This window comes from Pseudomonas sp. B26(2017), from assembly GCF_002113045.1.
Classification (GTDB): domain Bacteria; phylum Pseudomonadota; class Gammaproteobacteria; order Pseudomonadales; family Pseudomonadaceae; genus Aquipseudomonas.
Genome location: NZ_NEJJ01000015.1, coordinates 57,672 through 115,342, shown reverse-complemented (window position 1 = coordinate 115,342; position 57,671 = coordinate 57,672). Strand labels below are relative to the sequence as shown.

General features: G+C 61.8%; 40 protein-coding genes and 1 pseudogene (2 of these 41 cut by a window edge). 15 read left to right on the top strand and 26 right to left on the bottom strand.

The window, feature by feature from the left end; genetic code table 11:
- Positions 1 to 467, top strand: the 3' end of a protein-coding gene (locus CAF79_RS21650) for a hypothetical protein (RefSeq protein WP_085700224.1). It extends 1,489 nt beyond the left edge of the window; only the last 467 of its 1,956 coding nucleotides appear in the window; its start codon lies beyond the left edge, outside the window; the stop codon is at positions 465 to 467.
- 9 nt (positions 468 to 476) lie between these two features.
- Here the strand turns inward: CAF79_RS21650 and CAF79_RS21645 are convergent, their stop codons facing one another.
- The gene (locus tag CAF79_RS21645) at positions 477 to 1,226 is read right to left on the bottom strand and encodes an ABC transporter substrate-binding protein (protein WP_085700223.1); all 750 of its coding nucleotides are present in this window, start codon (positions 1,224 to 1,226) and stop codon (positions 477 to 479) included.
- Positions 1,227 to 1,371: 145 nt separating this feature from the next.
- Between CAF79_RS21645 and dnaX the strand changes: the two genes are divergently transcribed.
- The 5 genes from dnaX (at position 1,372) to CAF79_RS21620 (ending at position 7,002) form a co-directional block, all read left to right on the top strand.
- Complete coding sequence (gene dnaX / locus CAF79_RS21640; protein ID WP_085700222.1) at positions 1,372 to 3,462, top strand: DNA polymerase III subunit gamma/tau; 2,091 nt, start codon at positions 1,372 to 1,374, stop codon at positions 3,460 to 3,462.
- Between the two features lie 67 nt (positions 3,463 to 3,529).
- A complete protein-coding gene (locus CAF79_RS21635; RefSeq protein WP_085700221.1) occupies positions 3,530 to 3,868 on the top strand; it encodes a YbaB/EbfC family nucleoid-associated protein in 339 nt (112 codons plus the stop codon).
- Positions 3,869 to 4,078: 210 nt separating this feature from the next.
- On the top strand, positions 4,079 to 5,113 hold the full coding sequence (locus CAF79_RS21630) for an NADP-dependent oxidoreductase (RefSeq protein WP_085700220.1): 1,035 nt from the start codon (positions 4,079 to 4,081) through the stop codon (positions 5,111 to 5,113).
- A gap of 66 nt (positions 5,114 to 5,179) precedes the next feature.
- Entirely contained in the window at positions 5,180 to 5,782 is a 603-nt protein-coding gene (gene recR, locus CAF79_RS21625; RefSeq protein WP_085700219.1) for a recombination mediator RecR, read from the top strand.
- Positions 5,783 to 5,853: 71 nt separating this feature from the next.
- Positions 5,854 to 7,002: an acyl-CoA dehydrogenase family protein gene (locus CAF79_RS21620; protein ID WP_085700218.1), complete on the top strand. Its 1,149-nt coding sequence runs from the start codon at positions 5,854 to 5,856 to the stop codon at positions 7,000 to 7,002.
- Positions 7,003 to 7,136: 134 nt separating this feature from the next.
- Here the strand turns inward: CAF79_RS21620 and CAF79_RS21615 are convergent, their stop codons facing one another.
- From CAF79_RS21615 to CAF79_RS21575, 9 genes are all read right to left on the bottom strand, one after another.
- Positions 7,137 to 7,685 carry an adenine phosphoribosyltransferase gene (locus tag CAF79_RS21615; protein WP_085700217.1) on the bottom strand — a complete coding sequence of 183 codons (549 nt, stop codon included), beginning with the start codon at positions 7,683 to 7,685 and terminating at the stop codon, positions 7,137 to 7,139.
- 78 nt (positions 7,686 to 7,763) lie between these two features.
- Positions 7,764 to 8,498 (bottom strand): fumarate/nitrate reduction transcriptional regulator Fnr, encoded by a 735-nt coding sequence (gene fnr / locus CAF79_RS21610; RefSeq protein ID WP_007951654.1) that lies wholly within the window; start codon positions 8,496 to 8,498, stop codon positions 7,764 to 7,766.
- 199 nt (positions 8,499 to 8,697) lie between these two features.
- The gene (gene hemN / locus CAF79_RS21605) at positions 8,698 to 10,080 is read right to left on the bottom strand and encodes an oxygen-independent coproporphyrinogen III oxidase (RefSeq protein ID WP_011333280.1); all 1,383 of its coding nucleotides are present in this window, start codon (positions 10,078 to 10,080) and stop codon (positions 8,698 to 8,700) included.
- An 82-nt stretch (positions 10,081 to 10,162) separates the two neighbouring features.
- Positions 10,163 to 10,846: a sulfite exporter TauE/SafE family protein gene (locus CAF79_RS21600; protein WP_039770036.1), complete on the bottom strand. Its 684-nt coding sequence runs from the start codon at positions 10,844 to 10,846 to the stop codon at positions 10,163 to 10,165.
- On the bottom strand, positions 10,839 to 11,051 hold the full coding sequence (gene ccoS / locus CAF79_RS21595; protein WP_007951659.1) for a cbb3-type cytochrome oxidase assembly protein CcoS: 213 nt from the start codon (positions 11,049 to 11,051) through the stop codon (positions 10,839 to 10,841). The genes CAF79_RS21600 and ccoS overlap by 8 nt, the downstream gene beginning before the upstream one ends.
- Positions 11,052 to 11,073: 22 nt before the next feature.
- Positions 11,074 to 13,524, bottom strand: coding sequence for a heavy metal translocating P-type ATPase (locus tag CAF79_RS21590; protein WP_085700216.1), 2,451 nt, complete (start codon positions 13,522 to 13,524; stop codon positions 11,074 to 11,076).
- 133 nt (positions 13,525 to 13,657) lie between these two features.
- Positions 13,658 to 14,197, bottom strand: a complete 540-nt coding sequence (locus tag CAF79_RS21585; protein ID WP_085700215.1) for a FixH family protein — start codon at positions 14,195 to 14,197, stop codon at positions 13,658 to 13,660.
- Between the two features lie 11 nt (positions 14,198 to 14,208).
- Positions 14,209 to 15,624 carry a cytochrome c oxidase accessory protein CcoG gene (ccoG, locus tag CAF79_RS21580; protein ID WP_085700214.1) on the bottom strand — a complete coding sequence of 472 codons (1,416 nt, stop codon included), beginning with the start codon at positions 15,622 to 15,624 and terminating at the stop codon, positions 14,209 to 14,211.
- A 261-nt stretch (positions 15,625 to 15,885) separates the two neighbouring features.
- Positions 15,886 to 16,074, bottom strand: a complete 189-nt coding sequence (locus CAF79_RS21575) for a hypothetical protein (RefSeq protein ID WP_085700213.1) — start codon at positions 16,072 to 16,074, stop codon at positions 15,886 to 15,888.
- 176 nt (positions 16,075 to 16,250) lie between these two features.
- Here CAF79_RS21575 and CAF79_RS29525 point away from each other — a divergent pair.
- Positions 16,251 to 16,409: pseudogene (locus tag CAF79_RS29525) on the top strand (phosphoesterase); the annotation flags it as partial.
- Positions 16,410 to 16,467: 58 nt separating this feature from the next.
- On the opposite strand, the gene ccoP (CAF79_RS21565) reads toward CAF79_RS29525, so the two are convergent.
- The 8 genes from ccoP (CAF79_RS21565) to ccoN (CAF79_RS21530) form a co-directional block, all read right to left on the bottom strand.
- On the bottom strand, positions 16,468 to 17,451 hold the full coding sequence (ccoP, locus tag CAF79_RS21565) for a cytochrome-c oxidase, cbb3-type subunit III (protein WP_085700211.1): 984 nt from the start codon (positions 17,449 to 17,451) through the stop codon (positions 16,468 to 16,470).
- A complete protein-coding gene (locus CAF79_RS21560) occupies positions 17,448 to 17,633 on the bottom strand; it encodes a CcoQ/FixQ family Cbb3-type cytochrome c oxidase assembly chaperone (RefSeq protein WP_003175465.1) in 186 nt (61 codons plus the stop codon). The genes ccoP (CAF79_RS21565) and CAF79_RS21560 overlap by 4 nt, the downstream gene beginning before the upstream one ends.
- A 6-nt stretch (positions 17,634 to 17,639) precedes the next feature.
- On the bottom strand, positions 17,640 to 18,248 hold the full coding sequence (ccoO, locus tag CAF79_RS21555; RefSeq protein ID WP_085700210.1) for a cytochrome-c oxidase, cbb3-type subunit II: 609 nt from the start codon (positions 18,246 to 18,248) through the stop codon (positions 17,640 to 17,642).
- Positions 18,248 to 19,690: a cytochrome-c oxidase, cbb3-type subunit I gene (gene ccoN / locus CAF79_RS21550; protein WP_085690137.1), complete on the bottom strand. Its 1,443-nt coding sequence runs from the start codon at positions 19,688 to 19,690 to the stop codon at positions 18,248 to 18,250. Before ccoN (CAF79_RS21550) ends, ccoO (CAF79_RS21555) begins: the two co-directional genes overlap by 1 nt.
- Positions 19,691 to 20,171: 481 nt before the next feature.
- On the bottom strand, positions 20,172 to 21,125 hold the full coding sequence (ccoP, locus tag CAF79_RS21545; RefSeq protein ID WP_085700209.1) for a cytochrome-c oxidase, cbb3-type subunit III: 954 nt from the start codon (positions 21,123 to 21,125) through the stop codon (positions 20,172 to 20,174).
- On the bottom strand, positions 21,122 to 21,319 hold the full coding sequence (locus tag CAF79_RS21540) for a cbb3-type cytochrome c oxidase subunit 3 (RefSeq protein ID WP_085700208.1): 198 nt from the start codon (positions 21,317 to 21,319) through the stop codon (positions 21,122 to 21,124). The genes ccoP (CAF79_RS21545) and CAF79_RS21540 overlap by 4 nt, the downstream gene beginning before the upstream one ends.
- Positions 21,320 to 21,325: 6 nt before the next feature.
- Entirely contained in the window at positions 21,326 to 21,934 is a 609-nt protein-coding gene (ccoO, locus tag CAF79_RS21535; RefSeq protein WP_085700207.1) for a cytochrome-c oxidase, cbb3-type subunit II, read from the bottom strand.
- Positions 21,935 to 21,944: 10 nt separating this feature from the next.
- Positions 21,945 to 23,369 (bottom strand): cytochrome-c oxidase, cbb3-type subunit I, encoded by a 1,425-nt coding sequence (ccoN, locus tag CAF79_RS21530; RefSeq protein ID WP_065259700.1) that lies wholly within the window; start codon positions 23,367 to 23,369, stop codon positions 21,945 to 21,947.
- A gap of 95 nt (positions 23,370 to 23,464) precedes the next feature.
- Between ccoN (CAF79_RS21530) and CAF79_RS21525 the strand changes: the two genes are divergently transcribed.
- Positions 23,465 to 24,142: an alpha/beta family hydrolase gene (locus CAF79_RS21525; protein ID WP_085700206.1), complete on the top strand. Its 678-nt coding sequence runs from the start codon at positions 23,465 to 23,467 to the stop codon at positions 24,140 to 24,142.
- 753 nt (positions 24,143 to 24,895) lie between these two features.
- Positions 24,896 to 25,255 (top strand): DUF6124 family protein, encoded by a 360-nt coding sequence (locus tag CAF79_RS21520; RefSeq protein WP_085700205.1) that lies wholly within the window; start codon positions 24,896 to 24,898, stop codon positions 25,253 to 25,255.
- Positions 25,256 to 25,536: 281 nt separating this feature from the next.
- Here the strand turns inward: CAF79_RS21520 and CAF79_RS21515 are convergent, their stop codons facing one another.
- The 3 genes from CAF79_RS21515 to inhA form a co-directional block, all read right to left on the bottom strand.
- A complete protein-coding gene (locus CAF79_RS21515) occupies positions 25,537 to 27,102 on the bottom strand; it encodes a PAS domain-containing methyl-accepting chemotaxis protein (RefSeq protein WP_085700204.1) in 1,566 nt (521 codons plus the stop codon).
- Between the two features lie 102 nt (positions 27,103 to 27,204).
- The gene (locus tag CAF79_RS21510; protein WP_085700203.1) at positions 27,205 to 27,996 is read right to left on the bottom strand and encodes a CPBP family intramembrane glutamic endopeptidase; all 792 of its coding nucleotides are present in this window, start codon (positions 27,994 to 27,996) and stop codon (positions 27,205 to 27,207) included.
- Positions 27,997 to 28,239: 243 nt separating this feature from the next.
- Positions 28,240 to 28,926, bottom strand: coding sequence for an isonitrile hydratase (inhA, locus tag CAF79_RS21505; RefSeq protein WP_085700202.1), 687 nt, complete (start codon positions 28,924 to 28,926; stop codon positions 28,240 to 28,242).
- 89 nt (positions 28,927 to 29,015) lie between these two features.
- Between inhA and CAF79_RS21500 the strand changes: the two genes are divergently transcribed.
- Together CAF79_RS21500 and CAF79_RS21495 are read left to right on the top strand one after the other, a co-directional pair.
- The gene (locus tag CAF79_RS21500) at positions 29,016 to 29,987 is read left to right on the top strand and encodes a GlxA family transcriptional regulator (protein WP_085700201.1); all 972 of its coding nucleotides are present in this window, start codon (positions 29,016 to 29,018) and stop codon (positions 29,985 to 29,987) included.
- Between the two features lie 54 nt (positions 29,988 to 30,041).
- Entirely contained in the window at positions 30,042 to 31,142 is a 1,101-nt protein-coding gene (locus CAF79_RS21495; protein ID WP_085700200.1) for a hypothetical protein, read from the top strand.
- 2 nt (positions 31,143 to 31,144) lie between these two features.
- Here CAF79_RS21495 and CAF79_RS21490 read toward each other — a convergent pair whose 3' ends face one another.
- The 5 genes from CAF79_RS21490 to CAF79_RS21470 all read right to left on the bottom strand — a co-directional run bounded on the left by CAF79_RS21490 (position 31,145) and on the right by CAF79_RS21470 (position 36,582).
- The gene (locus CAF79_RS21490; protein ID WP_085700199.1) at positions 31,145 to 32,047 is read right to left on the bottom strand and encodes an alpha/beta fold hydrolase; all 903 of its coding nucleotides are present in this window, start codon (positions 32,045 to 32,047) and stop codon (positions 31,145 to 31,147) included.
- Between the two features lie 61 nt (positions 32,048 to 32,108).
- Positions 32,109 to 33,191, bottom strand: a complete 1,083-nt coding sequence (locus CAF79_RS21485) for a hypothetical protein (RefSeq protein ID WP_085700198.1) — start codon at positions 33,189 to 33,191, stop codon at positions 32,109 to 32,111.
- Positions 33,192 to 33,264: 73 nt separating this feature from the next.
- A complete protein-coding gene (locus CAF79_RS21480; RefSeq protein WP_085700197.1) occupies positions 33,265 to 33,654 on the bottom strand; it encodes a hypothetical protein in 390 nt (129 codons plus the stop codon).
- Positions 33,655 to 33,962: 308 nt separating this feature from the next.
- Positions 33,963 to 35,789 carry a glycoside hydrolase family 15 protein gene (locus tag CAF79_RS21475; RefSeq protein ID WP_085700196.1) on the bottom strand — a complete coding sequence of 609 codons (1,827 nt, stop codon included), beginning with the start codon at positions 35,787 to 35,789 and terminating at the stop codon, positions 33,963 to 33,965.
- Positions 35,782 to 36,582 (bottom strand): glucose 1-dehydrogenase, encoded by an 801-nt coding sequence (locus tag CAF79_RS21470; RefSeq protein WP_085700195.1) that lies wholly within the window; start codon positions 36,580 to 36,582, stop codon positions 35,782 to 35,784. The genes CAF79_RS21475 and CAF79_RS21470 overlap by 8 nt, the downstream gene beginning before the upstream one ends.
- A gap of 300 nt (positions 36,583 to 36,882) precedes the next feature.
- On the opposite strand from CAF79_RS21470, the gene CAF79_RS21465 reads away from it, so the two are divergent.
- The 4 genes from CAF79_RS21465 to CAF79_RS21450 form a co-directional block, all read left to right on the top strand.
- Positions 36,883 to 38,055 carry an MFS transporter gene (locus tag CAF79_RS21465; protein ID WP_085700194.1) on the top strand — a complete coding sequence of 391 codons (1,173 nt, stop codon included), beginning with the start codon at positions 36,883 to 36,885 and terminating at the stop codon, positions 38,053 to 38,055.
- Positions 38,056 to 38,133: 78 nt separating this feature from the next.
- Positions 38,134 to 38,868, top strand: a complete 735-nt coding sequence (locus tag CAF79_RS21460; protein ID WP_085700193.1) for a thioesterase II family protein — start codon at positions 38,134 to 38,136, stop codon at positions 38,866 to 38,868.
- A gap of 180 nt (positions 38,869 to 39,048) precedes the next feature.
- Positions 39,049 to 54,609, top strand: a complete 15,561-nt coding sequence (locus CAF79_RS21455; protein ID WP_085700192.1) for a non-ribosomal peptide synthetase — start codon at positions 39,049 to 39,051, stop codon at positions 54,607 to 54,609.
- 12 nt (positions 54,610 to 54,621) lie between these two features.
- On the top strand, positions 54,622 to 57,671 hold the start of the coding sequence (locus CAF79_RS21450) for a non-ribosomal peptide synthetase (RefSeq protein ID WP_085700191.1). The gene runs 10,573 nt beyond the window's last position; only the first 3,050 of its 13,623 coding nucleotides appear in the window; its start codon is at positions 54,622 to 54,624; its stop codon lies off the right edge, out of view.

Sequence of the window (57,671 nt, the reverse complement as noted above, 5' to 3'; positions counted from 1 at the left end):
TGAAGCATTTCATGGCCACCGCCATCGAACTGTTCAAACCGGATTTCTACCGTTCCGAATTCAGCGAAAACGGCGTGCATCCGTATTTCAGCGACCTGCCTGACTGGCAAGCGGTGTGCGACGCAAACCGGTTCGACGAATCGTTTCTGCGGGTCAAGGACAAGCTGGAAAACGGCTTCATGATTGCCGACCTGACGCGCCTGAACCGAATGATCGACAACGCCGGCAACGGCTGCCTGTTGATGCTCGCGCAAGAGGCGGGGGGCATGGAGTTCGACAAGGTCCTGCTGACGCCGGGGTTGCTGACCAACGAGAAATTCAAGGATGCCTACGCGTTCGATCAGCGGATCTGCGCCGTGTACATCGCCATCTCCCGCGCCAGGCTGAAGCTTTATGTGCCGTACGATGTGGTGGCGTGGGTCGAGTATCACGAGTACCAGCAATTTCGCGATACGGCGGGGCATTGAAGGCCCGTCTCACGGTTCACTGGCCGATCCTCCGGTATACAACCGGATAATGTCATCAATCTCCCCCGACATTTTCATCCGCAGCAATGTCCTCAATATCCGCTGCACCGGCACGTCCGGGTCGTTGCGCACATAGCAGCCGATCTTCTGTTCCTGCAACACTGCCACCGCTTGCAGTTGCTGCTGCGGCAACAGGCGCTGATTGAACCAGTCCAGGGTCCATTGATTGCTGACGGCGTAGCGGTAGCGGCCGGCCATTAGTTTGTCGAGTACCTGCGCCTGGTTGCGCGCGTCTTCGCGCCATAGCCGGTCGGTGTCGAATGTCGGTTGCAGCGTGGGGTAGCTATAGCCGAGCACGGTGCCGATCGACTGGCGGGGCAGGAGGGCCGGATCGGCGCTGGGCGGCTGGTCCTGGCGGCTGATCAGCACATCACGCTGGAAGAACAGCGGAATGCTCCAGATGTAATCCCCGGACAGATTCGGCAGCCAGGATTGTGCGGCATAGCAGCGCACATCGACTTCGCCGTGTTCCATGGCGTTCTGCACGCGGTTGCGGGGCAGGACGTGAAATTGCGCCGGCACGCCAACCTGAGTCGCCAGGCTGAGCATGATGTCGTAAAGGATGCCCTGGGTCGGGCGGCCGCGTTCGATCTGCACCATCGGCATCGCCCAGCTGTCGGCAACGACGAAGCGCAGCGGCGGTTGCGACGCCATCGCGCTCAGGCTCAATCCCAGTAATGCCCCCACGGCCCACCGCATAAATGCTCCGGTAATTCCCGATCCCGAGCCGACAAAAGCCCTCGCTCATGCAGCTTAGCCAGAATAGACGAGCACACCGGATGCAATTTTGCCCTTGCTCCGCTAGCATTAGCCGCTTCTGCTTCCTTTGCCGCGACGGTTTTCGATGAGTTATCAGGTTCTTGCACGTAAATGGCGTCCGCGCTCGTTCCGCGAAATGGTCGGCCAGACCCATGTGCTCAAGGCTCTGATCAATGCCTTGGACAGCCAGCGCCTGCACCACGCCTACCTCTTCACCGGTACGCGGGGCGTTGGCAAGACCACGATTGCGCGGATCATCGCCAAATGCCTGAACTGTGAAACAGGTATCACTTCAAGCCCGTGCGGCGAGTGTTCGGTGTGCCGCGAGATCGATGAAGGTCGTTTCGTCGACCTGATCGAGATCGACGCCGCGAGCCGGACCAAGGTCGAGGACACCCGCGAGCTGCTCGACAACGTGCAATACGCCCCGAGCCGCGGGCGCTTCAAGGTCTACCTGATCGACGAAGTGCACATGCTCTCCAGCCATTCCTTCAATGCGCTGCTGAAAACCCTCGAAGAGCCACCGCCCTACGTCAAGTTCATCCTGGCGACCACCGACCCGCAGAAACTTCCGGCAACGATTTTGTCGCGATGCCTGCAGTTCTCCCTGAAGAACATGACACCTGAGCGTGTGGTCGAGCATTTGACTCACGTCCTGACCGCCGAAAACGTACCGTTCGAAGACGATGCCCTGTGGCTGCTCGGCCGCGCCGCCGACGGTTCGATGCGTGACGCCATGAGCCTGACCGACCAGGCCATCGCCTTCGGTGAAGGCAAGGTGCTGGCCGCCGATGTGCGGGCAATGCTCGGTACGCTGGATCATGGCCAGGTTTACGACGTGCTGCACGCGCTGATCGAAGGTGATGCCAAGGCGTTGCTCGAAGCCGTGCGTCACCTGGCCGAACAGGGTCCGGACTGGAACGGCGTGCTCTCGGAAATTCTCAACGTGCTGCACCGCGTCGCCATCGCCCAGGCCCTGCCGGAAGGTGTCGATAACGGCCACGGCGACCGTGACCGGGTGCTGGCGCTGGCCCAGGCCCTGCCGGCCGAAGACGTCCAGTTCTATTACCAGATGGGCCTGATCGGCCGCCGCGACTTGCCGCTGGCGCCGGACCCGCGAGGCGGTTTCGAAATGGTGCTGCTGCGGATGCTGGCCTTCCGGCCGGCAGACACGGCGGACGCCCCGAGGCAACCGCTAAAGCCAGTGGGGATCAGCCAGGCCACAGTTGATTCCGCAAACTCAGTGGCTGCCGCGCCGAAACCTGCGCCGGTAGTGGCTGCCGCTGTTGCGCCGGCTCCGGTGGTTGCACCGGCACCTGCGCCTGCGCCTGTTCCCGAGCCTGTACCGGTTGCCGCGGTGATTGCGCCTGAACCCGTTCCTGAGCCAGAACCCGAGCCGGTCGTGGCCGAAGAAGTCGTCGACCTGCCGTGGAATGACCCGGTAGAACCTGCGCCTGGGCAGCAGCCAGCGGTCGAGCCCGTGCTGGAAACCACCGCCGAACAGCCGGATCTGCCGCCTATGCCGCTGCCGACCCCGGACAGCGTCGTGCCGGACGCCCCGGAGTGGGCCGCCGCGCCGATCCCCGAGCCGTCAGTGGCCGAAGTCGATGCCGCCACACCGGGCATGGACATGGACGACGAGCCGCCGCTCGACGAGGACTACATCGAGCCGGACATGGATTCGGCCTACAGTTACCTCGACGATCTGGCCAGCGAACACGCCGCAGAACCGGCTCCCGAACCCGAGCCGGAACCTGCCGCCGCGCCGGCCACAGGTCTGGCCCTGCAATGGCTGGAGCTGTTCCCGCAACTGCCGATCTCCGGCATGACCGGCAGCATCGCCGCCAACTGCACGCTGATCGCGGTCGATGGCGACCACTGGCTGATGCACCTGGACCCGGCCCACAGTGCCTTGTTCAACGCCACCCAGCAGCGTCGTCTGAACGATGCGCTGAACCAGTTCCACGGACGCACGCTGACCCTGACCATCGAGCTGATCAAGCCCGAGCAGGAAACCCCGGCCCAGGCCGCGTCCCGGCGCCGTGCCAACCGTCAGCGCGAGGCGGAGGAGTCGATCCACGGCGATCCGTTCATCCAGCAGATGGTCCAGCAGTTCGGTGCGGTCGTGCGACACGATACTATTGAACCTGTCGACGCTCTGGTCAGTCAGGGCTAATAACTGAGGGCGTCCGGCCCATGTGGCCGGGCGCTGTTTTGATCCAAGTACTTTTGAGGTGATTCCCATGATGAAAGGTGGCATGGCCGGCCTGATGAAGCAGGCGCAGCAAATGCAGGAAAAAATGGCCAAGATGCAGGAAGAACTGGCCAACGCCGAAGTCACCGGCAAAGCCGGTGGCGATCTGGTCACCGTGGTGATGACCGGTCGTCATGACGTGAAGAAGGTCAGCATCGACCCGAGCGTACTGCCAGGCCTGGACGAAGACGACCGTGAAGTGGTCGAGGATCTGGTGGCTGCAGCCGTCAACGCCGCCGTGCGTCAGATCGAAGCCAACAACCAGGCGAAAATGGGCAGCATGACCGCTGGCATGAACCTGCCGGCCGGTATGAAACTGCCGTTCTGATTCGCCTTGGCGGGTTGGATGAGCGACAAAAAATGCCAGGCATCGTGCCTGGCATTTTTTTTGGCCTGTTGATCGTTCCCACGCTCTGGACTGACCCCGACAAAGTGGACGATTCGATACCTCGACGATCGCTTATCAAACGGAACGCACCATCCCCACCAAGGTCTGCTCCCTATACCACCGAATTCATCATTCAAAGGAGACGCTGACATGTCCGACTCTCTGACCCTCAATCAACGCTTCGTGCTGGCCTCGCGACCGGTGGGCGCGCCAACGCCCGAGAACTTCCGTCTGGAGCGCGAGGCGCTGCCGGACCTTGAAGACGGCCAGGTGTTGCTCAAGACCCTGTACCTGTCACTCGATCCCTACATGCGCGGGCGCATGAGTGATGCGCCGTCCTACGCGGCGCCGGTACAGATCGGCGAGGTGATGACCGGCGGCGCTGTCAGCCGTGTAGAACAGTCACGTCATCCGAAATTCCACCCCGGCGATCTGGTGGTGGGTGCCACCGGCTGGCAAAGCCACAGCATCAGCGACGGCCGAAACATCATCCCGATCCCGTCCGGCCTGCCGAGCCCGTCGATGGCCCTCGGCGTGCTGGGCATGCCCGGCATGACCGCCTATATGGGCCTGATGGACATCGGCCAGCCAAAAGAAGGGGAGACTCTGGTGGTCGCCGCCGCTTCCGGTGCAGTGGGCTCGGTGGTTGGCCAGGTGGCGAAGATCAAAGGCCTGCGCGCCGTCGGCGTGGCCGGTGGTGCCGAGAAGTGCAAATACGTGGTCGAGCAATTGGGCTTCGACGCCTGCATCGATCACAAGGCACCGGACTTTGCCGAGCAACTGGCCAAGGCCTGTCCCAATGGCATCGACATCTATTACGAAAACGTTGGCGGCCATGTTTTCGATGCGGTCGTCCCTCTGCTCAATCCCAAGGCGCGGATCCCGCTGTGCGGCCTGATCGCCGGCTACAACGCCTCGGAAGCGCCGAAAGGCCCGGATCGCTTGCCTGCCTTGCAACGCACTCTGTTGACCAAACGCGTGCGAATTCAGGGCTTCATCGTGTTTGACGACTACGGCGACCGTCAGCCGGAATTCATCAGCGCCATGGTGCCGTGGGTGCGCGATGGCAAGGTGAAATTCCGCGAGGACGTGGTCGAGGGCCTGGAGCAGGCACCGCAGGCGTTTATCGGGCTGCTGGAGGGGCGTAACTTCGGCAAACTGGTGGTGAAGGTTGCACAGGACTGAGGATTTGACGCTGGCCGGAGGCGCGGGTATAAACCGCGTCTCGTCGTTTTGTCGGACTTTTTCCCCATGAGCTTCAGCCCTTTGATTCGCCAACTGATCGACGCCCTGCGAACTTTGCCGGGCGTGGGTCAGAAAACTGCCCAGCGTATGGCGTTGCAGTTGCTCGAGCGTGACCGCAGCGGCGGCACGCGCCTGGCCCAGGCCCTGAGCCAGGCCATGGAGGGGGTCGGACACTGCCGTCAGTGCCGCACGCTGACCGAAGACGATCTGTGCCCGCAATGCGCCGACACCCGCCGCGACGACACGCTGTTGTGCGTGGTGGAAGGGCCGATGGATGTCTACGCGGTCGAGCAAACCGGGTTCCGCGGTCGCTACTTCGTGCTCAAGGGGCACCTGTCGCCGCTGGACGGCCTGGGACCGGAAGCCATCGGCATCCCGCAATTGATGGCGCGGATCGAAGAGGCGGGCACCTTCACCGAAGTCATCCTCGCCACCAACCCGACCGTGGAAGGTGAAGCAACCGCCCACTACATTGCTCAGTTGCTGCAGAGCAAAGGCCTGATCGCCTCGCGCATCGCTCACGGCGTACCGTTGGGTGGCGAACTGGAACTGGTGGACGGCGGTACGCTGGCTCACTCGTTTGCAGGGCGCAAGCCGATTTCCCTCTGAGCCACACAATCCTGTTGAAAACCAAGCAAGCGCTCGGTTAAGTTCGGCGAACCCTTCCATGGAGTTCGCCGATGCCCGCCTTCCAGGAATACTTCGACCCCAGCCACCAATTGGTCCGCGACAGCGTCAGACGTTTCGTCGAGCGCGAGATCCTGCCGGACATCGATACGTGGGAAGAAGCCGAAAGCTTTCCCCGTGAGCTTTACCTCAAGGCCGGTGCGGCCGGCATCCTCGGCATCGGTTACCCCGAAGCGCTGGGTGGCAGTCACGAAGGAGATCTGTTCGCCAAGATCGCCGCCAGCGAAGAACTGATGCGTTGTGGCTCCGGCGGGCTTGTAGCCGGGCTCGGTTCGCTTGATATCGGTTTGCCGCCGATCGTCAAATGGGCCCGGCCCGAAGTCCGTGACCGGGTCGTCCCTCAAGTGCTCAGCGGCGAGAAGATCAGCGCCCTGGCAGTGACCGAGCCGGGCGGCGGCTCCGACGTCGCCAACCTGCAGACCCGCGCCGTGCGCGATGGCGATCATTACCGGGTCAGCGGCAGTAAAACCTTTATCACCAGTGGCGTGCGCGCCGATTACTACACCGTCGCGGTGCGCACCGGTGCGCCCGGTTTTGCCGGCATCAGCCTGCTACTGATCGAGAAGGGCACACCCGGTTTCACCGTTGGCCGGCAACTGAAGAAAATGGGCTGGTGGGCGTCGGACACCGCTGAATTGTTCTTCGACGATTGCCCGGTGCCGGTGGGCAATCTGATCGGCGCGCAGAACATGGGGTTTGCCTGCATCATGGGCAACTTTCAGAGCGAGCGTCTGGCGTTGGCCTTGATGGCCAACATGACCGCGCAACTGGCGCTGGAAGAGAGCCTGAAATGGGCGAAGGAGCGGCAGGCGTTCGGCAAACCCATCGGCAAGTTCCAGGTGATCAAGCATCGCCTTGCGGAAATGGCCACGGCGCTGGAAGTCTCGCGGGAGTTCACCTACCGGCAGGCGGCGAAGATGGCGGCGGGGCAGAGCGTGATCAAGGAAATTTCCATGGCCAAGAACTTTGCCACGGACACTTCGGATCGCATTACCAACGAGGCGGTGCAGATTCTTGGCGGGCTGGGTTATATGCGCGAAAGCCTGGTGGAGCGGCTGTACCGGGATAACCGCATTCTGTCGATTGGCGGCGGGACGCGGGAAGTGATGAACGAGATCATCAGCAAGCAGATGGGACTGTAATCCTCGGTGTTGATCGTTCCCACGCTCTGCGTGGGAATGCAGCCCGGGACGCTCCGCGTCCCTTCCAAAGCCGAACGCGGAGCGTCCGTTGAGGCATTCCCACGCAGAGCGTGGGAACGATCGGGCGCGGGGTTTTACTTGTCAGTCAGGGCAAACTGCGTCAGGCAGAACGTCGCAATCCCCATGTCCTCAAGACGCTGCGAACCACCCAGCTCCGGCAGATCAATGATCGCCGCCGCTTCGTGAACACGGGCGCCCATGCGGCGGATCAGGTTGGCCGCTGCGATCAGCGTGCCACCGGTGGCGATCAGGTCATCGAACATCACCACCGAATCGCCTTCGCACAGGCTGTCGGCGTGCACTTCGAGGAACGCTTCGCCGTACTCGGTTGCGTAGCCTTCGGCCAGCACATCCGCCGGCAGTTTGCCTTGCTTGCGAAACAGCACCAGCGGCTTGTTCAGCTGATAGGCCAGCACCGACCCGATCAGGAAACCGCGAGCGTCCATCGCGCCGATGTGGGTGAAGTCGGCTTCCACATAGCGGTGGGCGAAGCTGTCCATCACAAGGCGCAGGGCCTTGGGCGACTGGAACAGCGGGGTGATGTCGCGAAAGATCACACCCGGTTTCGGGAAGTCGATCACGGGGCGGATCAGGGATTTGATGTCGAAGGAGTCGAAGACCATCGTCGAGGTGTCCTGGCAGGGCTGCAAACGGCGCAGTATACCCGCGGCTGAAACGATACGCTCGGCCGCGGGTCGAGATCAGACTTCGAGCGAGCCGCCGGCCAGGGCGCAGAGTTGGATCGGGTCGAGGATATGGATTTCCTTGCCCTCGGCTGCGATCAGTTCGTTCTGCTGGAAGCGGGTGAAGACCCGGGACACGGTTTCCACCGCCAGCCCCAGGTAGTTGCCGATTTCATTGCGGGACATGCTCAGGCGGAACTGGTTGGCCGAGAAGCCGCGAGCGCGGAAACGCGCCGACAGGTTGACCAGGAACGTGGCGATGCGCTCGTCGGCGGTTTTCTTCGACAGCAGCAACATCATTTGCTGGTCATCGCGGATTTCGCGGCTCATCACGCGCATCAACTGACGGCGCAGCTGCGGCAGTTGCAGGGCCAGTTCGTCGAGGCGTTCGAAGGGAATTTCGCAAACCGAAGTGGTTTCCAGCGCCTGGGCGGAAACCGGGTGTTTCTCGGTGTCCATGCCGGACAGCCCGACCAGTTCGCTCGGCAGGTGGAAACCGGTCAGTTGTTCTTCGCCGGTGTCGCTCAGGCTGAAGGTCTTCAGGGCGCCGGAGCGTACTGCATAAACGGAATCGAAGGTGTCGCCCTGACGGAACAGGAACTCACCCTTTTTCAGCGGGCGGCCACGTTTAACGATTTCGTCCAGCGCATCCATGTCTTCCAGATTCAGCGAAAGTGGCAGGCAGAGAGGGGCCAGGCTGCAATCCTTGCAATTAGCCTGGTTGTGAGCGCGCAGTTTAACTGGCTCGGACATTTCTTAAATCCTTGTGGGAAAACACACATAAGGCGTAAGGGTAACCCAGCGGAGGACATTCAGGCCAGCCTGTGGCGAGATTGCCCCCAAGGCATGAAGCCGCAGGGATGACGGCCGATAAACGTGTCTCGGACGGCGTGCAAGGCACCGTTTCGATGACCGTGATACCCGGACAACCCCTGCGTTGTGCTTGAAAAAGCTAGATCACCCGCGAGAAACGCTGGCGGTTTTGCTGTTCCAGGTAGGCGTCGAACACCATGCACACCGAACGTACCAGCAGGCGACCGGCCGGCAGCACGGTGATGCGCTCGCGATCCAGTTCGATCAGCCCGTCCTGCGCCATGCCCTGCAATTGCGGCCAGAGCGCGCCGAAATAACCCTGAAAATCGATGTTGAAGCTGCGTTCGATCTCGGCGAAATCCAGGCTGAAATTGCAGATCAGTTGCTGGATCACTGCACGACGCAGGCGATCGTCAGCGTTACACACCAGACCACGACTGGTGGCCAGTTGCGCGCCGGCGAGGGTGTTCTGGTAGTGATTGAGGTCGCTGCTGTTCTGGCAGTACAGGTCGCCGATCTGGCTGATGGCCGACACGCCCAGCCCGATCAGGTCGCAATGACCGTGAGTGGTGTAGCCCTGGAAGTTGCGCTGCAGGGTCGATTCTTCCTGAGCAATCGCCAGTTCATCGTCGGGCAGGGCGAAGTGGTCCATGCCGATGTAGCGATAGCCGGCGGCGGTCAGTTGTTCGATGGTGCGTTGCAGCATTTCCAGTTTCTGCGCCGGGCTTGGCAGTTCGTTGCCGTTGATCCGCCGCTGTGGCATGAAGCGTTCCGGCAGGTGCGCGTAGTTGAACACCGAGAGCCGGTCCGGTTGCAGGCTGATGACTTCCTCGACGGTGCGGGCGAAATTGTCCGGGGTCTGTTTGGGCAGGCCGTAGATCAGGTCGATGTTGATCGAGCGAAATTGCAGAGTCCGCGCTGCGTCGATCACCGCGCGGGTTTCTTCCAGGCTTTGCAGGCGATTGACCGCCCGTTGTACCGCCGGGTCGAGGTCTTGCAGGCCGATACTGACCCGGTTGAAGCCTAATTCGCGCAGCAGGCCCATGGTCGACCAGTCGGCTTCGCGCGGGTCAATCTCGATGCCGTAGTCGCCGGAATCATCATCCAGCAGGTTGAAGTGCTTGCGCAGGTGCGCCATCAACTGGCGCAGTTCGTCGTGGCTGAGAAAGGTCGGCGTGCCGCCGCCGAAGTGCAGTTGCTCGACTTTCTGTGCGGGGTCGAGGTGGCAGGCGATCAGCTGGATTTCCTGCTCGAGCCGTTGCAGATACGGCAGCGCGCGGCCGCGATCTTTGGTGATGACCTTGTTGCAGGCGCAGTAGTAGCAAATGTTCGCGCAGAACGGCACGTGCACGTACAGCGACAAAGGGCGCAGGGCCTTGCGGCTGTCGCGCAGGGCGTGGAACAGGTCGAAGGTGCCGACCTGACTGTGAAATTGTACGGCCGTCGGGTACGAGGTGTAGCGCGGCCCCGCCAGGTCGTAGCGGCGGATCAAATCGGTGTCCCAACGAATGGCGTCGAGCATGCGGGCATTCCCCCGGATAGGCTGGCAGTGTGCCGAGTCTAGGGGAGGGCGCGAAAAGGCATCTTGATTTGCATCAACGGGATCAGTGGCCCATCAGCCAGTGCTGGTGCGGGCCCGGCAGAGTCCAGATGCCGAACAGGATCACCAGCAGACCGCCGGCCATGCGTACGCTGCGTTTGCGCAACAGCGCCGTGACCCGCTCGGCCGCGAGGCCGGTCGCCAGCAGCACCGGCCAGGTGCCGAGCCCGAAAGCGAGCATCAGCAATGCACTGTCGAGAGCATTGCCCTGACTGGCCGACCACAGCAACGTGCTGTAAACAAGCCCGCACGGCAGCCAGCCCCACAGAGCGCCCAGCAGCAAGGCCCGGGGCAGGCTCGACACCGGCAGCAGGCGATTGGCGACGGGTTGAATGTAGCGCCACAGTCCGCGACCGAGGCTTTCGATGCGAGTCAGGCCGCTCCACCAGCCTGCCAGATACAGGCCCATGGCGATCAGCAGCAAACCCGCAAGCACGCGCATGAACAGCGCAGCAGGACTGTTCGCCACGGCCCATCCCGCCAGTCCGATCAGCAATCCCGCCGTGGCATAGCTGAGAATCCGCCCGAGGTTATAGGCCAGCAGCAATCGAAAGCGTCGGCTGCGTTGTTCCTTGGGAATCGCCAGGGTCAGCGCGCCCATCAGACCACCGCACATGCCCAGGCAATGCCCGCCGCCGAGCAGGCCGAGAATCAACGCAGACACCAGCAGCGGCGCCAGTTCAAGCATGGGGTGGCGCCTTGTCGTCCGGTTTCGCGGGGTTGGCTTCGTCCACAGCGGCGGTATGGTTCGGATCCTGATCGTCGAACAGGATGCTGTGGGCCGGGCCGTCGAGGTCGTCGTACTGGCCGCTGTCCACAGCCCAGAAAAAGATGTAGACGGCGATGGCCACGATCAGCAGCGCGGCCGGAATCATCACGTAGAGAGCTGGCATCTGTACTCCATGCCCGCGCGGCTCAGGCCGGCAGCGGGCGGGTTTCTGACGTGGCGTTGACGGCCGGCGCGCTCGGCAGGCGAGTCAGGCGCAGGGCGTTGAGCACCACGGTCAGCGAACTGATCGACATGCCGACGGCGGCCCACACCGGAGTGATCCAGCCGAGGGCGGCGAACGGCAACATGAGGCCATTGTACAGCGCGGCCCACAACAGGTTCTCGATGATCACCCGGCGGGTGCGGCGGGCCAGCGTGAAGGCTTGTACCAGTGCGTCGAGACGGTTGGACAGCAACACTGCGTCGGCGCTGGTTTTCGCAAGATCGGTGGCCGAGCCCATGGCCACGCTGATGTCGGCGGCGGCCAGTACCGGCACATCGTTGACCCCGTCACCGAGCATCAACACCTTGCGGCCGTCCTTGTGCAGTTGTTGCAGCACTTGCAACTTGTCATCCGGGCGCAGGCCGCCGCGCGCCTCATCGATGCCCAGTTCGGCGGCGACGCTGGCGACCATCGGCGAACTGTCGCCCGACAGCAGCAGCGTGCGCCAGCCGCGCGCCTTGCATGCGGCGAGCAGGGCCGGGGCGTCATCGCGCAGACGGTCGTCGAGGGCGAACCAGGCCAGCGGCCCCTGACGGTCACCGAGCAGTAGCCATTGACCCGGTTCCTTCGGCATCGAAGGCACCGGCGCGCCGCTGAGATCACACACAAACGCCGCTTGACCGATGCGCAAACGCTGCTCATCGACCGACCCTTCAAGCCCCAGGCCAGGCGTGCTGTGGACGTCTTCGGCAGCCAGTGGCGCGCGACCGAAGGCGCGGGCGATCGGGTGTTCCGAACGGTTTTCCAGGGCGGCGGCGAGGCTCAGGCATTGATCGCTGTCGAGGGCGCCAAGCGGTCGGATCGAACGCAGCACCAGTCGGCCTTCGGTGAGGGTACCGGTCTTGTCGAAAATCACCGTGTCGATCTGGTTCAGCCCTTCCAGCACATGGCCGCGCGTCAGTAGCAGGCCGAGTTTGTGCAGGGTACCGGTGGCAGCGGTGAGGGCGGTTGGCGTCGCCAGCGACAGCGCGCACGGGCAGGTCGCCACCAGCATGGCGAGGACGATCCAGAATGCTCGCGACGAATCCAGCTCCCACCACAGCAGGCCAATGGCGGCCGCCGCGATCAGCGACAACAACAAAAACCACTGCGCAGCGCGGTCGGCGATTTCCGCCAGCCGTGGTTTTTCTGCCTGGGCGCGATCCAGCAGGCGGACGATGGCCGACAGTCGTGTTTCCTGGCCCAGCGCCTGCACCTCGACGGTCAGCGCGCCTTCCACGTTCAGCGTGCCGGCGGTGACAGCATCGCCTATGGCGCGCGGCTGCGGCAGGTATTCGCCGGTTAGCACCGATTCGTCGATGCTCGACTGGCCATCGAGGATCTTGCCGTCCGCCGGCAGCACCGAGCCGGGCTGCACCAGCACCCGATCACCGAGGCGCAGTTCGCTGAGCAGGATGCGTTCACTCTGGCCGGCATCGTCGAGACGCAGACACGAGGCGGGCAACAGATTGACCAGTTGCGCGGTGGCAGCGGCGGTGCGCTCGCGGGCGCGGCGTTCGAGGTAGCGCCCGGCAAGCAGGAACAGCGCAAACATGCCCACCGCGTCGAAATACAGTTCGCCGATCCCGGTGATCGAGGTCCAGATCCCGGCGACATACGCCGCGCCGATCGCCAGCGACACCGAGACGTCCATGGTCAGGTGACGGGTGCGCAGGTCACGCATGGCGCCCTTGAAAAACGGCGCGCAGCTGTAGAACACAATCGGCGTGGTGAGGAACAGCGCGACCCAGCGCAGGATGGTGTGCAGCTCCGGGCTGAGATCGATGTTGAATTCCGGCCAGGTAGCCATGGTCGCCATCATCGCCTGGAACCACAGCAGTCCGGCGACGCCGAGTTGGCGCAAGGCGAGGCGGTTTTCGCTGGCCAGTTGTTCGCTGGCGCGGTCGGCCTGATACGGGTGTGCGGCATAGCCAATGTGGCGCAGTTCGCCGAGGATCTGGCTCAGCGGCAACTGAGCGTCAGCCCAGCGCACATGCAGGCGATGATTGGACAGGTTCAACCGCGCCTCGGCCACGGCGGGCAGCGTGCGCAGGTGTTTCTCGATCAGCCAGCCGCACGCGGCGCAACTGATGCCTTCCATCAGCAGCGTGGTTTCGGCCAGTTCACCTTCGTGGCGCACGAAGGGTTGTTGCACGTCGGCGCGGTCGTACAACTCAAGCTCATCGACCAGTTGCACCGGCAGCGCTTCGGGGTTGGCCGAGGCTTCGCTGCGATGCTGGTAATAGCTTTCCAGGCCACCGGCGACGATGGCTTCGGCCACCGCCTGACAGCCGGGGCAGCAGAACTCGCGGGATTCCCCGAGCACGACGGCGGTGAAGCGGCTGCCGGAAGGGACGGGCAGGGCGCAGTGGTAGCAGGGGACTGGAATGGTCATGAGGCGTTCCGATGATCGTTCCCACGTTCCGCGTGGGACTGCCTCCACGGACGCTCCGCGTCCGCTTCGGCCGGGACGCGGAGCGTCCGTGGCTGCGTGCCCACGCAGAGCGTGGGTGCGATCAGAGTCAGGCTTACTGCTTCAGGTCTTCAGCGCCCTGCAACGGCTCATCACCGAGCAACAAATCCTTGTCATGGCTGACCAGCTCTTCCTCGAACATCCGCCACACGTGATCGTCCTGGGTGCCCAGCAATTCAACAAAACGCCGGCCTTCGATCTTGTCCCTCAACTGGCCGATGTACCGGCCCTGTTCGGTCTCGCTGCGAGCCAAAACAATCTTGCGATCCTTCTCCGGTTGAGTCGGCGAGATCAGGTTCAGTTCCAGGGTTTTCGGCTGGCTGTCGCCGCTCAGGCGCAGATCGACTTCGCCGGTGACATCATCCAGATGCACGGCAGCGCGCATCTTCAGGGTCTGCGCCAGCAGTTCGCGATCCAGTGAACGGTTGATGCCTTTGCCGGCCTCGTAGTAGTTATCGTTGACCAGGTTGTCCGGGTTGTTCACCGCAATGGTCACCATGGACAGCGTCAGGGTCACCGAGCAGGCCAGAATCCCGATGATGATCCATGGCCAAAGGTGCTTGTACCAGGGACTTGCGGAGTTTGCTGCGGGCATGTTCAGTTCTCTCAACGATTTTGTGGGCCGATGAAACGGCTCTTGGCTTCTACGTGGACGCTGTCGTCATCGGCATCCTTGAGGATGAATTTCACCTCGTTGGTGCTCGATGGCAATTGTTCAGGTGCGCTCGACAGTTCGACCGGCATGCTGAAGATTTCCCCGGCCGGCACCTTGATCTCGCGTTTGCCTTGCAGGCGCAGATCCGGCAAGCCGGCAGCTTCCAGCACATAAGTGTGGTCGCGCTGATCCTTGTTCATGATCTTCAGGCTGTAGACGTTTTCGATCCGGCCTTCGGCGTTTTCACGGTAAAGCACGCGGTCTTTGCTGACGTCGAAACCCACCAGCGAACGCATGAAGAATGCGGTCACCAACAGGCTGATCATCGCCAGCAGCACCACGGCGTAGCCGATCAGGCGCGGGCGCAGTTTATGGGTCTTCTGCCCGGATAAATTGTGTTCGGTGGTGTAGCTGATCAGCCCGCGCGGGTAATCCATCTTGTCCATGATGCTGTCGCAGGCGTCGATGCATGCGGCGCAACCGATGCACTCGATCTGCAGGCCGTCGCGGATGTCGATGCCGGTCGGGCAGACCTGAACGCACATGGTGCAGTCGATGCAGTCGCCCAGGCCCAGGGCCTTGTAGTCGACGCCTTTCTTGCGCGGGCCACGGCTTTCGCCGCGCCGCGGGTCGTAGGAAACAATCAGGGTGTCCTTGTCGAACATCACGCTCTGGAAGCGCGCATACGGACACATGTAGATGCACACCTGCTCCCGCAACCAGCCGGCGTTGCCGTACGTGGCGAGGGTGAAGAAGCCGACCCAGAAATACGACCAGCCATCGGCTTGCCCGGTGAAGAAGTCAAAGACCAGTTCACGGATCGGCGAGAAGTAGCCGACGAAGGTCATGCCGGTGACGAAACCGATCAGCAACCACATGGCGTGCTTGGCGAACTTGCGCAGGAACTTGTTGGCACTCATCGGCGCCTTGTCCAGCTTGATGCGCTGGTTGCGGTCGCCTTCGGTGACCTTTTCGCACCACATGAAAATCCACGTCCACACGCTTTGTGGGCAGGTATAACCGCACCAGACCCGCCCGGCATACACCGTGATGAAGAACAGGCCGAATGCGGCAATGATCAGCAGGCCCGAAAGCAGGATGAAATCCTGGGGCCAGAAGGTGGCGCCGAAAATGAAGAACTTGCGTTCCGGCAGGTTCCACCACACGGCCTGATGGCCGCCCCAGTTCAGCCACACCGTACCGAAATACAACAGGAACAGCGCCGTGCCGCCCATCATCCGCAGATTGCGGAACAGGCCGGTGAAAGCTCTTGTGTAGATTTTTTCTCGAGCGGCGTAAAGATCGACGCTGTTGTTCGCGTTCTTGTCGGGCGGCGTGACGTCGTGTACCGGAATCTGGTTGCTCATCATTGCATCCCACGGCAGTGGAAAAATGCCTCGGTCGATACGTGCCGACCGGGGTCAAAAAGGGGTGTTGCAGTGGCCCAATGATACGCCTGTACCACCGACGAACGGGTGCGACCTTTGGTCGCGTTGGGGAAAAAACCTGAATGGTGTAGCGAATGCAGCAAAGCATGATGCAGATCAATTGACTATAGACGACAGGCACTGCTGACATTGAGGCGGCTGCGCTGCACAAGAGCAGACGCAGCCGCTTTCATCGGTCGTTCACAGTATCCGGCCGCCGCCAAGGCTATCCATTCCACCGGTGCCTTTTTTTCTGTCAGCTGCGGCATTGCCTTTCGTGGAGCGCTTTTGTCGTTTCAGGCTGTTGCTATCGGTCACATCATTTTGTGGCGTCTGTTCATCCGTTTGAATCGGCTCATCACCGTCCTGATTCTGATGTTGTTCGTTCATCGTATGCCTTCCTTGCAAGATGAGTGGTGAGGTCGCAGCGCATCGGCTGCCGAAGGACGTTATCGCTTGCCAGCCAATGTGCCCAACGAATTTCGGTTGCGAGATGTGAAGCTGCGATGTGGTTCTTTTAGCCCCACAGATTGATCTGCGTACTCGAAAAATGTCGGAGAGGTTCGTTTCTCAGCGGCGCGGCGTCCCAGCAGACGTACCTGACAGCTAGCTTTTCGGATGATCGCAAGCAACTGCATGGCAATCTGATCGAGAACAATGATTGGCAAAAACCGCAATTCGCGGACACGGTTCCGCTGAAATCCATCTGGGCCAGTCGGCCATAAGCAACGGCCCCGCCAATTCTCATTGGCGGGGCCGTTTTTTTTGCTTCAAACGTTGGCCTTACTGGGCCTCGGCTTCCGCTGGTTTTTCACCGTGGGACAGGCTGTAAACATAAGCCGCCAGCAGGTGAACCTTGTCGTTGCCTTGCAGTTGTTCCTGGGCAGGCATCTGGCCCTGACGGCCGTAACGGATGGTCTGCTGCAGCTGCGCGAAGCTCGAACCGTAGATGAACGCGGCCGGGTGGGTCAGGTTCGGGGCGCCCATTGCCGGGGTGCCTTTGCCTTCCGGACCGTGGCACGCTACGCAGTTGGCAGCGAACAGTTTCTGGCCGTTGGCCGGATCCGCCTTGGTGCCTTCCGGCAGCTTGCGGCCATCCAGATTGGTCAGCACGAACGCGGCCACGTCGGCCACGCCTTGCTCACCGATCACTTCCGCCCAGGCCGGCATCACGGCGTGACGACCGCCCATGATGGTGGTCTTGATGGTTTCCGGTTCGCCGCCCCAGCGCCAGTCGGCGTCGGTCAGGTTAGGGAAACCATAAGCGCCCTTGGCGTCGGAACCGTGGCAGACCGAGCAGTTGGAGGCGAACAGACGGCCACCCATCTTCAGGGCTTGCGGATCCTTCGCGACTTCCTCGATCGGCATCGCCGCGAACTTGGCGAAGATCGGACCGAACTTGGCGTCCGAGCGAGCCATTTCCTTTTCCCACTCGTGAACGCCGGTCCAGCCGGTCTGGCCGTTGGCGAACGGGGTCTGCTTCTCGGTATCGAGGTAGTTGTAGCCCGGCAGCAGACCTTTCCAACTGCCCAGGCCTGGGTACAGCACCAGATAACCCAACGCGAACACGATGGTGCCCACGAACAGCATGAACCACCATTTCGGCAGCGGGTTGTCGTACTCCTCGATCCCGTCGAAGGAGTGGCCGACCGTCTCGTCGGTCTGCTCGGCGCGCTGACCCTTGCGGGTCGACAGCAACAGCCAGGTCAGGGAAAAGATCGTACCGAGACTGAGGACTGTGACGTACAGACTCCAGAATGTAGTCATTCTTTGTTACTCCTAGAAGCTTGCTCGACGTGCTTGATGGCTTCGGGATCATCCGCGAAGGGCAGCAAGGTCGCGTCTTCAAACTCCGACTTGCGCTTGGGGCTGAACACCCACAACGCCAGGCCGATGAAGGCGACCATCACGACAACGGTGCCCAGGCCTCGAATCATCCCGATATCCATTAAGAATCACCGTTTGCTTTTGATGATGGTGCCCAGGCCTTGCAGATAGGCCACCAGCGCGTCCATTTCGGTTTTGCCCTTCACGGCATCCCTGGCACCGGCGATGTCTTCGTCGGTGTAAGGGACGCCGAGCGTGCGCAACACTTCCATTTTCCTGGCCGTGTCTTTGCCATCGAGCTTGTTTTCTACGAGGAACGGGTAGGCCGGCATTTTCGACTCAGGCACTACGTTGCGCGGGTTGTACAAGTGCGCACGCTGCCAGTCATCGGAGTAACGACCGCCGACGCGGGCCAGGTCCGGGCCGGTACGCTTGGAACCCCACAGGAACGGGTGATCCCAGACGCTTTCACCGGCGACCGAGTAATGGCCGTAGCGTTCGGTTTCGGCACGGAACGGACGGATCATCTGCGAGTGGCAGCCGACACAGCCGTTGGCGATGTAAACGTCGCGGCCTTCCAGTTCAAGGGCGGTGCGCGGCTTCATGCCTTCGACCGGCTTGTTGGTGACGTCCTGGAAGAACAGCGGAACGATTTGGGTCAGGCCACCGACGCTGACGGCGATGACCATGAAGAAGGCCAGCAGGCCAATATTCTTCTCGACAGCTTCATGCTTCATCAGTGAGCTCCAACTACGGCGATCTTGGCGGCGGCTTCAGCTTCAGCCGGGTCCGAGGCGCGAACGGTGCGCCACACGTTGTAGGCCATCAACAGCATGCCGCTGGCGAAGAACGCACCGCCCAGGGCACGGACGATGTAGCCAGGATGGCTGGCCTGCAGCGCTTCGACGAACGAGTAGGTGAGGGTGCCGTCGTCGTTGATTGCACGCCACATCAGGCCTTGAGTGATGCCGTTGACCCACATCGAAGCGATGTACAGCACGGTACCGATGGTCGCGAGCCAGAAGTGCGCGTTGATCAGACCGACGCTGTGCATCTGCGCGCGGCCGAACAGTTTCGGGATCATGTGGTAGATCGCGCCGATCGAGATCATCGCTACCCAGCCGAGTGCACCGGCGTGTACGTGGCCGATGGTCCAGTCGGTGTAGTGCGAGAGCGAGTTGACGGTCTTGATCGCCATCATCGGACCTTCGAAGGTCGACATGCCGTAGAACGCCAGCGATACCACGAGGAAACGCAGGATCGGGTCGGTGCGCAGCTTATGCCAGGCGCCCGACAGGGTCATCATGCCGTTGATCATGCCGCCCCAGCTCGGCGCCAGCAGGATGATCGACATTGCCATGCCCAGCGATTGTGCCCAGTCCGGCAGAGCGGTGTAGTGCAGGTGGTGCGGGCCGGCCCAGATATACAGGGTGATCAGCGCCCAGAAGTGCACGATCGACAGACGATAGGAGTAGATCGGACGTTCGGCCTGTTTCGGCACGAAGTAGTACATCATCCCCAGGAAACCGGTGGTCAGGAAGAAGCCCACGGCGTTGTGGCCGTACCACCACTGGATCATCGCGTCGGTGGCGCCCGAGTAGGCCGAGTAGGACTTGAACAGGCTGACCGGCAGCGACATGTGGTTGACGATGTGCAGCATCGCGGTCACCACGATGAACGCACCGTAGAACCAGTTACCGACATAGATGTGTTTGGTCTTGCGCTTGGTGATGGTGCCGAAGAACACCAGACCGTAGGTGACCCAGACAATGGCCAGCAGAATGGCGAGAGGCCATTCCAGTTCCGCGTATTCCTTGGTGGTGGTGTAACCCAGCGGCAAGGTAATGATCGCGCCGACAATGACCGCTTGCCATCCCCAGAAGGTGAAGGCCGCGAGGCTGTCGGAAATCAGTCGCGTCTGGCAGGTTCGCTGCACGACATAGTAGGAAGTGGCAAACAGTGCACAACCACCGAAGGCGAAAATCACCAGGTTTGTGTGCAACGGGCGCAGGCGTCCAAAGCTCGTCCACGGCAGACCGAAATTCAGCTCCGGCCAGACCAGTTGCGAGGCGATGAAGACACCGAGCCCCATGCCAAGGATCCCCCAGACCACCGTCATGATGGCGAACTGGCGGACTACCTTATAGTTATAAGCAGTCGGACTGATTGCTGTGCTCATTCTAAGGTTCCACGGTTTGGGTGTTTTATTAGGATTAAAATCGGCCGCAAGTATGTAGAAAGCAGGGGGTCAATGCAACGCGCCATGACCTGGGTCAATGCTTTCCAACGCTGATTCTGCGGCCTTTCCATGCGCCGCGTAAGGACAAAATTGCCCTCGGGCAAAATGTCGCAGCGGACGAAAAAAGCGAGGGGTCCCGGTCGGATGTAACGGGGTGTGTTCGAACGCTCGGTTCGGGTGACGGACGGTAATCGGCACGACAGCCGGTATCTACCGGCCTTTGCGGCCATGTCAGTCAGCCGATTCGTTCAACGCCTCGCTCAGGGTCGACCTGGAACCGGCACGGGCCAGTCCGCATCGAGCAAGCGTAGACCCGAATCCGGGTAACCGAAAGGAGAGGGGCTGATGGGGTGCGACAATGCGTCGCAAAGGGGCTGGAAACTGCCGCACTGGAAACGTGCGGCAGTGTTGTACGCAATGATTACTTTTTATTGTCTTCAGTAATCAGTTTTTCTGTATTCAATCCATTGCTAAGGCTGTACACATAAGCGGCCAGCAATTGCACTTTATCGTTGCCCAACAGCTCGTTCTGAGCTGGCATGTGGCCTTGACGGCCATGGCGAATGGTCTGCTCGAGTTGGGTCAGGCTGGTGCCGTAGATGAAACCGGCCGGGTGCGTCAGATTTGGCGCGCCCATGGCTTCAGTGCCCTGGCCGTTTGCCCCGTGGCAGGCGATGCAGGTGGTGCTGAACGCCTGCTGACCGGCTTGCAGATCCGCCTTGTTGTCCGCCGGCAATGGCAGCCCCGCCAGTTCATGACGCACATAGGCGGCAACGTTTTTCACGCCAGCCTCGCCCAGCACTTCACCCCACGCCGGCATCGCCGCCATCCGGCCACCCATGATGGTGGTCTTGATGGTTTCGGCGCTGCCGCCCCAACGCCAGTCCTTGTCGGCGAGGTTAGGGAAGCCGAACGCGCCTTTGGCATCCGAGCCATGGCACACCGAGCAGTTGGAGGCGAACAGACGGCCACCCATTTTCAGCGCCTGCGGATCCTTCGCCACTTCTTCCACCGGCATCGCGGCGAACTTGGCGAAGATCGGCCCGAATTTGGCGTCGGCCTTGCTCATTTCCTTTTCCCACTCGTGGACGCCGGTCCAGCCGTCCTCGTAGCCGGGCAGGATGCCTTTCCAGTTGCCGAGGCCCGGATAAAGGATCAGATAGCCCACGGAAAACACCAGCGTGCCGGCAAACAGCATGAACCACCACTGCGGCAGCGGGTTGTCGTACTCCTCGATGCCGTCGAAGCTGTGGCCCATGGTCTGGTCGACGCTGCCCTTGGTTTCGCCCCGACGGGTGCCGACCAGCAGCCAGGTCAGGCCGATCAGGCTGCCGATGGTCAGTACGCAGATCCACGTACTCCAGAAGGTGGTCATGACCGGGTACTCCTTGTTTCAGTTGCAGGGGTTGGGTCGGGTTGCGGCTCGTCGGCAAACGGCAGCAGGCGCGCTTCGGCAAATTCCGGCGTGCGTTTGCGGTTGAACACCCACAGGGTCAGGCCGACGAAGGCCACGAACACCACGACCGTGCCGAGGCCGCGAATCAGCCCCGCGCTCATTTCAAAGGCCATCTCAAATCACCTCTTGCTCTTGATCGCAGTGCCAAGCACTTGCAGGTAGGAGACGAGGGCGTCCATTTCGGTCTTGCCCTTGAGGCTGGCCACCGCACCGCTGATGTCGTCGTCGGTGTACGGCACGCCGAGGGTGCGCATGACCTTGAGCTTGGTTTCGGTGTGGCTGCTGTCGACCGGCTGGGTAACCAGCCACGGGTAGGCCGGCATTTTCGATTCCGGCACGACGTTGCGCGGGTTGTACAAGTGCGCACGGTGCCAGTCATCCGAGTAACGCGAACCGACCCGGGCCAGGTCCGGACCGGTACGCTTGGAACCCCACAGGAACGGGTGATCCCACACGCTTTCCCCAGCCACCGAATAGTGGCCGTAGCGTTCGGTTTCGGCGCGGAACGGACGGATCATCTGCGAGTGGCAACCGACGCAGCCTTCGCGGATGTAGATGTCGCGGCCTTCCAGTTGCAGCGCGGTGTAGGGCTTCATGCCTTCCACCGGTTTGTTGGTCACGTCCTGGAAGAACAGCGGGACGATCTGGGTCAGGCCGCCGATACTCACGGCGAACACCATCAGCAGCATCAGCAGGCCGACGTTCTTTTCAATCGTTTCGTGTTTCATGGCGGACTCCTCAGGCCATCTGCGCGGCAGCAACGACGTCAGCAGGCTGCGAGGCCCGCACGGTGCGCCAGGTGTTGTAAGCCATCAGCAACATGCCGCTGAGGAAGATCGCCCCGCCGATCAACCGCACGACGAAGCCCGGGTGGCTGGCCACCAGGGTTTCGACGAATGAATAGGTCAGCGTGCCGTCCTCGTTCACCGCACGCCACATCAGGCCCTGGGCGATGCCGTTGACCCACATCGAAGCGATGTAGAGCACGGTGCCGATGGTCGCGAGCCAGAAGTGCGCGTTGATCAGGCCGATGCTGTGCATCTGCTCTTTGCCGAAGACTTTCGGGATCATGTGGTACAGCGCGCCGATGGAAATCATCGCCACCCAGCCGAGGGCGCCGGCGTGTACGTGACCGATGGTCCAGTCGGTGTAGTGGGAGAGGGCGTTGACGGTCTTGATCGCCATCATCGGACCTTCGAAGGTCGACATGCCGTAGAACGCCAGCGACACCACCAAAAAGCGCAGGATCGGGTCGCTGCGCAACTTATGCCAGGCGCCCGAGAGGGTCATCATGCCGTTGATCATGCCGCCCCAGCTCGGGGCCAGCAGAATCAGCGACATCACCATGCCCAGCGACTGCGCCCAGTCCGGCAGCGCGGTGTAGTGCAGGTGGTGCGGGCCGGCCCAGATGTACAGGGTGATCAGCGCCCAGAAGTGCACGATCGACAGGCGATACGAATACACCGGACGTTCGGCCTGTTTCGGCACGAAGTAGTACATCATCCCGAGGAAACCGGCGGTGAGGAAAAAGCCTACGGCGTTGTGGCCGTACCACCATTGCACCATCGCATCGGTTGCACCGGCGTATACCGAGTAGGACTTGGTGAAGCTCACCGGCAACTCAAGGTTGTTGACGATGTGCAGGATCGCCACGGTGATGATGAACGCGCCGAAAAACCAGTTGCCCACATAAATGTGCTTGGTCTTGCGCTGCATGATCGTGCCGAAGAACACGATCGCGTAGGCGACCCAGACGATGGTGATCAGAATGTCGATCGGCCATTCCAGCTCGGCGTATTCCTTGGAACTGGTGTAACCCAGTGGCAGGCTGATGGCCGCCAGCAGGATCACAAGCTGCCAGCCCCAGAAGCAGAAGGCGGCGATTTGCGGCGCGAACAGTTGCGTCTGGCAGGTGCGCTGCACCGAGTAGAACGAACTGGCGAACAAGGCACAGCCACCGAACGCGAAGATCACCGCGTTGGTGTGCAGCGGGCGCAGGCGTCCGAAGCTGGTCCACGGCAGGTTGAAGTTGAGTTCGGGCCAGACCAATTGAGCCGCGAGAAAAACCCCGAGGCCCATGCCGACGATGCCCCACACCACCGTCATAATGGCGAATTGGCGGACCACCTTGTAGTTGTAGGCGGTACTGATAGAAGTGTTCATGGTTCCCCATCCACGGTTCAGCCGAAGTGAGTGCGCGCAGAAAACGCCGCGAACCCTTCGCCTGGAGTTATAGGCAGACTAAAAGCGAGGCAAGCATGGACAAACAGCACAAGGCCAGTATTGACGGGGATCAATGGGCGCAGTGCCTGCGGGATCACGGGTGGCTTTGGGATGCGGCTGTTGGTGAGGCTTCGGCGACGCTCATCCTCGCGCATGGGGCAGGGGCGCCGATGGACAGTGAGTGGATGACGGATGTGGCTGGGCGCCTTGCTGGGCTTGGGGTGAATGTGTTGCGGTTTGAGTTTCCTTATATGGCGCAGCGGCGGGTTGATGGGGTTAAGCGGCCGCCGAATCCTGCGGGGAAATTGCAGGAGTGCTGGCGTGAGGTTTTCGCTGAAGTGCGACGTCATGTCGCTGGGGTTTTGGCGGTTGGCGGGAAGTCGATGGGGGGGCGGATGGCCAGTCTTCTTGCCGATGAGCTTGGCGCGGATGCTTTGGTTTGTCTGGGGTATCCGTTTTATGCGGTTGGGAAACCTGAGAAACCGCGGGTTGAGCATTTGGCTTCTTTGCGGACTCGGACGCTGATTGTTCAGGGGGAGCGGGATGCGCTTGGCAATCGGGACGCTGTCGGGGCTTACGATCTATCGCCGAGTATTGAGGTGTTTTGGTTGGCTTCTGGGGATCATGATTTGAAGCCGCTGAAGGTTTCCGGGTTTACGCAGGAGCAGCATTTGGCTTCGGCGGCGGAGAGGGTTGCCGGGTTTCTTCGGTGAGGTTTGTTTTTTGGGTGTATATCCGTTGCTGCGGTTATGGCTGCTTAGGGTTCCGCCCTTACGGCGGGTCACTTTTGGCAAACGCCCCAAAAGTAACCAAAAACGCTTGCTCCTACGTCCGGCCCGCTCGCTGAGGCTCGGGGTTCCTTCGCTCCGGGATTCATCCGGGGGGCATCGCCTACGGTTTGCTTCGCTGCACCTCCTCTCGATGTGTTTGGCTTCGCCAAACGGTCGCTGCGCTCCCACCCCCGGATAAATCCCTCCACTCAGCCTTCCGACGTCGCCCGTGGATCAAGATCAAAAGCGGTACTCGAGCTAACGCTCATCGTGTTGAGTGGTGAGAAGCCATGCGGATTGCAGCAGGGAAGTATCTGCTTGTTTTCTGTGCGTAAACGTAATTCCGAAACGGCGTTTAAAGTACACGAACCGTTACGCCATAAGGGCTACAACACCTTGCGTCGTTGCCTACGCGTACGCCAGAATCCGCCGGCTTACGCGGCTTGGAGAGGGCTATATCGTTTCCCTGTCACTGAAAAACAGTGATCGGGTTTGGTAGCCCGTCTGTAATAGCTGTGTGGCAACACCGTATGCAGTCCTTTTCTTGGGGCTCGGTTTTATGGTGGTCATGCGTGGGGCTCATTCGTGAGCGCCGGGTTCCTATTGCAGCCGGTCTACCAACCCGCGTATGGCCGCCACCCATCGTTTGGTAGCGTGGGTGATGGCTCCTTGAAGTCTGCGATAGGAGTTACATCTATGTTCAAAGCCACACCAAACCCGCCAAAAACCGATCCAACCTCCAACGACCCCGAGCTTGAGTCCCAAAAGACAAAAGCAGCCGCCGACCGCGCACTTGACTATTACCTCGGCCCCGAAGTCCCGAAGTACTTCCCGCCCAAGGCCCGCCCCATCTACATGGTCGATCCCACGCTCGATGACGAAACACTGCTGGTTGAAGCCTGCGAATCACTGTCGTCAGCCAACGCCATGGCCGGCAATATCGCCAACTCGGTGAAAGGCCCGGAGCGCAAACCGCTGCTGGCGCTGCAACAGCTGATCATGTTGAACGAGCTGCTGGTGAACCGTCTGCTGGACAAGCTTCGTTTGCCGCAGTAACCGCCAGCTCTGACAGCGAGGTAGTTAAAAGCCCGGACGCTTACACGTTCCGGGCTTGCAACACGCCTTTCGAGTGAGATTTTCGCCAGCAGGCCGGGCCTCTTCGCGGGCAAGCCCGCTCCCACAGTGGGCGGGTGGTGTTACGAGGTTTTGTGGCCAATGCTAAACCCTGTGGGAGTGGGCTTGCCCACGAAGAGGGCGGTGCTGGCCACATCCATTTCAGACAGGCAATAAAAAACCCGGAAGCTCTCGCTATCCGGGTTTTTTGTATTGCAGAACTATCAGCGGTTAAACCGCTCCACCAACGAGTATTGCGTGTTGGCCGTCTTGGTCAGCTCTTCACTCAGCAACGCCGAGTTATGCGCCTGTTCCGAGGTCTGGTCCGCCAGTTCCGAAATATTGCTGATGTTGCGGCTGATTTCTTCAGCCACGGCACTTTGCTCTTCGGTCGCGGCAGCGATCTGGGTGGTCATGTCGGTGATGTTGGCCACCGCTTCGCTGATGCCGACCAGGGCCTGATCCGCTTCCAGAACCCGTGCCACACCTTCTTCCGCCTGGCGATGGCCGGCTTCCATGGTTTGTACGGCGCTGGATGCAGTCTGTTGCAGCTTGGCGATCAGGGCGTGGATCTGGCCGGTAGATTCGCTGGTGCGTTGTGCCAGTTGGCGGACTTCGTCGGCCACCACGGCAAAACCGCGGCCCATTTCGCCGGCACGCGCTGCTTCAATCGCGGCGTTGAGTGCGAGCAGATTGGTCTGGTCGGCGATGCCTTTGATCACGTCGACCACGCCGCCGATTTCGTCGCTGTCCTTGGCCAGTTGGGTCACGGTCAGGCCGGTCTCACCGACGACGACCGACAGGCGCTGGATGGCTTCGCGGGTTTCACCGGCGATATCGCGGCCGCGACCGGTCAGGCGATTGGCTTCCTGGGTGGCGTCGGCGGTGCGCTGGACGTGGCTCGCCACTTCTTGCGTGGTGGCGGCCATCTGGTTGACGGCGGTGGCGACCTGTTCGGTTTCCACGCGCTGACGTTCCAGACCGCTGGAGCTGTTGTGCGCCAGGGCGTCGGACTGTTTGGCCTGATCGGTCAGGTGCTCGGCGGTGTCCTGCAGACGGGTCAGGCAGGTTTTCAGGCGGGCTTCCTGGCTCAGGATCGACATTTCCAGACGCGCCTGAGGGCCACGGCTGTCGGTGTACATCTGCGCGATCAACGGGTCGGAGGTGGTTTGCTCGGCCAGACGCAGCAGGCGCTTGAGCCCGCGTTGTTGCCATTGCAGACCCAGCAGGCCCAGCGGCACCGACAGGCCGGCGGCGAGGGCGAAGCCCCACTGCGAGTTCAGGGTGGCGCCGATCATGAAGCTCAACTGGCTGACCAGAATGAACGGCAGCCAGTCCTGCAGCACCGGCAGCCACTTGTCTGTTTGTGGAATCGCCGACTTGCCCTGGTTGATGCGTTGGTAGAGCGCTTCGGCACGACGGATCTGTTCGGCGGTGGGTTTGACCCGCACCGACTCGTAACCGACCACCTGATTGCCGTCGAACACCGGCGTTACATAGGCGTTCACCCAGTAATGATCACCGGTCTTGCAGCGATTCTTGACAATGCCCATCCATGGCAAGCCTTGTTTCAGTGTGCCCCACATGTGCGCAAACACCGCCGCCGGGACGTCGGGGTGACGAACCAGGTTGTGCGGCGCACGGATCAGTTCCTCACGCGAAAACCCGCTGATTTCGACGAACGCGTCGTTGCAGTAGGTGATCACGCCCTTGGCATCGGTTGTGGAAATCAACCGCTGCTGAGCCGGGAAAGTCCGTTCGCGTTGTGTAATGGGCTGGTTATTACGCATGGTTTTTCAATCCGCAAGGCTTTGAAGGGTTGTCGGCGGGGTCGGCGATTTATTGAAGTTTTTTTTCATTTATAAGTACGGCGTCGCAAAACGGCCCTTGCTTCAACCCGCGAGCATCGGATAGGTGAACAGACCGAAATGCAGCAGGTTCAGGCCAAAGTGCGTGGCGATTGCCGCACCAAGCCCGCCGAAACGATAGGCCAGACCATAGCCGACACCCGCCAGGCTCGCCAGCAGCACCCATTGCCAGCCAGCGCCCACATGCACCAGGCCGAACAGCAGGGACGCAAGCAGCAGCGCGAGGTTTTCGCCGTAAGGCAGGTGCTTGAAACGCCGGCTGAGGCCGCCCTGTATATAGCCGCGAAACAGCGCTTCTTCGACCAGCGTCACCAGCAGCAGATTGTTCAGCACCCACAGCCACGCTTGGTCGGGCCATTTCGGCGCCCAGGTAATCATGCCCAGCAACACCGCGCCGCCCAACGCCAGAATCACGCTCAGCGTCAGTGCCAGCGCGGTAGCGTAGACGGTCAGGCGCAACGAGCGCCGCGCGACGATCCATGGGCAGACCAGCAGCAGCCAGAAGCCAATCAGTGGTTTGTCGAGATTCAGGTACATCGAGAACGGCACCGCGTTGTCGGTGAAGCGCTGCGGTTCGATGACCCGACCGTTGTAGAAGCCCGGAAGCCAGTGCAGGGCCAGCGCCAGCGCCAGCACGATAAACAGGCCATGGCCGAGATATCGCCCGACCGGCACGGTTTGCTGGCGCACGGCGTAACCGGCGAAAACCAGCAGTGCAATGGAGATCAGCGCCAGCCAGCCGAGCTGGCCGAAACTCAGCGCTAATCCGTAACCAAGGCTGAGAAGCCCGAGATAGAGCCATGGCAGAGCGGTCATGGAGAATCCTTGTGCACGATTTGTGGACAGGCTTTCTACACGGCCGGGGGCGAGGGGACAAGTGAAGGTGTACGGGAAATCAGGGACAGCACCACTCCCTGTATGAGACGTGAAGGAGGGCAAGGCCCCCCTGCGGGAGCGAGCTTGCTCGCGATGGCGGTGGGTCAGTGGCACAAAGGTCAACTGACACGCCCTCATCGCGAGCAAGCTCGCTCCCACAGGGCTTTGTGTCTGGCTGAAAGATCAGCGCAGGTTCAATTTCGCCGCAGCGCGCTCGGTGATTTCCCGGCGCAGTTTCAGCGAAGGTGCCGCACGCTTGCGCGCCTCATCGACAATCCCGCTCGGCGCAGTGTCCGGGCTGCCCGCATCAAACGGCGGCGCCGGCGCATATTCCAGCTGCAACTGCACTAGCTGCGCGGTGTCGACGCCGACCAGTTCCTGCGCCAGGGTCAGGGCAAAATCGATCCCGGCCGTGATGCCGCCCCCGGTAAACAGATTGCCGTCGCGCACCACCCGATCCTTCACCGCGATCGCGCCCAGTGTCGGCAGCAGATCGTGATAAGCCCAATGCGTGGTCGCCCGTTTGCCCTGCAACAGACCCGCCGCCCCGAGCACCAGCGAACCGGTGCACACCGACGTCACGTAACGCGCCTGCGTCGCTTGCGCCTTGATGAACGCCAGCGTCTGCTCATCCTCCATCAACGACCCGACCCCGGCGCCGCCGGGTACGCAGATGACGTCCAGATCCGGGCAATCCTCGAAGGTCGTGGTCGGTTTCAGCAGTAACCCGGTGCTGGAAGTCACCGGCACCAGATCCTTCCAGACCAGATGCACCTGCACGTCCGGCAACGAGGCCAGCACGTCATACGGGCCGGTCAGGTCGAGTTGCTGCACTTGGGGAAACAACAGAAAACCGATCTGCAACGCCATGGTTCTTCTCCGTGAAAAGGGGGTAGACGGCTTCACTGTAGGCGCGTAGGTTTTGGCGCATACGCCAATAAGCCCTCGAATTACGCCAAATGCCGAAAACTATCCACGTACTCGCCTTCGCCAATGTGCAATTGCTTGATGTCACCGGGCCGTTGCAGGTTTTCGCCTCGGCCAACGATATCGCCCGCCAGCAGGGTTTGCCTGCGCCTTACGCGCCATTGGTCATCGCCAGCGGCGGCGGGGCGGTGAACTCCTCCGCCGGGCTGGCGATGCTGGCCGAGCCGCTGCCGAGACAGCCCAGCGATACGCTGATCATCGCCGGCGGCTGGGGCGTATACGCCGCTGCCGAAGACGCCGAATTGGTGAATTGGGTGCGCGAACATGCCAATGGCTGCCGACGCGTGGCTTCGGTCTGCACCGGCGCATTTCTGCTGGCCGCCAGCGGCTGGCTCGACGGTCGCCGGGTCGTCACCCACTGGACCCGTTGCGAGCAACTGGCGCAGCGACATCCACGCTTGCAGGTCGAGCCCAATCCGATCTTCATCAACGACGGCCCGGTCTGGACCTCGGCGGGCGTCACCGCCGGCATCGACCTGGCGCTGGCCATGGTCGAAGACGATCTCGGCCGCGACATGGCCCTGGACGTCGCCCGGCAACTGGTGGTTTTCCTCAAGCGACCGGGCGGGCAGTCGCAATTCAGCGTGACGCTGTCACTGCAAAAACAGGGCAACCGCTTCGACGACCTGCACGCGTGGATCGCCGAACACCTGACTTGCGATCTGGGCATCCCGACCCTCGCCGAACAGGCCGGCATGAGCGAACGCAGTTTCGTGCGCCACTACCGCGCCGACACCGGCCAGACCCCGGCCCGGGCCATCGAACTGATCCGCGTCGAAACCGCGCGCCGGTTGTTGAGCGATACCGGGTTGCCGATCAAGCGGGTCGCGGCCAATTGTGGTTTTGGCAGTGAAGAGACGTTAAGACGCAGTTTCCTGCGGGCCATGGGCGTGACGCCGCAGGCTTATCGGGAGCGGTTTTCAGTGAGTGCTGCCGAGACTTGAAGGCCCTGTGTCTCACGCCCACACTGCGTCACTCTTTTTCAGCAGGGAGCTTTCATGACATTAGGTATTTCGTATGCCCTTAATCAGCGCCTGGTGGTCATGGGCGATTTGTTGATTTCCGGGGATGAGCGTGAGCACGACGTTTCGATTCCAACGGTGGGAAACGTTACGGAAGTCTTTCCAAAAGGATCGGGTTTCTCCATCACCGGCCTGACTCAAAAGGTCATCGTGATCAGCGAGGACATGGTGATTACCTGGGCGGGTCATGAAGTGGCGGCAACGATGGCTATCCGCTGGCTTCGTGAACTTGCGGGTACTGGTTTGACTCCGGAAAACGTTGCCGTTTTTCTAAAGCAGCTTCCGCAGAACCTCGGAAAACTCGATCTGCAACTGACTGGTTTTTTCGTGTACGAGAATCAAGGCTACTTGGTCGATTTCAAGGAGCACGCGGTTGAATCAACAAACTTTACTGACCTGCGCCTGATTGGTAACGGGGCTGATGTTTTCGAGGAAATGCTCGGCAAATATCGGTGGGTTTCGGGTGCCAGCCGAGGCGTGGAGGCTGATCGTGGCGAGTACCTGAGTATCACCATGGCGCTGGCTGGCATGCTTTTGGAGCTGGAGCTGAAGAACCAGCCGATTTCGTTGCTCCGCTATTTCGGTGGCGGGTATGAAGTGGTATTTGGCGAGGCGGGAGCCTTCCGAAAGCTGGACGATGTCACTCACGTGTATTGGAAAATGCAAGTGAATGAGGATGGAGTGGGAATTACCAACCCGTTTTATATCCAGAAGCAGTTTTACCGGGGTAATGATCTGGTGATCATGCCGATACGCATTTCTTTGGGAGATGCCGCCCGAAACGGGATCGTGGACGATGAGGTCTACGTGGTTCGGGAACCAGGAAGCAACCAACGCAATTTTGATCTCCTCCCCGACGACTTACCGTCCTATAACTCTCGCAATACTTGTCACTATTTCATCGAGGGTGAAATGGCCCGGGTGTTCACCCGTTTTCAATACCGTGAGGATCCGAAGGAAAACGACCTGACAATTGTCGAGTCCGACGCAGGGAAACAATTGAAGATCCGCAAGTCGTTTCTCGAAGCTATTACCACGACAGTCTGGAACGATCCGCGATGGCGTTCGCCTGAGTGAACTCAGTCTGCCTGCAGCAGATCCAGTAATGCCTTGAGCGTTTCCCCCGGCGCTTCCTCGGGAATGTTATGCCCGACACCCGCCAGCACCCGCCGCTCGTAAGGCCCGGTGAAGTAATGGGCATCTTCATCGTCTTCCGGTGCCGGGCCCACGCCATCATCGGCACCGCAAAGCGAAATCGTCGGAACGCCGATCGCCGGTTGTTTCTCCAGCGCCTGCTCCATCCACTCCAGCGCCGGATCGCCCGGCGCATACATAAAACGATGGCGATAAGAGTGAATCACCACCTCGACAAAATCCGGGTTGTCGAACGCCGGTGCGCTCAGCGGAAAACGCTCGGCGTTCCGCGCCCAGGTCGGCGACCACAACTGCCACAGCAACTCGCACAGCGCCCGCCGGTTTTGCGTCAGCCCTGCAATGCCTCGGGGTGTGTGGAAGTAGTACTGATACCAGAAACGATGCTCGGTCTCGGGATCCAGCGGCTGGACCGAATTCGGAATGTCCTGCAGGTTGTAGCCATCACCGGTCACCAACCCGCGCACGCGCTCGGGAAACAGCGCCGCCACAATGCACGCCGCCCGACCGCCCCAGTCGTAACCGCACAGCGTTGCTTGCTCGATACCCAGTGCGTCCATCAGATCCAGCAGATCCTGAGCCAGCGCTGCTTGCTGACCGGAGCGCAGCGTGTCCGGGCTGTTGAATCGGGTCGGCCCGTAACCGCGCAGGTACGGCACGATCACCCGATAACCCTTGGCGGCGAGGGGCGGGGCGATTTCGTCGTAGGCGCGGGGGGAGTAGGGGAAACCGTGGAGCAGGATGACCGGCTTGCCGTTTTCCGGGCCGTTCTGTTCGTAGGCAAGTTCGAGTACGGCTGTTTTTGCTATTTTTTGAAGACACTTGGACATAATCGGTTCCAGAATGCATTGGCATTCTGGAACTCTAGACTATGTTCAGTGGGACTACGGTTTACCCTTCCTTCTCAGTTTCTTTCTTTTTCTCGTTTTGGGAAGGAGAGTTAAAGTCAAATGATTTGTACGAAATGATTTTTATATCTTTTTTGTCAATTTGATATTTTATGTTTTTTATCATGATCAAAGCGGCGTCCTCACCTTTCCAGAGTATCCATGGGTTTGTCAGTGAGCAAGTCTGTGTCGTGATTGTTTTGATTTGCTTTTCGTCGAGTTTTTTAAAATAGTCGCATAGTTCATTTTTCATGACTATTTCTTCGGCTCGGAAGCTTCCAAGACCCAGTATGTGCATTACACCTTTAGGTATGGTTGCCAGACTTTGCGTTGCAACAAAAATTACGAACAGCAAGCCTAAGGCACTCAATGTAGTTTCTATTGCGCTGGTTTTCTTGAATGATGCAAAAAAGACATTGATAGCTAGAATAAACAATAGACTGAAAAATACGTACATGCGTGCAGTCGTTTCTTTTACTTCCGCATCGCCAATGTTTTCAACGCCGTGCAAGGCAATGTTGATGACCATCAAGGTACAAATGCTCATGGCAAAGGTATTAAGAAGGAGGGCTATGGTGTTTCTTAGCAGTTTCACCCCTTTAGAAAACATGATCAGAAACCAAAGCAGTCCGGTGGTCAAAAGGGCAATGATGAAATAGGTTCGATATTCGCTGTATAACGCCGCGCCCAAGGCCAGGTTGATAAGGAGGAACAGTGCTATACCTTGGTTTATGAATATGTACTTCAGTCGTTTCGGTTGTTCGTCAGGCAGATCTTTTTCCAACAGATCTTTCCATGCTAAAGATGGAAGTATAAATAATCCGGCAACTACAAGTGAAAATCCCACGCCGATTATTAGTGCGGAGAATAGCAGAATTACAGAATCGGTTAGAGAGATGCGGGGTGTGTAGTTTATGTGGGAGAAGTAAATGAAAAAAATCAACAGGCCGATAATGGTGCTCATCGCGTAGTAAGCTTTTCTCTTTTCTTCAGAGAATAGCGACTTCATGAATTCGCGTATTTGTTGTTTTATTGTTTCGAGCGAGTCTGTCGATTTGTTTGTAGCGTCTTGTATCGGGGCGTTCATTGCTTAACTTCCGTGTTGGGCTGAGGGGATTTCGGTTGGTTAGGTATGAGAGTTGAAAAAAATTTTGCTTGGTTCAAGTTTCAGCTTCCGCCACCTGATTGAAATACTTGCTGCGATCCGGCGTAAACGTCACCACCATTTTCGTCCGCGAGCAGGTCATGACCCGCTCTGAACCCAAATCAATATCCAGATCCTCGCCACGCAACCCCTGCCACTGGGCCAGGTATTTCAGTGATCCGTACTTTTCATTCTTCTTCAGGCTGCGGCTGACCCCGCCTTTCCAGCCCAGCACCGGCAGTTCGTCGGCGCTGCAGCGTTGGGCGAGGTCGGGGAAGCGGATGGCGCGCTGGCGGCCGATTTCCCAGCATTTGATCAGGCCCTTGTCGGCGGCTTCCCACAGTTCGTCGCGGGTCAGGCCCGTACGCAGAGGGGAATCGATGGGGCGGTGGATGCGTTGGCTCATTCTGGTTCCTTGAATCGGGTTTTTATTGGACAGCTCCGCTGTGCCCGTTGCGGTGGATGGTAGGGGTGGATGTAACAGCTGGCAACAAGGTATTTCGGGGTGTAAGTGCGAGTTGCGGGCCAAGCGTTACACGGGGTTGGCAGGTTTTTGCGGGCCGTGCCATCAACCAGTTGTATCGAAAGGAATAGATTGTGTAGGCCGGCCCGCCAAGGGCAAGGCTCGGGGGTGTTTGCCGTTCGACGGTGGCCTTCCTACAAACGGCAATTGAATTTGCGATTTTTCTTACAGGCTCTGGCGAAGAAATATGACTACGGCTGCCAGTAATTCTTCTCCCCACTCAACTTGCGATCCAGAAAACTCGCCGCGCTGATCAGCGCCAGGTGGGTCAATGCCTGTGGCGTATTACCCAGATGCCGGCCACGGTTATCGAATTCCTCCGCGTACAACCCAAGTGGATTGGCATAACGCAGCAGTTGCTCGAACTCCAGATGGGCCTTTTCCACTTGCCCGGCGCGGGCCAGGCATTCGACGTACCAGAACGAGCACGCGGCAAAGGCGCCCTCAGTGCCGGACAAGCCATCGATGCCGGCATCGTCATTGCGATAGCGGTAAACCATGCCGTCACGTACCAGGTGCTGCTCGATCGCTTCCAGCGTCGCCAGCCATTTCGGATCCTTGGCGCTGACAAAACGCACCAGCGGCATCAGCAGCATCGAGCCATCGAGCGCCGTGCCGCCCTGGTATTGCACGAAATGCCCACGCTCTTCGTTCCAGAAGTTGTCCCAGATGTCGGCGTGGATTGCCTGGCGGGTCTGGTCCCAGCGGGCGAAGGGCGCCGGTAGCGAGCGTTTCGAAGCCAGGCGGATCGCCCGGTCCAGCGCCACCCAGCACATCAGTCGTGAGTGCAAAAAGTGATGCTGCTCACCGCGCATTTCCCAGATGCCTACATCCTTGGTCTGCCAGGTCTCACAGACCTGATCGATGACTTCCATCACATGTTTCCAGCCTTCGTGGGAAATCGCGTCGCCGTACTTGTTGACCAGATAAACGGCGTCCATCAGTTCGCCGAAGATATCCAGCTGGATCTGGTCGTAGGCGCCATTGCCGATGCGCACCGGTTTTGCGCCGCCGTGTCCGGATAAATGCGTGAGTTCGGTTTCCGGGAGTTCCTGACGACCGTCGATGGCGTAGAGGATGTTCAGCTTCATCCGATGGCCGCTGCAATCGCTGACCCGCCCGCGCAACCAGCGCATGTAGTCGTTGGCTTCGTCGACAAAACCCAGGCGCATGAAGGCGTAGACGGTGAACGAGGCGTCGCGGATCCAGGTGTAGCGATAGTCCCAGTTGCGTTCGCCGCCGGGGGTTTCCGGCAGGCCGAAGGTGGCGGCGGCGAGGATCGCGCCGTGCTGGCGCGAGGTCAGCAACTTCAGGGCCAGGGCCGAGCGGTTGACCATTTCCCGCCAGCGACCGCGGTAGTTGGACTGGCCGATCCAGTCGCGCCAGAACTTCAGCGTGCGCTCGATGCACAACTGCGCGGCGCCTTCGGCAAAGCGCGGATCATCGCTGGCGCCGAGCATGAACGCGGCGGTCTGATCCTGCTTGAGGGTGAATTGCGCCACGGCGGCGTCCTGACCGACGCTCAAGGTCTGGTCCGAGGCCAGCCGCAGTGTTGGCTGCCCGCTGGCGCTAAACAGCACATCCTTTTGATCGATAACGGCGCGGGTTTGCGCGCGGGCATAGTCGTGCCGAACGGCGCAGCGCAGATGAAACGTCGCCTGCCCGCTGACCACCCGCACCCGGCGCATCAACAGCGGCAGTGCATCGTCGTTGTCGCCGATGGGCAGCAGATCGGTGATTTCCACCACGGCGTGATCGCTGAGCCAACGGGTCTGCAAAACGTTGGTGTCCGGCAGGTAAATCTGCTCGCGCCGGGCGTCGGGCAGGTCCGGGGCCAACTGGAAAATCCCCGCATCGGGGGTATCGAGCAGCGAGCAGAAGATCGACGGGCTGTCGAACTCCGGCCAGCAGAAAAAGTCCACGCTGCCCTTGTCATTGACCAGCGCGGCGCTGCGCAGGTCGCCAATGATGCCGTGGGCGTCGATGGGGCTTTGTCGTTCGGATTGATGCTCAACCATTGCCACGGAACTCCGGATAGAGGCTCATGCCGCCGTCGATGAACAGGGTGGTGCCGACAATGTAGTCGGAGGCATCGGAGGCGAGGAACACCGCCGCGTTGGCCACGTCCTCGACATCGCCGATGCGCCCGTAAGGGATGAGTTTGAGCAGGGCCTGGCCCGCTTCGCCTTCGGTGGCGTCCTTATTGATCGCCGTGCGGATCGCCCCCGGCGCGATGCCGTTGATGCGGATTCGCTGGTGGCTGACCTCCTGGGCCAGAGTCTGCATCAACTGATCGACGCCGCCCTTGGACGCTGCGTAATTGACGTGCCCGGCCCAGGGAATGCGCTGGTGCACCGAGCTTATGTGGATGATCTTGCCGGCAGCCCGGGACACGCCTTCGCGCACGCCCTGGCGGTTGAAGATCTGCAGCGCGGCGCGAGCGCAGAGGAACTGGCCGGTGAGGTTGACGCCGATTACCGTGTTCCAGTCGTCCAGCGACATATCCACAGCCGCCGCGTCTTTTTGCAGACCGGAATTGGCCACCAGAATGTCCAGTGTTCCGAAGGTATCGAGGGTCTGTTGGAACAGCCGCTCTACATCTTCTTCCTTCGATACATCCGCGCCTATGGCGATGGCCTGACCGCCGTCGGCGACGATCTGCCGGGCCAGCGCTTCGGCCGGCTCGGCTTGTTGGTTGTAGTTGATGACGACAGCGGCACCGGCAGCGGCCAGGGCTTTGGCGGCGCCGTGGCCGATGCCGGAACTGGCGCCGGTGACAACAGCCACTTGGCGGGCGAGGGAAATCTGCATGCAGGGTTGCGCCTTGGGTTGGGGGCTTATTTAGCTGACTGATGGGCGGCGGCGAGAGTTCATCCGCGTACATGAAATGATCGACAGGTTTCTCTTGGGCGTTCCCGAGTCCGCATGGGGCGCGGAGCGTCCCGGGATGCACTCCCACGCGGACGGTTCGACGCCTCGACGTGGGAACGATCAACGCAACAGCGATTGGCCCTGCGCGCGTTGGGGACTTCACATTCCACCAACAATTCCTCGCTTCCCCGGCCGTCAGGCTTTGTGGCAACTTGGCCGCCCCTGATGAGGCTGCATCCGATGGCAAACCCTTACCGCGAGTTGTTCAACGCCCCCGGCGCCCGGGCCTTTGTGATGGCCGCGATGATCGCGCGCATGCCGATTTCCATGACCGGTATCGGCGTGATCACGATGCTCTCGCAATTGACCGGCGGCTACGCGTTGGCGGGTGGGGTGGCAGCGACGTTTGCCCTGGCCACGGCGTTTTGCGCGCCGCAGGTGTCACGACTGGTGGATCGCTTCGGTCAGGGGCGAGTGCTGCCGGTGGCGGCGCTGATCGGCGGGGGCGCGCTGCTGATGTTGCTGCTGTGCACCCGTTTGCAGGCGCCGACCTGGACCCTGTTTGTCTGCGCCGCACTGGCCGGATGCATGCCGAGCATGTCGGCGATGGCGCGGGCACGCTGGACCGAAATCTATCGCGGCCAGCCGCAATTGCAGACCGCCTATGCGCTGGAGTCGGTGCTCGACGAGGTCTGTTTCATCGTCGGCCCGCCGTTGTCGGTCGGCCTGTGCGTCGGCGTGTTTCCCGAGGCCGGGCCACTGGCGGCACTGATCATGCTGGCGATTGGCGTGACGGCGTTTGTTGCCCAGCGCAGCACCGAGCCGCCGGTGCATCCGCATGAGCCGCAGCATCAGGGTTCGATCATTCGTTCGACCGACGTGCAATGGTTGCTGGCGTTGATGCTCGCCATGGGCGTGATCGTCGGCGTGGTGGATGTGGTCAGCGTCGCGTTCGCCCAACAGCAGGGCCAGCCGGCGGCGGCCAGCATCGTGTTGTCGGTGTACGCCATCGGTTCCTGTCTGGCCGGCATTGCCTTCGGCGCGATGCGTTCGAAACTGCCGCTGCCGCGCCTGTTTCTCTACGGCGGTCTGGCGACAGCGGTGACCACGTTGCCGTTGCTGCTGGCAAGCAACATTTTCGGCTTGGCTGTCGCGGTGTTCATCGCCGGGCTGTTCTTCTCGCCGACCCTGATCGTGGCGATGGCGTTGATCGAACGCATCGTGCCGCCGGCCAAGCTCACCGAAGGCCTGACCTGGCTGGTCACCGGCCTGAGCATCGGTGTGGCCATCGGCGCTGCCGGTTCCGGCGCGTTGGTGGATGCGTTCGGCGCCCGCAGCGGTTTCTGGCTGGCGATTGCCGCCGGGGCGGTGGTGCTGGGCTCCGCGGTGCAGAGTTTCCGCCACTTGAAATGACTGAACAGACGCGCGCGGGCTAATTTCTGCAGGGCTGCCTTCGTTCTTCTATACAGACAACTTTTCGAGGTAAGCCGGGTGACTCAGCTGACATTGCTGTGCCTTCCTTATTCGGGCGCCAGTGCCATGGTCTACAGCCGCTGGCGACGCAAATTGCCGCAGTGGCTGACGCTGCAACCGGTCGAGCTGCCGGGTCGCGGCGCACGTTTTGGCGAAGCGCTGCAAACCGATATGCGCGCGCTGGCCCGTCAATTGGCCAGCGAACTGCAAACGACCCTGCGCGCGCCTTACGCCATTTTCGGCCACAGCCTCGGCGCGCTGCTGGCCTGCGAGCTGGCCCATGCCTTGCGCGCCCTGGGATTGCCGGAGCCGGTTGCGCTGTTCGCCTCCGGTACGGCGGCGCCGACGCTGCGCAGTGACTATGACCGCGGTTTCGCCGAACCCAAGAGCGATGCCGAACTGATCGAGCAGTTGCGCACCTTGAATGGCACCAGCGAAGACATTCTCGCCAACGCCGAATTGATGAGCCTGACCCTGCCGGTGCTGCGTGCCGACTTCCTGTTGTGCGGACGTTTCCAGCCGATCCAGCGCCCACTGCTCAAATGCCCGGTGCATGTGCTGGGCGGTACCACCGACCGCGCGACCACCGAGCAGTTGATCGGCTGGAGCAAGGAAACCCTCGGCAGTTTCTCCGTGGACATGCTGGCCGGCGGTCATTTCTTCATCCATGAACACGAGGCCAAAGTGCTGAAGGTCATCAAGGATCAGCTCGACGTACATCACCGCCGGCACTCGATGCCCGCCATTGCCTGAATTTTCAATCGACGACTGCAGGCTGTCTGCCTGCAGTCGTTTCTTCTTTCAGCTCGCAGCTTTGGGCTTGCCGCTGACCTGCTGATACTTCTTCTCATTCGCTAATTTTTCCGGTGTGCATTCGTTTTATAGGGACGACGTGCCTTTGTGCTTCCTGCCTACTGATCCGGATGCTGAGAAATGAATGCTGAAGACTCCTTGAAACTTGCTCGCCGGTTTATCGGGTTGCCCCTGGAAAAGCGCCAGATGTTCCTCGCGGCCCTGCAAAAGGAGGGCGTGGATTTCGCCCGTTTCCCGATTCCCGCCGGGATCGAGGCCGACGATCGCCAGGCGTTGTCTTACGCGCAGCAACGGATGTGGTTTCTCTGGCAGCTGGATCCGCACAGCGGCGCCTACAACTTGCCGGGCGCGGTGCGCCTGACCGGACGGCTGAACCTGTCAGCGCTGGAGCAGGCATTTGCTGCGCTGGTGGAGCGACATGAAACCTTGCGCACGGTGTTCCAGCGCCAGGCGGATGACAGCCTGCTGCAAGTGCCGGCCCCGACCACCTTGAACATCCAGCACGAAGATTTCAGTGCGCTGCCGGCCACCGAGCGCGAGCAGGCTGTCGTGCGTGCCGCCGAGCAGCAATCGGTGTTGCCGTTCGATCTGGCGGTCGGGCCGTTGCTGCGGGTGACGTTGCTCAAGCTCGCCGAACAGGAGCACGTCTTGCTGCTGACCCTGCACCACATCGTTTCCGATGGCTGGTCGATGAATGTGCTGATCGACGAATTCATCCGCTGCTATGACGCCTTTGACGCCGGCCAGTTGCCGGCGCTGGCGGCCCTGCCGGTTCAGTACAGCGATTACGCGCTGTGGCAGCGTCGCTGGCTGGAGGCTGGCGAGCAAGCGCGGCAACTGGAGTACTGGCAGGCGCAGCTGGGCGACGAGCATCCGGTGCTGGAACTGCCGCTGGACCATTCGCGTCCGGCCATGCCGAGCTATCGCGGTACGCGCTACGAGTTTGCCGTCGACGGCCCATTGGCCGACCAGTTGCGCACCACCGCGCAACAGCATCAGGTCACCTTGTTCATGTTGTTGCTCGGCGCGTTCAATGCGCTGCTGCACCGTTACACCGGGCAGACCGATATCCGTGTCGGCGTGCCGATTGCCAACCGCAATCGCGCCGAGATCGAAGGCTTGATCGGTTTCTTCGTCAACACCCAGGTGCTGCGCACCCAGATCGATGGCCAGACCCGCGTCGATGCGTTGTTGCAGGCGATCAAAGAGACGGCGCTCGGCGCCCAGGCGCATCAGGATCTGCCGTTCGAGCAACTGGTCGAAGCACTGAAACTGGAGCGCAGCCTCAGTCACACGCCGCTGTTCCAGGTGATGTACAACCACCAGCCGCAGGTGGCCGATATCGCCGCCCTCGGCACAGCGTCGGGCCTGGTGCTCGACAGCCTCGACTGGCAAAGCCGCACCACTCAGTTTGACCTGACACTCGACACCTACGAGAAGGGCGGCAAGCTGCACGCCGCACTGACTTACGCCAGCGATCTGTTCGACGCGCCGACCATCGAGCGTATGGCGCGCCACTGGTTGCGTCTGCTCAAGGCCATGGTCGCTGATCCCGCGCAACGCGTTGGTGAACTGCCATTGCTGGACGCAGATGAGCAGCACAGGCTGGTTCATGCCTGGAACGCGACAACAGCGGTTTATCCGACCGGGCAACCCGTTCATCAATTGATCGAAGCCCAGGTGGCCCGTACCCCGGATGCACCGGCGCTGGTGTTCGGCGAACAAACCCTGAGCTACGCGCAACTGGATGCGCGAGCCAACCAACTGGCTCATCTGTTGCGTGAGCAAGGCGTGCGCGCCGACAGCCTGGTGGGGATCTGCGTCGAGCGTTCGCTGGAAATGGTGATTGGCCTGCTGGCGATTCTCAAGGCTGGCGGCGCCTATGTGCCGCTGGATCCGGAGTACCCGCAAGAGCGCCTGGCCTACATGATCGAGGATAGCGGCATCACCTTGCTGCTGACCCAGAGTGCGCTGCTGTCGTCGCTGCCGACTGCCGGGGTGACAGTGATTACCCTCGATCAGGAAGCCGACTGGCTGGATCGCTACAGCGAAAGCCGTGTCGAGGGCGGCGTCGATCCGCAAAACCTCGCGTACGTGATTTACACCTCCGGTTCCACCGGTAAACCCAAAGGCGCCGGCAACAGTCATGCGGCGCTGGTCAACCGGTTGTGCTGGATGCAGGAGGCTTACGCACTGGATGCCAGCGATTCGGTGCTGCAGAAAACCCCGTTCAGCTTTGACGTGTCGGTCTGGGAGTTTTTCTGGCCGCTGCTGACCGGTGCGCGTCTGGTCGTGGCAGCACCGGGCGCGCACCGCGATCCGTCGCTGTTGATCGAGACCATCAACCGCTACGGCATCAGCACGCTGCACTTTGTCCCGTCGATGTTGCAGGCGTTCATTCATGAGCCGGGCGTCGAGGCCTGTGTCGGGCTCAAACGGATTGTCTGCAGCGGCGAAGCGCTGCCGCTGGACGCGCAACTGCAAGTGTTCGCCAAACTGCCGAATGCCGGACTCTACAACTTGTACGGCCCGACCGAAGCGGCCATCGACGTCACCCACTGGACCTGTGTCGACGAAGGCGCCGACAGCGTGCCGATCGGGCGGCCCATCGCCAACCTGCGCACCCATGTGCTCGACGCCGAACTGTTGCCGGTGCCGAGCGGCGTGGCGGGTGAGTTGTATTTGGGCGGAGCGGGGCTGGCGCGCAGTTATCACCAGCGTCCGGCGCTGACCGCCGAGCGTTTTGTACCGTGCCCCTTCCACGAAGGCGCGCGCCTGTACCGCACCGGTGACCGGGTCCGCCAGCGTGCCGACGGCGTCATCGAATACCTCGGGCGTCTCGACCATCAGGTGAAGCTGCGTGGCTTGCGTATCGAGCTGGGCGAAATTGAAAGCCGCCTGATGCAGCATCCGCTGGTGCGCGAAGCGGTGGTGCTGGTGCAGGGCGGTAAACATCTGGTCGGCTACCTGGTGCTGGAAACCGCTCAGGCAGACGAACAGTGGCAACAGGACGTCAAGGCCTGGCTGCTCGGCAGCCTGCCGGAATTCATGGTGCCGACTTACCTGATGACGCTGGCCAGGTTGCCGGTCACCGCCAACGGCAAGCTGGATCGCAAAGCCTTGCCGCAGCCGGATGCCGCGCCGCAGCAAGCTTTTGTCGCGCCGCAGGATGCCATGCAGAAAGCCCTGGCGGCGATCTGGGAAGACGTGCTCGGTTTGCAACGCGTGGGTCTGGAAGACAACTTCTTCGAGCTGGGCGGCGATTCGATCATTTCGATTCAAGTGGTCAGCCGCGCGCGGCAGGCCGGGGTCCGTATCAGCCCGCGCGATCTGTTCCAGTATCAGACGGTGCGCAGTCTGGCGCTGGTCGCGATCCTCGACCGTCACAGTCCGGTGGATCAGGCGCCGGCCACGGGCGAAGCCTTGTTGGGGCCGATCCAGCAGCAGTTCTTCAGCCGCGCGATGCCCCGGCGTGAGCACTGGAACCAGTCCCTGCTGCTGACCCCGCGCGAGGCGCTGAATGCTCAGTGGCTCGACGCCGCGTTGACCCATGTGATCAATCATCACGATGCCTTGCGCCTGCGTTTTGTCGAGGGTGCCGAAGGCTGGCAGCAAGCGTACGCCGCACAGGTCGAACGCGCTGACCTGTGGCAGCGCACGGCCGAAACGGCCGAGCAACTGACCGCCCATTGCGACGAAGCCCAACGCAGTCTTGATCTGGCCAGCGGGCCGTTGTTGCGTGCCGTGTTGGTGAGCATGGCCGATGGCACTCAGCGCTTGTCGCTGATCCTCCATCACCTGGTGGTCGACGGCGTGTCCTGGCGTGTGTTGCTGGAAGATTTGCAGCAAGCCTACGAACAGCTCGCGGCGGGCGGTGGCGTGCAATTGCCGGCCAAGACCAGCGCGTTCCAGAGCTGGACTGCGCGCCTGGGCACCGAGGCTGCGCGCTTCGACGATCAACTGGCTTACTGGAAAGCCCAGCACAACGGCGCACGGGATCTGCCGTGCGAACGTCCTGAGGGCAGCCTGCAAAACCGTTTCGGGGAAAAGATCGAATGGCGTCTGGACGCCGAGCGCACGCGCCAATTGTTGCAACAGGCACCGGCGGCGTATCGCACGCAAGTCAACGATCTGTTGCTGACGGCCCTGGCGCGGACCATCAGTGGCTGGAGCGGGCAGCCCGGCACCCTGATTCAACTGGAAGGCCATGGTCGTGAAGACCTGTTCGACGACATCGACCTGACGCGCACCATCGGCTGGTTCACCAGCCTGTTCGCCGTCAATCTGGTGGCGACCGAGGATCTCGACGGTTCGATCAAGGCGATCAAGGAACAACTGCGTGGGGTGCCGGACAAAGGTCTGGGTTATGGCGTGCTGCGTTATCTGGCCGCGCCGTCGGTGCGCGAAGAACTGGCCGCATTGCCTGCGCCGCGCATCACCTTCAACTATCTGGGGCAGTTCGACCGTCAGTTCGATGAGCAGGCGCTGCTGGTGCCATCCGCCGAGTCCGGCGGTGTCGCCCAGGATTCACAGGCGCCGCTGGACAACTGGCTGACCGTCGAAGGCCAGGTCTACGGCGGCCAATTGAGCCTGAGTTGGGGCTTCAGTTCGCAGATGTTCGACCGTGCCACCGTGCAAAGCCTGGCTGATCGCTACGCGGCCGAACTGACGGCGCTGATCGAGCACTGCTGCGCCCTCGACACTGCGCAAGCCACGCCATCGGACTTCCCGCTGGCGCGCATCAGCCAGGCGCAACTGGATGCGTTGCCGGTCGCCGCTGCTGTCATCGAAGATGTCTATCCGCTGTCGCCGATGCAGCAGGGCATGCTGTTCCACACCCTGTATGAGCCGCAGGCCGAGGCGTACATCAGCCAGATGCGTCTGGACATTCAGGGCCTCGATCCGCAGCGTTTTGCCAGCGCCTGGCAAGCGGCGCTGGCGCGTCATGACGTGCTGCGCAGCAGCTTCCACTGGCAAGGCCTGGACAGCGCCCATCAGGTGATCAGCCGTCAGGTGCAACTGCCACTGCAAGTGCTGGACAACACCGACACCGATGCGCTGGCCGAGACTGAGCGGGCGCAGGGTTTCGAACTCGACTGCGCGCCGCTGCTGCGCCTGAAACTGGTGCGCACCGGCGCCGATCACTGGCATTTGATCTACACCAGCCATCACATCCTGATGGACGGCTGGAGTAATGCCCAGTTGCTCGGCGAGGTGATTTCCCACTACGCCGCCGGGCGCTCACTGCCGGCGCCGGTCGGGCATTACCGCGATTACATGGGCTGGTTGCAGCAGCAATCGGCAGACGCCGGCAAGGCCTTCTGGAAGGCTGCGCTGGCGCCGTTGCAGGCGCCGACGCTGCTTGCCGATGCCCTGCGTCCGCCCGTGGGCGGCCATGGCACTGACGAACATCGCGAGGTGATCGACGAATCCGCAACGCGGCGTCTGGGCGAGTTCGCCCGTCAGCAGAAAGTCACCCTCAACACGTTGCTGCAAGCGGCCTGGAGCCTGTTGCTGCAACGCTACACCGGGCAGGATTGCGTAGCGTTCGGCGCCACAGTGGCCGGTCGTTCGGCGCCGCTGCCGGGCATCGAGCAGCAACTGGGGCTGTTCATCAACACCTTGCCGCTGGTGTGCAACCCGCGCCCGGATCACCGCGTCGGCCAGTGGCTGAGTGATCTGCAAGCGCAGAACCTGGCCTTGCGCGAGTTCGAACATGTGCCGCTGTACGACATTCAGGGCTGGGCAGGGCAGCAGGGCTCGGCGCTGTTCGACAGCCTGCTGGTGTTCGAAAACTTCCCGGTCGCCGAGGCGCTGAAACAGGGCGCTCCGGCCGGGTTGACCTTCGGCAACCTGCACAACCACGAACGCACTCACTATCCGCTGACGCTGGGTATCGAACTCGGCGCCACGCTGAGCCTGGAGATGAGCTACGACGCTGCGCGATTCAGCGCCGCCCAGGTGCACAGGCTCTGCGCCAACCTGCGCCACTTGCTTGAGCAACTGATCGCCGACGCCACAGATTGCCTCGGCAACCTGACGCTGCTCGATGAAGCCGCCACACACGCCATGCTCGCCCACTGCCGGCCACCCGCGCTGCTGCTGCAGCACACCGGGCTGGTGCACGAGCGCATTGCCGCGCAGGCCAAAGCCACACCGCAGGCCCTGGCCGTACAGTGCGGTGACCAGCGCCTGAGCTATGACGAACTGAACCGCCAGGCGAATCGCCTGGCCCACCGTCTGCTGGCCAGCGGTGCGGCGCCGGGCAAACGTGTCGGCCTGGCGCTGCGCCGTGGCCCGCAAATGATCGTCAGCCTGCTGGCGGTGCTGAAAACGGGCGCCGCCTACGTGCCGCTTGATGCCAACTACCCGGCCCAGCGTCTGGCCTACATGATCGAAGACAGCCGGGTCGATCTGCTGCTCGACGAATCCGCTCTCCTGCAAGACGTGCCGCTTGCAGTGGGCCTGGAGTATCTGCAGCTGGGCGACCTCATCGAAACGCTGGACGCTTACCCGGACAGCGATCCGCTGAATCACGCCACGGTCGATGACCTGGCCTATGTGATTTACACCTCGGGCTCCACCGGTCAGCCAAAAGGCGTGGCGATTGCTCACGCGGCGCTGCGCGAGTTCTGCCAGACCGGTGCCGAGTATTCGGCGCTGACTGCCGATGATCGCGTGCTGCAATTTGCCACCTTCAGTTTCGACGGTTTTGTCGAGCAGTGTTACCCGCCGCTGTGTGTCGGCGCGGCGCTGATCATGCGCGGCGACGAACTCTGGGATGTGATCCGGTTGGCGGACGAGATCGTCGGCCACGGCGTGACACTGGCGGACTTGCCGGCGGCTTACTGGTTCTTGCTGGCGCGTGAATGCGCTGGCGGCAACGTCGCGAGTCTGGGCGCGTTGCGCCAGGTGCATGTCGGTGGCGAAGCCATGTCGGTCGAAGGCCTGCGCCTGTGGCACGAAGCAGGGTTGAGCCACGTGCGCTTGCTCAACACCTACGGTCCGACCGAGGCGACGGTGGTGTCTAGCGTTCACGACTGCCGCCTGAGCGATGCCAGCGACACCTTCGGCATTCCGATTGGCCGGGCCATTTCCGGCCGCGCGTTGTACGTGCTCGACAGCGCCGGGCAATTGTTGCCGGCCGGTGGTGTGGGCGAGTTGTGCATCGGCGCGAGCGCCTGTCTGGCCCAGCAGTATTTCGATCGTCCGGCCCTCACCGCCGAACGCTTTCTGCCAGACCCGTTTGCCAGCGAGGCCGGGGCGCGTCTGTATCGCAGTGGCGACCTGGCGCGTTACAACGAAAACGCTGATCTGGAGTACGCCGGACGTATCGACCACCAGGTGAAGATTCGTGGCTTGCGCATCGAGATGGGTGAAATCGAAGCCTGCCTGCAAGCGCAGGAGGGCGTGCGCGCCGGGGCCGTGATCGCTCAGGATTTTCCGGGCGGCGCGCAGCTGGTGGCTTACGTGGTGCCCGAAACAGGCACCGAACCTGCGACCGCGCAGGCGCAGTGGCTGGACTCGCTCAAGGCTTCGCTGCAACAGGTACTGCCGGATTACATGGTGCCGGCGCACCTGCTGGCGCTGGACGCATTGCCCCTGAACAACAACGGCAAACTTGATCGCACCGCGCTGCCAAAAGTCGAGCTGAGCCAGGCCCGGTGCGTTCATGCAGCGCCGCAAACCTTGCTGCAAGTGCAGCTGGCGCAGATCTGGGAAGCCGTGCTGGAGTCCGGCGCGGTGGGGCTCAACGATCACTTCTTCGAACGAGGCGGCCATTCGCTGCTGGCTACCCAAGTGATTTCCCGGGTCCGCCAGACACTCAAAATTGATGTGCCGATGCGCACCCTGTTCGAGCAACCGACGCTGCAAGCCTTTGCCGCCGCCTGCGCCACCTTGCAACACAGCGAAAGCGTGCCGATGACGGCGCTGCAACGCGGTGATGCACTGGCGTTGTCTTATGCCCAGGAGCGGCAGTGGTTCCTCTGGCAGCTGGAGCCGGACAGTGCCGCTTACCACGTGCCAAGTGCGCTGCGCTTGCGCGGTGCGCTGGACATCGCCGCCTTGCAGAACAGCTTCAATCAACTGGTGGCGCGTCACGAGCCGTTGCGCACCACGTTCCGTCAGGACGACGAGCGCACTGTGCAGGTGATTCATGCGCAGGGCCAACTGACGATTGAACAGCACAGCCTCGACGCCGAGGACACTCTTTCGAACTGGGTGCAGGCGCAGATTCGCCGGCCGTTCGATCTGCTGAACGGGCCGCTGCTGCGCGTCAGCCTGCTGCGTCTGGCGGCGGATGATCACGTGCTGGTGATCACTCAGCACCACATCGTTTCTGACGGCTGGTCGATGCAAGTGATGGTGCGCGAACTGATGGCGATGTATGCCGCACAACGCGCCGGCCAACCGCTCGAACTGCCCGCGCTGGCGCTGCAATACGCCGATTTCGCGCAGTGGCAACGGCAGTGGATGGAGGCGGGCGAGCGTCAGCGTCAGCTCGATTATTGGGTGGGCCAACTGGGCGGCGAACAACCGGTGCTGGAGCTGCCGCTCGATCATTCGCGTCCGGCGGTGCAGAGCTATCGCGGCGCGCGACTGGATGCACCATTGGAGCCCGCGTTGAGCGCGCAATTGCAGGAGTTTGCGCGACGTGAGGGCGTGACGATGTTCATGCTCCTGCTGGCCTCGTTCCAGACCCTGTTGCACCGCTACAGCGGTCAGGACGATATCCGCGTCGGCGTGCCGATTGCCAACCGCAACCGCGCCGAAACCGAGGGCCTGATCGGCTTCTTCGTCAACACCCAGGTGATGCGTGCACAGTTTGCCGGCGACCTGAGTTTCCGTGATCTGCTGGCGCAGACACGGCAGGCTGCAATGGGCGCCCAGGCGCATCAGGATCTGCCGTTCGAGCAATTGGTGGAAGCGCTGGCGCCAGAGCGCAGCCTCAGCCACAGCCCGTTGTTCCAGGTACTGTTCAACCACCAGCGCGATGCGGCGCCGGTCACCGATGTGGCGGATTTGCGCATCGAAGGCCTGCCGTGGAACAGCGCCACCGCGCAATTCGACCTGACCCTGGACACCACGGAAACCGCCGCCGGGCTGATGGTCAGCCTGACCTACGCCAGCGACTTGTTCGAAGCGTCGACCATTGCGCGCCTGTTCGAACATTGGCAGGCATTGTTGCGGGCGATTGTCGCTGAGCCGCAGCAAGCGATCGCCGCGTTGCCGATGCTCGCCGCGCAAGAGCGTCAGCAGATCCTTGAAGACTGGAACGCCACTGCCACCGAATACCCGCTACACCTGAGCGTGCAGCAGTTGATCGAAGCGCAAGTGCTGCGCACCCCGGGCGCCCCGGCGCTGAAGTTCGCCGACGAATGCCTGAGCTACGCGCAGCTCAATGCCCGCGCCAACCGCCTGGCGCACAAGCTGATGGCGCAGGGTGTCAGGCCTGAAAGCCTGGTCGGCATCGCTGCCGAACGTTCTATCGAAATGGTCGTCGGTCTGTTGGCCGTGCTCAAGGCCGGGGGCGCCTACGTGCCGCTCGACCCGGAATACCCGCAGGATCGCCTGGCCTACATGATCGAAGACAGCGGCGTGCAGCTGCTGCTGACTCAGGCGCATCTGCTCGATGCCTTGCCATTGAGCGGGCAGGTGCAAACCCTGTTGCTCGAGGAATCGCTTGAGGGCTTCGCCAGCGACAATCCGCCCGTGGCGGTCACCGGTGAAAACCTCGCCTACGTGATCTACACCTCCGGTTCCACCGGCAAACCGAAAGGTGCCGGCAACCGTCATGTCGCCCTGACCAACCGTCTGTGCTGGATGCAACAGGCCTATGAGATCGGCGCGGGCGACAGCGTGCTGCAGAAGACGCCGTTCAGCTTTGACGTTTCGGTGTGGGAGTTCTTCTGGCCATTGATGACCGGCGCACGGCTGGTCGTCGCAGCGCCGGGCGATCACCGCGATCCGGCAAGACTGGTGGCGTTGATCAACCGCGAACACATCACCACGCTGCACTTTGTGCCGTCGATGTTGCAAGCCTTCCTGCAGGACGCCGACGTCGCCACGTGCACCCGCCTGCAACGCATCGTGTGCAGTGGCGAAGCGCTGCCGGCGGACGCGCAACAGCAAGTCTTCGCCAAACTGCCGGCGGCCGGGCTTTACAACCTTTACGGCCCGACGGAGGCCGCTATCGACGTCACGCACTGGACGTGTGTGGAGGAGGGCCGCGACAGCGTGCCGATCGGACAGCCGATTGCCAACCTCGGCTGCTACATCCTTGACAACAACCTCGAGCCGGTGCCGACCGGTGTGCTCGGCGAGTTGTACCTGGCGGGCGTCGGCCTGGCACGCGGTTACCACCAGCGTCCGGCGCTGACCGCCGAACGTTTTGCCGTCAGCCCCTATGGCGATGGCGAGCGGATCTACCGCACCGGAGACCTGGCGCGCTACCGCGCCGACGGCGTGATCGAATACGCCGGCCGGATCGACCATCAGGTCAAGCTGCGCGGCTTGCGTATCGAACTCGGTGAAATCGAAGCGCGTCTGCTGGAGCATGGCAACGTCCGTGAGGCGGCGGTGCTGGTGATCGACGGCAAGCTGCTGACCGCTTACGTGGTGTTGAACGAAGAGAGCGCAGACTGGCGCGACAGCCTGATGCGCCACCTGCACGCCGGACTGCCGGAGTACATGGTGCCCAATCAGTGGCTGAATCTTGCGCAGATGCCGTTGAGCCCCAACGGCAAGCTGGATCGCAAGGCGCTGCCGAAACCCGAATTGGGCGCCGGCAAGGCCGAATACATCGCGCCGCGCAATGAGCTGGAGCAACGCATCGCGGCGGTGTGGGCTGATGTGCTGAAGCTGCCGCGAGTAGGGCTGGGCGATAACTTCTTTGAACTGGGCGGCGATTCGATCATTTCGATTCAAGTGGTGGCCCGTGCCCGTCAGGCCGGTATCCGCTTTACCCCCAAGGACTTGTTCCAGTATCAGACCGTCCAGGCACTGGCAGGCGTCGCGACGCTGGGCGATGGTGCGGGGCCGATCGACCAGGGCCCGGTCAGCGGTGCCACACCGTTGCTGCCGTTCCAGCAGTGGTTCTTCGCGACGGACATTGCCGAGCGTCATCACTGGAACCAGTCGGTGATGCTCAAGCCGGCGATCTGCATTGAGGCCGATGCACTTGAACAAGCCTTGCAGGCGTTGGTTGCGCATCACGATGCCTTGCGTCTGTCGTTCACTGAAACGAGCGACGGCTGGAGCGCAAATCACCACGCAACAACCGTCAGGCACGCGCTGTTGATGCAGGCTTCGGTCAGCGATGAACAACAGTTGCAGGACGCCTGCCTTGCGGCGCAGCGCAGCTTCGACCTGGCTCAAGGTCCGCTGTTGCGTGGCTTGCTGGTGAGCCTGGCCGATGGTTCACAACGCTTGTTGCTGGCGGTGCACCACCTGGTGGTGGACGGGGTGTCCTGGCGGATTCTGCTGGAAGATTTGCAAAGCGCTTATCAACAGCGCATCGATGGCAAACCCCTGCGCCTGCCGGCCAGGACCAGCGCCTTCAAGCACTGGGCCGAACGCTTGCAACAGCACGCGCCGCAACTGGCGGGTGAACTCGATCTGTGGCGCGCACAACTGGCTGATGCACCCGTCGACCTGCCGTGCATCAATCCGCAGGCCCGTCTGCAAAACCGCGATGCGCACACCGTACAGACGCGCCTCGATCAAGCGCTGACCCGACAACTGCTGCAACAGGCGCCGGCGGCGTATCGCACTCAGGTCAATGATTTGCTGATGACCGCGCTGGCTCGGGTCATCTGCCGCTGGACGGGGCAGGCTTCGACCCTGATTCAGCTGGAAGGGCACGGTCGTGAAGACCTGTTTGACGACCTTGACCTGAGTCGCAGCGTCGGCTGGTTCACCAGTCTGTTCCCGGTGCGCCTGACCCCGACCGCGTCGTTCGACGGTTCAATCAAGCAGATCAAGGAGCAGTTGCGGGCGATTCCCGGCAAGGGCCTGGGCTTTGGCGTGCTGCGTTATTTCGGTGATGAAGCGACCCGCCGCGAGCTGGCGGCGCTGCCGACACCGCGCATCACGTTCAACTACCTCGGGCAATTCGACAGCCAGTTCGATGACGGCACACTGTTCGCCCCGGCCAGCGAAAAGGCCGGGGACGAACAAAGTCCGTTGGCGCCGCTGGGCAACTGGCTGGAGCTCAATGGTCAGGTCTACGGTGGCGAGCTGAGTCTGGGCTGGACGTTCAGCCGCGAGATGTTCGATGAAGCGACCATTCAACGTCTGGCGGATGAGTACGCGAGCGAACTGGCGGCGCTGATCGAGCATTGCTGCGCTGCACGCAATGCCGGCGTCACGCCGTCGGACTTCCCGTTGGCGCCGCTCAACCAGCAACAGCTCGATGCCTTGCCGCACGCCGGTGCCGAGGTCGAAGACATCTACCCACTGTCGCCGATGCAACAGGGCATGTTGTTCCACAGCCTGTACGAGCAGGGTTCGGGGGATTACATCAACCAGATGCGCGTCAGCGTCGAAGGCCTTGATCCCGAGCGTTTGCGTCAGGCCTGGCAGGGCGCCGTCGATCGGCATGCGATTCTGCGCACGCGCTTCGTGTGGATCTCCGAGCAGGAGCAGCCGCTGCAAATCGTCCAGCGTCGTGCCCAATTGCCGTTCAGCCTGCATGACTGGCGCGGTCGGCCTGAACTGGCGGGAGCGCTCGACGGGCTGGCGCAGGAGCAACTGCAACAAGGCTTCGACCTGCTGCAGGCGCCCTTGCTGCGCCTGGTGCTGGTCCGCACCGGCGATGACCGCTTCGAGATGATCTACACCAGCCATCACATTCTCATGGACGGCTGGAGCAACTCGCAGTTGCTCGGCGAAGTGATGCAACGCTACGCCGGTGAAACCCCGGCCGCGCCGGTGGGCCGTTATGGCGATTACATCGGCTGGCTGCAGCGTCAGGACGGTCAGGCCAGCGAGCGTTTCTGGACGGAGCGTCTGGCCGACCTGGACGAGCCGACCCATCTGGCCCGCAGTTGCCTCGATACACTGGCGACTGCCGGCCAGAGCGGTTACGACCAGCAGACCCATTGGCTGGACCGTGAGCAGACTCAACGTCTGGGGGCGTTCGCCCGTCAGCACAAGGTCACCCTCAACACCGTGGTGCAGGCCGCCTGGCTGTTGCTGTTGCAGCGTTACACCGGGCAACTGACCGTGGCGTTCGGCGCTACGGTCGCCGGGCGTCCGGCCGAGTTGCCAGGTGTCGAGCAACAGATCGGTCTGTTCATCAACACGTTGCCGGTGATCGCCACCCCGCGTGTCGAGCAATCCCTCGGTGAGTGGCTGCAAACCGTGCAGGCGCTGAACCTGGCCATGCGCGAATTCGAATACACGCCACTGGCGGACATTCAGCGCTGGTCCGGGCAACGCGGTGAAGGCTTGTTCGACAGCCTGCTGGTGTTCGAGAACTACCCGGTGTCGGAGGCGCTGAACAACGGTGCGCCGCAAGGCTTGCGTTTCGACCAGGCGCGCAGCCAGGAGCAGACCAACCTGCCGTTGACGGTGCTGGTGGACCTGAGCGACAGCCTGTCGTTGCAGTTCGCCTATGCCCGTCAGCATTTCAGCGCAGCGCAGATCGAGCAGATCGCGGGTCACCTGCAGCACCTGTTGCAGCAAATGGCCGACTCGCCCGCGCAACGTCTGCTGGCCGATCTGAGCCTGTTCGAAGACGCACAACAACAGGCGATGTTGCACGACTGGAACCGCGCGCCGGCCACCTTTGCGCAAACCCGCACCTTGCCACAGCTGATCGAAGCGCAAGTGCGGCGGGCGCCGCAGGCGATTGCCGTGAGCCTGGGCGAGGAGCAATTGAGCTACGGCGAACTCAACGCCCGCGCCAACCGCCTGGCCCATGCTCTGATCGCGCGGGGCGTCGGGGCCGATGTGCTGGTGGGGCTGGCGGCCGAGCGTTCGATCGAAATGATCGTCGGCCTGGTCGCCATCCTCAAGGCTGGCGGGGCTTACCTGCCGTTGGATCCGCAGTATCCGGCCGAGCGCCTGCAATACATGATCGAAGACAGCGGCATTGCCTTGCTGCTGATGCAGCCGGGTGTGCTCGATCATCTGGAGATTGCCGAGCGCGTCGAAACCCTGCTGCTGGGTGATGACAGCCGCTGGCAGGATCAATTGGCAACCGATCCGCAGGTCTGGGCCGACAGTGCCAGCCTCGCTTACGTGATCTATACCTCGGGCTCCACCGGCAAGCCGAAAGGTACGCTGCTGGCTCACGACAACGTGCTGCGTCTGTTCGAGGCCACGCAGCCCTGGTTCAACTTCGGTGCCGAGGATCGCTGGACGCTGTTCCACTCGTACGCGTTTGACTTTTCGGTCTGGGAAATCTTCGGCGCACTGTTGCATGGCGGGCGTCTGGTGATCGTGCCGCACAGCGTTAGCCGCTCGCCGCAGGAGTTTCATGCGCTGCTGTGCCGTGAGCGCATCACCGTGCTCAACCAGACGCCGTCGGCATTCAAGCAACTGATGCAAGTCGCTTGCGATGCGCCGCAGGTTCCGCAACTGTCGTTGCGTTACGTCGTGTTTGGCGGTGAAGCGCTGGAAGTGCGCAGCCTGCGTCCATGGTTCGAACGCTTCGGCGATGCCGCGCCACAGCTGATCAACATGTACGGCATCACCGAAACCACGGTTCATGTGACTTACCGTCCGCTGACCCTGGCCGATCTCGAACTGGATGCCGGCAGCCCGTTGGGTGAGCCGATCCCGGATCTGGGCTGGTACGTGCTCGACGCCGACCTGAAACCGGTGGCCAAGGGCTGCATCGGCGAGTTGCACGTCAGCGGTGCCGGGTTGGCACGCGGTTATCTCAAGCGTGCCGACCTCAGCGCCTTGCGTTTCGTGCCGAACCCGTTCGCTGGCGACGGTGCGCGGCTGTACCGCACCGGTGACCTGGCGCGCTATCGCGCCGATGGCCGGATCGAGTACGCCGGGCGTATCGACCATCAGGTGAAGATCCGTGGCTTCCGTATCGAGCTGGGTGAAATCGAGGCGCAACTGTTGGCGCTGCCGCAAATCCGTCAGGCCGTGGTGCTGGATCAGCCAGGCGCCGGCGGCGTGCAACTGGTTGCGTATCTGGTGGCCGATCAGTCGGTCGAGCTCGACCAGCAGGGCCAGTGGCGTGAACGCCTGCGCCAGGCGCTCAAGCACAACTTGCCGGATTACATGGTGCCGGCGCACCTGTTGCTCCTCGACAGCCTGCCGCTGACCGCCAACGGCAAGCTTGATCGCAAGGCCCTGCCACAACCGGACGCCAGCCTGCTGCAACACAGCTATGTGGCGCCTGAAACTGAACTGCAACGGCAGGTCGCCGGGGTCTGGGCCGATGTCCTGAAACTGGAGCGGGTCGGCCTGACAGACAATTTCTTCGAGCTCGGCGGTCATTCGCTGCTGGCCACGCAGGTGGCCCTGCGTCTGCGTGAGTTGCTGGGCTTCGAAGTGCCGTTGGCCAGCCTGTTCGCCAGTGCCGACCTGGCGGCTTTCAGCGAAGCCGTACAAGCCCTGCAACCCGATTTGCAGCCCGTTCATGATGTTTTGGCTAAATCCTTGGAGGCTCTCAATCGTTTATCAGCAGATGAACTTGAAAAACTGATTTCCTGAGAGGACCACGGCATGCAGCAGTTGATTGAATCGGTAGGCGCGCTTTCTCCCGAGAAACGCAAGGCGCTGGCGATTCTACTGGGCAAACAGGGCATTAACCTTTATGGCATCGCGCCGATTTTCCGGCGCGCCGAAGGTGAACCGCTGCTTTTGTCTTATGCCCAGGAGCGGCAGTGGTTTCTCTGGCAGATGGAGCCGGACAGCGCGGCGTACCACATTCCCACGGCGTTGCGCTTGCGCGGCGCCCTGGACATGGCGGTGCTGCAGCGCAGTTTCGATACGCTGATCGAGCGTCACGAAAGTCTGCGCACCGGCTTTGCCCGAGGTGATCAGGACAGGGCCATTCAGCTGATCAAGGCACCGTTTGCCTTGCAGATCGAGGTTCGCGAGCTGGAGGGCGAAGTCGATGAGCCGCGTTTGCGCGCGGCCATCGAAGCCGAGATTGCCCGCCCGTTCGATCTGGAACAGGACACCTTGCTGCGGGTCTGCCTGCTGCGGCTGGCACCGGACGATCACGTTCTGGTGATGGTGCAACATCACATCATTTCCGATGGCTGGTCGATGCAAGTGATGGTCGGCGAACTGATCGAACTCTATGCCGGGTTCAGTCAGGGCGCACCGGCCACGCTGGCACCGTTGCCGATCCAGTACGCCGATTTCGCCCAGTGGCAACGCAGCTGGATGGACGCCGGTGAGCGCGAGCGGCAATTGAGCTATTGGGTCGAACATCTGGGCTCGGATCCGGGCGTGCTGGAACTGCCGGCCGATCATCCGCGCCCGCTGGTGCAAAGCTATCGCGGTGCACGTCTGGACATGCAGCTGGACGCGGCGTTGAGCAAAGACCTGCAGGACCTTGCGCGCCGTGAAGGCGTGACAATGTTCATGCTGTTGCTGGCCGTGTTCCAGACCTTGCTGCATCGCTACAGCGGTCAGGACGACATTCGCATCGGCGTGCCGATTGCCAACCGCAACCGCGCAGAAACCGAAGGGCTGATCGGCTTTTTCGTCAACACCCAGGTTTTGCGCGCCACCCTCGACAGCAGCATGACGTTCAGCGCCTTGCTGGCCCAGGCCAGGCAATCGGCGCTGGGCGCGCAGGCGCATCAGGATCTGCCGTTCGAGCAATTGGTCGAAGCCCTGGCGCCGGAACGCAGCCTGAGCCGCAGCCCGTTGTTCCAGGTGATGTTCAACCATCAGAGTGGCGCGCGGCAGGCCCGGCAGGCCATGCAGTTGCCGGGGCTGGCGGTTGAAAGCGTGAACTGGGACAGCCTCACGGCGCAGTTCGACCTGACCCTGGAAACCCACGAATCGCCGGAGGGCGTGTGGGCCTCGCTGATCTACGCCACGGACCTGTTCGAAGCCACCTCCATCGAGCGTATGGGCAGGCATTTGCAGGCGTTGCTCAAGGGCATCGTCAGCGATGCGCAACAACGTGTCGGCGAATTGCCGTTGCTCGATGCCAGTGAGCGGCAGGTATTGCTGCACGACTGGAACCCTGTTGACGCACCGTTTGCCAGCGACCTGTGCATTCATCAGTTGATCGCCCGGCAGGCCGCGCAGACCCCGGATGCACGCGCGGTGACGTTCGCCGAGTGGCATCTGACCTATGCCGAGCTTGAAGCACGGGCCAACCCGTTGGCGCATGCGTTGATCGAGCGAGGCGTCGGTCCGGAGGTGCGCGTCGGCGTGGCGATGCAGCGTTCGGAGAATCTGCTGGTCGCGCTGCTGGCCGTGCTCAAGGCCGGGGGCGTGTACGTGCCGCTCGACCCGGATTACCCGGCCGACCGCGTTGCCTACATGCTCGAAGACAGCCGGGCGCTGTGCCTGCTGACCGAACGGGACGTCGCCGCCAGTCTGGCGACAGCGGCGGACACCGACGTGCTGCTGATGGACAACGCCGCCGAGGATTTCGCCGCGTATCCGGCGCATGCGCCGCAAACGCGGGTGTCGGCCGACAACCTGGCGTATGTGATTTACACCTCCGGTTCGACCGGCAAACCGAAAGGCGTGGCGATTGCCCATCGCAACGTGCTGGCGCTGATCGACTGGTCGCAATCGGTGTACAGCCGCGACGATATTCAAGGCGTGCTGGCCTCGACGTCGGTGTGTTTCGACCTGTCGGTGTGGGAGCTGTTTGTCACTCTGGCCAACGGTGGTTCGCTGATCATCGCTCGCAATGCGCTGGAGTTGCCGCAGTTGCCGGCCCGCGATCAGGTGCGCCTGATCAACACCGTGCCGTCGGCGATTGCCGCCCTGCAACGCAGCGGCGAGATCCCGCCGAGCGTGCGCATCATCAATCTGGCCGGTGAGCCGCTCAAGCAGTCGCTGGTCGACACCTTGTATGCGCAACCGACGGTCGAGCATGTTTTCGACCTGTACGGCCCGTCGGAAGACACCACCTATTCAACCTGGACACGGCGCACGGCGGGTGGCCAGCCGAGCATCGGCCGGCCGCTGAAACACACCGCCAGCTATGTCCTCGATGGCGAGTTGCAACCGGTGCCGCAAGGCGTCGCTGCCGAACTGTACCTGGCCGGTGCCGGCATCACCCGCGGTTATCTGGCCCGGCCGGCGTTGACCGCAGAAAAGTATCTGCCGAACCCGTTCGGCGCTCCGGGCGAGCGTTTCTACCGTACCGGTGACCTGACGCGTTATCAGCCTGACGGCAACCTGCAATACGTCGGGCGTATCGACCATCAGGTCAAGGTGCGTGGTTTCCGCATCGAGCTGGGTGAGATCGAGGCACGCCTGCTGCAACAAGACTCGGTGCGCGAGCTGGCGGTGCTGGCGCAGGAAGGCGCGAGCGGTCAGCAACTGGTCGCCTACATCGTGCCGAGCGCTGCCCTGGGTAACGCCGAAGAACAAGCGCGGCTGCGCGAAGTGCTCAAGACCGCTCTGCGCGAGCACCTGCCCGAATACATGGTGCCGGCGCATTGGCTGTTCCTCGAAAAACTGCCGCTGACCCCCAACGGCAAGCTTGATCGCAAGGCGCTGCCCAAACCTGACGCAGTGCTGGAGCAGCACACCTATCTGGCGCCGGGTAACGACAACGAACGGCAATT

Bases quoted from the DNA above. Each gene is read 5' to 3' on its own strand.
- CAF79_RS21645 (WP_085700223.1), bottom strand. From the start codon at position 1,226: ATGCGGTGGGCCGTGGGGGCATTACTGGGATTGAGCCTGAGCGCGATG.
- dnaX (WP_085700222.1), top strand. From the start codon at position 1,372: ATGAGTTATCAGGTTCTTGCACGTAAATGGCGTCCGCGCTCGTTCCGC.
- CAF79_RS21635 (WP_085700221.1), top strand. From the start codon at position 3,530: ATGATGAAAGGTGGCATGGCCGGCCTGATGAAGCAGGCGCAGCAAATG.
- CAF79_RS21630 (WP_085700220.1), top strand. From the start codon at position 4,079: ATGTCCGACTCTCTGACCCTCAATCAACGCTTCGTGCTGGCCTCGCGA.
- recR (WP_085700219.1), top strand. From the start codon at position 5,180: ATGAGCTTCAGCCCTTTGATTCGCCAACTGATCGACGCCCTGCGAACT.
- CAF79_RS21620 (WP_085700218.1), top strand. From the start codon at position 5,854: ATGCCCGCCTTCCAGGAATACTTCGACCCCAGCCACCAATTGGTCCGC.
- CAF79_RS21615 (WP_085700217.1), bottom strand. From the start codon at position 7,685: ATGGTCTTCGACTCCTTCGACATCAAATCCCTGATCCGCCCCGTGATC.
- fnr (WP_007951654.1), bottom strand. From the start codon at position 8,498: ATGTCCGAGCCAGTTAAACTGCGCGCTCACAACCAGGCTAATTGCAAG.
- hemN (WP_011333280.1), bottom strand. From the start codon at position 10,080: ATGCTCGACGCCATTCGTTGGGACACCGATTTGATCCGCCGCTACGAC.
- CAF79_RS21600 (WP_039770036.1), bottom strand. From the start codon at position 10,846: ATGCTTGAACTGGCGCCGCTGCTGGTGTCTGCGTTGATTCTCGGCCTG.
- ccoS (WP_007951659.1), bottom strand. From the start codon at position 11,051: ATGCCAGCTCTCTACGTGATGATTCCGGCCGCGCTGCTGATCGTGGCC.
- CAF79_RS21590 (WP_085700216.1), bottom strand. From the start codon at position 13,524: ATGACCATTCCAGTCCCCTGCTACCACTGCGCCCTGCCCGTCCCTTCC.
- CAF79_RS21585 (WP_085700215.1), bottom strand. From the start codon at position 14,197: ATGCCCGCAGCAAACTCCGCAAGTCCCTGGTACAAGCACCTTTGGCCA.
- ccoG (WP_085700214.1), bottom strand. From the start codon at position 15,624: ATGAGCAACCAGATTCCGGTACACGACGTCACGCCGCCCGACAAGAAC.
- CAF79_RS21575 (WP_085700213.1), bottom strand. From the start codon at position 16,074: ATGAACGAACAACATCAGAATCAGGACGGTGATGAGCCGATTCAAACG.
- ccoP (WP_085700211.1), bottom strand. From the start codon at position 17,451: ATGACTACATTCTGGAGTCTGTACGTCACAGTCCTCAGTCTCGGTACG.
- CAF79_RS21560 (WP_003175465.1), bottom strand. From the start codon at position 17,633: ATGGATATCGGGATGATTCGAGGCCTGGGCACCGTTGTCGTGATGGTC.
- ccoO (WP_085700210.1), bottom strand. From the start codon at position 18,248: ATGAAGCATGAAGCTGTCGAGAAGAATATTGGCCTGCTGGCCTTCTTC.
- ccoN (WP_085690137.1), bottom strand. From the start codon at position 19,690: ATGAGCACAGCAATCAGTCCGACTGCTTATAACTATAAGGTAGTCCGC.
- ccoP (WP_085700209.1), bottom strand. From the start codon at position 21,125: ATGACCACCTTCTGGAGTACGTGGATCTGCGTACTGACCATCGGCAGC.
- CAF79_RS21540 (WP_085700208.1), bottom strand. From the start codon at position 21,319: ATGGCCTTTGAAATGAGCGCGGGGCTGATTCGCGGCCTCGGCACGGTC.
- ccoO (WP_085700207.1), bottom strand. From the start codon at position 21,934: ATGAAACACGAAACGATTGAAAAGAACGTCGGCCTGCTGATGCTGCTG.
- ccoN (WP_065259700.1), bottom strand. From the start codon at position 23,369: ATGAACACTTCTATCAGTACCGCCTACAACTACAAGGTGGTCCGCCAA.
- CAF79_RS21525 (WP_085700206.1), top strand. From the start codon at position 23,465: ATGGACAAACAGCACAAGGCCAGTATTGACGGGGATCAATGGGCGCAG.
- CAF79_RS21520 (WP_085700205.1), top strand. From the start codon at position 24,896: ATGTTCAAAGCCACACCAAACCCGCCAAAAACCGATCCAACCTCCAAC.
- CAF79_RS21515 (WP_085700204.1), bottom strand. From the start codon at position 27,102: ATGCGTAATAACCAGCCCATTACACAACGCGAACGGACTTTCCCGGCT.
- CAF79_RS21510 (WP_085700203.1), bottom strand. From the start codon at position 27,996: ATGACCGCTCTGCCATGGCTCTATCTCGGGCTTCTCAGCCTTGGTTAC.
- inhA (WP_085700202.1), bottom strand. From the start codon at position 28,926: ATGGCGTTGCAGATCGGTTTTCTGTTGTTTCCCCAAGTGCAGCAACTC.
- CAF79_RS21500 (WP_085700201.1), top strand. From the start codon at position 29,016: ATGCCGAAAACTATCCACGTACTCGCCTTCGCCAATGTGCAATTGCTT.
- CAF79_RS21495 (WP_085700200.1), top strand. From the start codon at position 30,042: ATGACATTAGGTATTTCGTATGCCCTTAATCAGCGCCTGGTGGTCATG.
- CAF79_RS21490 (WP_085700199.1), bottom strand. From the start codon at position 32,047: ATGTCCAAGTGTCTTCAAAAAATAGCAAAAACAGCCGTACTCGAACTT.
- CAF79_RS21485 (WP_085700198.1), bottom strand. From the start codon at position 33,191: ATGAACGCCCCGATACAAGACGCTACAAACAAATCGACAGACTCGCTC.
- CAF79_RS21480 (WP_085700197.1), bottom strand. From the start codon at position 33,654: ATGAGCCAACGCATCCACCGCCCCATCGATTCCCCTCTGCGTACGGGC.
- CAF79_RS21475 (WP_085700196.1), bottom strand. From the start codon at position 35,789: ATGGTTGAGCATCAATCCGAACGACAAAGCCCCATCGACGCCCACGGC.
- CAF79_RS21470 (WP_085700195.1), bottom strand. From the start codon at position 36,582: ATGCAGATTTCCCTCGCCCGCCAAGTGGCTGTTGTCACCGGCGCCAGT.
- CAF79_RS21465 (WP_085700194.1), top strand. From the start codon at position 36,883: ATGGCAAACCCTTACCGCGAGTTGTTCAACGCCCCCGGCGCCCGGGCC.
- CAF79_RS21455 (WP_085700192.1), top strand. From the start codon at position 39,049: ATGAATGCTGAAGACTCCTTGAAACTTGCTCGCCGGTTTATCGGGTTG.